Below are 57,671 nucleotides of genomic sequence, written 5' to 3'. Positions count from 1 at the left end.
ATTCACGGATGGTTGAGCTACCGTCCCCCACGACATTGGCTGCGACGCGGAGCAGGACAGCCTCGCACTTGCCGTCCAAGATGAAGAAGCGGTACTCAGTTCCCGCCACGAATTCCTCCACGAGCACATGGCTGTCTTCTGAAAAGGCGATGTCCAGGGCCTTTTCATAGTCCGCAAGGCTGGCTGGTTCTTGGAAGATAGAGATGCCAAGGCCGAAGTTGGTGGACTTTGGTTTGACAACAATAGCAGAGCTGGCTACCTGTCCGTAATACCGCAGGGCATCTGTCTTGTTTGCAAATTCAGCTCCCGCAGGCACTGGAAAACCAGCCTGGTCCAAGATTTTCTTGGTCACGACCTTGTTGGCCATGGCGAGAGGGATGACGTAGTTGTCCTTGGAGGTCATGTTGCCGTTTTTGATGTACTCGACATGGTCACCATGCCAGAGTTTGAGAAATTGGTCTTCTTCATCCAAAATCTCCACGTTCAAGCCCATCTGAATGGCGTCGAAGAGAATCATCTGGGTAGAGAGTTCCATGTTTTCATAGCCCTTGAGGGCGTAAGGGGCTGTCCAAGCATAGTCATGGAAGACTTGTCCTTGCTGCTGACCAAACTTTTCTAGAGACCCATCTTCAACCTGCTCTGCTATTTTTCCGGAAAGGGTCAGATGTGGGTCTTGAAGAGCGGCCTCCACATGTGCAATGAGCTGGCCATAGTAGTCGTCTAGTCCAAAGTGGGCAACTATGGCTTTCATGGCCGTCAAGATTGGCGTGGCATCGGCCTCGCTAGGTAGAGGTGTGTGGGGGTGGCTAAGGGCGATGAGGTTGTTAAGTTTATCTGCTTTTGCTAGGGTGTTATCAACATCTGTCAGTTGGTCTAGCCAAAGAAGAGATAAGATAAAGAGGTGGACTGTATCAAGGGTTTCCTGACTAATAGCAAGCGGGTCATAGGGGTTAAGGTCGAAGGAACGGAATTCTAAATAAGAAATCCCCTTGCTGAGGTAGTCACGGCTAGTCTTGGCACCACGGAGGCGGACAGCTGAGTAAAATTCCTTCTCAGCGGATAGTTGACCAGACTGGACAGCTTGTTCGATGTCAGCCACGTATTGTTCGAGAGAAGAGAAAGAAATATGAACGTCTTCGGCATTAACATAGCCATGTTTGGAGTTGCGAATGGAACGAACGCAACCGACTTCCTCGGATAAAAATCCTTTTTCGGCTAAACTACTTGCTCCATATAAGTAAGTTAAGAGCCAGCGATAGTTGAGAAAGTTTTGTGCCAACTTGAGGTAGAGGGTATTTTTGAATGCGACAAAATCTGTTTCCTCGCTTAATTCAAAAAGTTGTTGGGTTAGGTCTTTTCCTAATTCAAAATTATAATGGATGCCGGACATAGACTGGACGAGCTTGCCATAGCGTTCCCCCAAACCGACACGATATTGGTACTCATAGTCGCTCTCCAGTTGGGCAATTTGGATTTCCTCTTCTGAAATCATAGGTGGCATGGATAGGGGCCAGAGGTATTCTTGCTTATCCATAGAACGTGCGGCAACATCTGTAATGGCTCCCAGTAGGCGACGAGCTTCCTTAGTCGACTGAGCGATTGGTGTAATCAACTCTAACTGTGGCTCGCTGTAGTCTGTCTGGATATAGGGGTGGAAACTACGAGAACCCAGTTTATGAGGATGGGGAGTTTGTGCAACTCTGTGGTTTGAATTGATGCGAAGTGATTCGCGCTCAATTCCAAAAGTAGCCTGAAGAATGGGGCTGTTTGGTGATAATTTTTGTAACATACTAAGTCCTTTATATTTCTGTCAAAGTCTTATTCCAATTTTATCTAGATTGGAGGGCAAATACAAATTTCTGCTACGTTTCTCGTGAAAAATGTACTGAAAACCACGGAAAGCAATCAAAGACTTCGGATTTCTCTGCCAAAAGCATATTTACACATGTCTATCTCGTGTGTTTAATCGGATTTTTTTGAAATATACTTTTAAAAAAATAAAAACATTCGCTATATATGAAATTATTGGAATTTCTTGAAAAAATGTTCGTTTTTTGATAGAATAGTGTGTAAAACGAAACTTGCAGGTGAGATTCCTGCCAGAAGTAGAAGAAAGGCTGGGCTGGTTAGCCAGTTCAGAGAAAGAGTGAATATGACATCAGTAGTTGTTGTAGGAACCCAGTGGGGCGACGAAGGTAAGGGTAAAATTACAGACTTCTTGTCTGCTAATGCTGAAGTAATCGCACGTTATCAAGGTGGTGATAACGCTGGACACACTATCGTTATCGATGGCACTAAATATAAATTGCACTTGATTCCGTCAGGAATCTTCTTCCCAGAAAAGATTTCTGTAATCGGTAATGGTGTGGTTGTCAATCCAAAATCTTTGGTGAAGGAAATCAACTATCTCCATGATTCAGGTGTGACAACAGATAATTTGCGGATTTCAGACCGCGCACACGTCATCTTGCCTTACCACATCAAATTGGACCAGTTGCAAGAAGAGTCTAAAGGTGAGAACAAGATTGGTACAACCAACAAGGGTATCGGTCCTGCTTACATGGACAAGGCAGCTCGTGTCGGTATCCGTATTGCAGACCTCTTGGACAAGGAGATTTTTGCGGAGCGTTTGAGAACAAACTTGGCTGAGAAAAACCGTTTGTTTGAGAAAATGTATGAGTCAACTCCGATTGAGTTTGACGAAATCTTTGAAGAATACTACGCTTACGGTCAAGAAATTAAAAAATATGTAACAGATACCTCTGTTATCTTGAACGATGCCCTAGACCAAGGTAAACGTGTCTTGTTTGAAGGGGCGCAAGGGGTTATGTTGGATATTGACCAAGGTACCTATCCATTCGTTACTTCTTCAAACCCAGTTGCAGGTGGTGTAACCATTGGTAGCGGTGTCGGCCCAAGCAAGATTGACAAGGTTGTTGGTGTATGTAAGGCCTACACTAGCCGTGTTGGTGACGGACCATTCCCAACTGAATTGCATGATGAAATCGGAGACCGTATCCGTGAAATCGGTAAAGAATACGGTACGACAACTGGCCGTCCACGTCGCGTTGGTTGGTTTGACTCAGTGGTGATGCGCCATAGCCGCCGTGTGTCAGGTATTACCAACTTGTCCCTCAACTCGATTGACGTCTTGTCAGGTCTTGAAACGTTGAAAATCTGCGTGGCTTATGACTTGGATGGTGAGCGTATTGACCACTACCCAGCAAGCTTGGAGCAACTCAAACGTTGTAAACCAATCTACGAAGAAATGCCAGGTTGGTCTGAAGACATCACAGGTGTACGTAGCCTGGATGAATTGCCAGAAGCGGCTCGCAACTATGTTCGTCGTATCAGCGAATTGGTAGGTGTTCGTATCTCAACCTTCTCAGTAGGTCCTGGTCGTGAACAGACCAACATCCTTGAGAGTGTCTGGAGTGCTAAATAAATCCATGAAGACTGAACGAGAGTTCGGTCTTCTTGCTTTGCCCAAATTTTGCTTTCTTGTCCAGAATTTGATATAATCATGCTTATCAAACAATAAAAGAGGTAAACAAATGGAAGGTTTATTTTTGCCGCTTGTCATGGTTGCCATGATTGGTTTTATGTTCTATTCGCAACGTAAACAACAAAAACAACGTCAAGAAGCACTAAATCAAATCAAAAAAGGTGATGAAATTGTAACCATTGGTGGGCTATTTGGTATTGTCGATGAAATCGATGATAAAAAGGTTGTTCTCGATGTTGATGGTGTTTATTTGACATTTGAACGTGGTGCTATTCGTAATCGTGTAGCAAGTTCAGGTACTACATCTGCAGTTGTTGAAGAAGCGGCAGTTGAAACGACAGAAGCGACTCCAGAATCTGTAATTGAAGAATAAGGATGAAAAACCGAGGGAAACCTTGGTTTTCTCTTGTTTTAGCCCTGCCTGATTTTTGCTATCCTAGGTAAAAATATGGTATAATGAAACGATTATACAATAAGGAAAATACCATGTTTAAATTTAATTTTAAAAAGAAAGAAAGCATTGAAACAGCAATTGAAGTCCCTAAGCATATCGCTGTGATTATGGATGGCAATGGCCGTTGGGCGAAAAAGCGGATGCAGCCACGTATTATGGGGCATAAGGCTGGTATGGATGCACTTCAAAAGGTTACCAAGACGGCTTCTGATCTGGGAGTAAAGGTGCTAACTGTCTATGCCTTTTCTACAGAAAACTGGTCTCGACCGGAAAAAGAAGTGAAGTTTATCATGAATTTACCTGTGGAGTTTTATGATAAGTATGTTCCTGAACTCCATGCCAATAATGTCAAAATTCAGATGATTGGTGACCATTCCAAACTTCCTGTTCCGACTCTCAATGCGCTTTATAAAGCTGAACAAAAGACAAAGAGTAACACTGGTTTGATTCTCAATTTCGCTCTGAACTATGGCGGTCGTGATGAGGTGACTCGCGCAGTCAAGGCTATTGCGCAAGATGTCTTGGATGCCAAGTTCAATCCTGGTGATATTGATGAGAAATTAATAGCGGATTACCTCTATACAGGAACCTTATCACCAACGTTACGCGATCCTGATCTAGTTATCCGTACAAGTGGTGAACTTCGTCTTAGCAACTTCCTGCCGTGGCAAACAGCCTACAGCGAGCTGTACTTTACAGATATTGCTTGGCCTGATTTTGATGGAGAAGCACTTAAATTAGCGATTAAAGAATACAACCGTCGCCACAGACGTTTTGGCGGTGTATAAGGAGAAGGTATGACAAACGATTTACAGAAACGAGTGATATTTGGCGGCATTGCTCTAGCTATTTTCATTCCCTTTTTGTTGGCTGGTGGGATGGCATTTCAATTTTTTGTAGGCCTGTTAGCTATCATTGCTACGGCTGAATTGATTAAAATGCATCGCCTAGCACCAAATTCTATCGAGGGTGTCTTAGCTATGTTGGCCAGTTTAGTCTTGGCTCTTCCGCTCCAGAATTATCTGACATTTTTACCGACGGATGGAAATTACACAGCCTACGCCATTGTAGTATTTTTACTGCTTGGTTCGACGGTTTTTAATATCGGCCATTACAACTATTCCGATGTGGTCTTTCCAATTGCCTCAAGTTTCTATGTTGGTATCGGCTTTCATAGTTTGATACTGGCTCGTATGGATGGGCTCAATAAAGTCTTCTTTGCCCTCTGTTTAGTCTGGGCAACAGACATTGGCGCCTACTTAATCGGTCGTCAGATTGGTCGGAGAAAATTATTGCCGAAGGTTTCACCGAATAAAACGGTTGAAGGCTTTGTAGGCGGTATTCTTTCTGCGGTGGTAGTTGCTATCATTTTCTTGATTGTCGATAAGTCCTTGTTGGCGGGCTATTCATTTGGCATGATGTTGTTGTTAGTTGTGATTTTCTCGATATTCTCACAATTCGGAGACTTAGTAGAAAGTGCTATTAAACGCCATTTTGGTGTGAAGGATTCTGGAAAAATTATTCCAGGACACGGCGGTATCCTGGATCGTTTTGACGGTATGATTTTTGTCTTTCCAATCATGCACTTCTTTGGATTATTTTAAGGAGGTACTATGAAGGGAATTTTAGCATTTATATTTATATTTGGTGTGATTGTAGTTGTCCATGAATTTGGTCACTTCTACTTCGCCAAGAAAGCGGGTATCCTTGTGAGGGAATTTGCGATTGGGATGGGTCCCAAAATTTTCGCTCATACGGGTAAGGATGGGACACTTTACACCATCCGTATTCTTCCTCTAGGTGGCTATGTTCGAATGGCTGGATGGGGTGAAGATAAGACAGAGATTAAGACAGGTAGTCCTGCCAGCCTCAGCTTGAATGAAGCTGGTGTTGTGACGCGGATTAATTTGTCTGGTAAGCAACTGGATAGTCTCAGTTTGCCAATGAATGTAACCAGTTTTGACTTTGAAGAAAAATTGGAAATCACAGGCTTGGTCTTGGAAGAAAGCAAGACCTATAAGGTTGATCATGATGCCACGATTGTAGAGGAAGATGGAACAGAAGTTCGGATTGCTCCACTTGATGTTCAGTATCAAAATGCGACAGTCTGGGGACGGTTGATGACCAACTTTGCGGGTCCCATGAATAACTTTATTCTAGGGATTCTAGTATTTATTATTTTGTTCTTCATGCAAGGCGGGGTTGCCAACCCATCAAGCAATGCAGTAAGTATTACTGAAGGTGGTGCTTTGCAGGCTGCGGGTGTTGTCACAGGGGACAAGATTCTTTCGGTCAATGGGAACACGACAGATAGCTACACAGAAGTTGCAACGATTATTAGCAAAGCAGCGACAGATGCAACAACAGCCCCAAGCTTTGATTTGGTTGTTGAGCATGATGGGAAAAAACGTCATGTCTCCGTTACTGCTGAACAAGTAGATGGGGCCTATCGAATTGGTATCTCACCGATTTTGAAAACTGGTTTCGTTGATAAAATTGTCGGTGGTTTCCAAGAAGCGGGAGCGACAGCTCTTAGGGTTGTAACAGCTTTGAAGAATCTAATTGCAAACTTTGATGTTAAGCAGTTGGGGGGGCCGGTTGCTATTTATAAAGTAAGTTCTCAAGCGGCTGAATTTGGTTTGGTTTCTGTATTGGGGCTAATGGCTGCGCTCTCCATTAACCTTGGAATCTTCAATTTGATTCCAATTCCAGCCTTGGATGGTGGTAAGATTGTTATGAATATTCTGGAAGCCATTCGTAGAAAACCACTCAAACCAGAGACGGAATCTTATATCACTCTAGCAGGTGTAGCCGTTATGGTGGTTCTTATGATAGTAGTCACTTGGAATGATATTATAAGAGTCTTCTTCTAAGATAATTTGAAATTTATGAAAGGAATTGAATGCGTGCTAAACGCAGGATGTTCTGAAAACTATTAAAGGAATTGAACACGGGCTGAAACCTGTGTCTTCCTGTCAAACAAACGATGAAAGGAATAAAGGAGGTTCGTAATTGAACTCGGTCTAAAAACTCGGAAAATAGTTCGAGGACTACACCTCTGGATTTCCTGATGATGAATATAAGAAAGGAATTGAATGCGTGCTAAATGCAGGATATTCTGAAAACTACGAAAGGAATTGAACACGGGCTGAAACCGTGTCTTCCTGTCAAACAAATGATGAAAGGAATAAAGGAGGTTCGTAATTGAACTCGGTCTAAAAACTCGGAAAATAGATTGAGAGTTATGCCTCTGGATTTCCTGATGATGAAACTACGAAAGGAACTGAATGCGTGCTAAACGCAGGATGTTCTGAAAACTACGAAAAAGAAAGGAACAGAGAGTTTTCATATTTGAACTCGAGCGTCAGCGAGGGTTTTGATAAGTGACTTCTGTGATTCCTAATCAAGTTAAACTACGAAAGGAATTGAACAAAAGCTAAAAACCTAGTAAAAAAGACCAATCGCCTTGTGCCGATAGGCACTGCGTTGATTGCCTATTTTTATACGGTTTTCTTGACGCTTTTGTATCTTAAATTATGAAACAGTCTAAAATGATTATCCCTACTTTGCGGGAGATGCCTTCGGATGCGTCGGTGATTAGCCACGCTTTGATGTTACGTGCGGGTTATGTCCGTCAGATTTCTGCTGGTATTTACAGCTACTTGCCATTGGCTAACCGTGTGATTGAAAAAGCAAAAAATATCATGCGTGAGGAGTTTGATAAGATTGATGCTATTGAATTTTTAGCGCCAGCGCTTTTGTCAGCAGATATCTGGCGTGAGTCAGGTCGTTATGAAACATATGGCGATGACCTTTACAAGCTCAAAAACCGCGAAGGTTCTGACTTTATCTTGGGACCAACTCACGAAGAAACGGTGACTCTTTTGGCGCGTGATGCGGTCCAGTCTTACAAACAGTTGCCGCTCAACATCTACCAAATCCAGCCAAAATACCGCGATGAAAAACGCCCGCGTAACGGTCTTCTCCGTGGTCGTGAGTTTATCATGAAAGACGGTTACAGCTTCCATGCTAGTTATGAGAGCTTGGACCAGACCTACGATGACTACAAGGCGGCTTACGAGGCAATTTTCACTCGTGCAGGCTTGGAGTTCAAAGCTATCATCGGTGACGGTGGTGCCATGGGTGGTAAGGATAGCCAGGAGTTCATGGCTATTACACCAGACCGTACTGACCTGGACCGTTGGGTTGTCTTGGACAAGTCGGTTGCTTCTTTTGAGGAAATCCCAGAGGATGTTCTTGAAGCGATCAAGGAAGAACTCTTGGCATGGTCTGTGTCTGGTGAAGATACCATCACCTACTCTAGCGAATCAGGCTACGCTGCAAACCTAGAAATGGCGACTAGCGAATACAAACCAAGTACAGCAGTTGTCGTCGAAGAAGACTTGGTTAAAGTAGCGACGCCAGATGCCAAAACCATCGACGAAGTGGCAGCCTTCTTGAATGTTGCGGAAGAGCAAACTATCAAAACCATGCTCTTTATGGCAGATGGCGAGCCAGTTGTTGCCCTCCTTGTTGGCAATGATCAAGTGAACGACGTCAAGTTGAAAAACCACCTCGGAGCAGATTTCTTTGATGTAGCAGGCCCAGCGGATGCTGAAAACATCTTCGGTGCAGGATTTGGTTCCCTTGGACCAGTCGGCTTGCCAGAAAACATTAAGATTATTGCAGACCGCAAGGTGCAAGATGTGAAAAATGCTGTTGTCGGTGCCAACGAAGACGGTTTCCACTACACAGGTGCCAATGCAGGGCGTGATTTCCAAGTGACTGAGTATGTGGACATTCGTGAAGTCAAGGAAGGCGAGCCTTCTCCAGATGGACACGGGGTTCTCAACTTTGCCCGTGGTATCGAGATTGGTCACATCTTCAAACTCGGTACACGCTATTCTGACAGCATGAATGCCAACATCTTGGATGAGAATGGTCGTTCTATGCCGATTATCATGGGATGCTACGGAATCGGTGTTAGCCGCCTCTTGTCAGCTGTTCTTGAGCAACACGCTCGCCTCTTTGTTAACAAGACACCAAAAGGCGAATACCGTTACGCTTGGGGAATCAACTTCCCTAAAGAATTGGCACCGTTTGATGTGCATTTGATTCCAGTCAATGTCAAAGATGAAGCGGCAATGGAATTGACTCAGTCTATCGAAGCGAGCTTGGTTGGTGCAGGCTATGAAGTATTAACTGACGACCGTAACGAGCGTGTAGGTGTTAAGTTCTCTGACAGTGACTTGATTGGCTTGCCAATCCGTGTGACTGTTGGTAAGAAAGCAGCTGATGGCATCGTCGAAGTGAAGATCAAGGGCACAGGTGATACTGTGGAAGTCCATGTGGACCAACTCCTTGAAACCTTGCAAATCCTTACAAAAGAAAATGAATAACAGAAAAAGACTTGGTTGATGATAGCCAAGTCTTTGTTGATAAAATGGGAGTGGGAAAGAACTCGACTAGGTCAAAAAGAGTTCGTCAACAAGTCTTTATTTCTAGTTGTTGAGCTGAAACAGTCTATTCCCAGACTGTTTCACTCCCACCCCCGCATAGCTCCAAAGGTTCGGGGAACCTTTGGAGGTTGGAGATGAAGCGAACTTTGTTCGCAACAGTCGTAATGGTCGGATTTGGAGTGTGAAACACGAATTGCTGAGATTTGCTTTGCAAATCTTATCTCCAACCTTTAACAGTCCAGTGGACTGTTAAAGCCAATCAACCACTGCGCTGAGATGTTGACACGAACTCTGATAAGTTGCGCGGGTCTTTTTCCAAAAGCCTATTTTTTTTATAACATATTTAGTAGGAGGTTATAGAGGATAGCTCCTGCGACTCCTCCAAGAATTGGGCCAGCAACTGGGATCCAGCTATAAGACCAGTCAGAATCTCCCTTGTGAGGAATTGGAAGGATAGCATGCATGATACGAGGACCAAGGTCACGAGCAGGATTGACTGCGTAGCCTGTTGTAGATCCTAGTGAGAAACCGATTGCAAATACGATAAGTCCCACGATGATTGGGCCGAGGCCAGCGCTGACATTGTTAGGGCCAATTGCAAGGATTCCCATGACTAAGACAGCTGTGCCAAGAGCCTCGCCGAGCAAGTTTGAAGCTGTGTGACGAAGAGCTGGTCCAGTAGAGAAGGTAGCAAGGATTGTTCCGCTATCTTTTGTTTCCTGCCAATGTGGGTAGAAATGGAGATAGAGGACGATGGATGCCAACATTGCTCCAGCAAATTGGGCAAGTAGGAAGCCTGGGACTTGAGCCCATGGTAGGGAGCCGATAGATGCCATTGCGATAGTGACAGCTGGATTCAGGTGGGCAGGTCCAAAAATTCCTGATACGTAGACGGCAATTGTTACAGCGATGCCCCATCCTAGTACGATGGTCAGCCAGCCGCTATTTTCAGCCTTGGTTTTAGAGAGGATGCAGGATGCAACCACACCGTTTCCAAGTAATACTAGTATGAAAGTTCCAAGTAATTCTCCAATCAGATTCATAATGACCTCCTATTTATTGATTGTCAGTTCTTTTAATTGTTCAAGAATAGTCTCCAAGTCAGCTCCAGCCTGCAAGAGAGCTGCGGCAGTATAGCAACCTTCGACGACTGGTACGGTCTGGATAAGAATTTGTTTGTCTGTAAAATCGGCAGCAAGTTCCATATTCATTCGGGCGCTACCTAGATCGAAAAAGGCAAGGAGGGTATCAGCAGGGTTTGCTTCAACTCGCTCTTGTACGATTTCAAAGCTAGTACCGATGCTACCATCTTCTAGTCCGCCACAGTAGGTGATGGGAATATCTTTGGCGACTTCAGATACTAGGTCAATGATTCCCTGTGCCAAATTTTTTGAATGGGATACGAGTAAGATACCAACCTTTGTCATAGTCCTGCCTCCAACATGGCTTCAAAGAGAAGTCCAGATGAGAAAGAGCCTGGGTCAATGTGTCCAATAGACCTTTCTCCAACATAGGACGCGCGTCCCTTGGTTGCAGCAATATTCTTTGTTCCTTGAACGGCTTTATGGATAATTTCCGTTGTCAGCTGGCTTTCTCTTAGGGCAGAAATAACAGGAATCCAGACGTCTACCATGGTTTTCTCGCCTAATTCAGCCTTGCCGCGTTTTTGGATCATGTCCAAACCTGCTTGTAGCATGTCTGCCAAATCAGTGCCGGCTTGACTGGCTTTGGTAATACCCATAAAGGCAGAGCCGTAGAGAGGACCGGAAGCACCGCCAACCTTGCTGAGAAGTTGCATGGCAACCACCTTAAAGACTTGGTCGGCAGTCTCATAGTCTTTTTCAGATAGCTCCTGCATGACGGCAGCCATTCCTCGCGCCATGTTGCCCCCGTGATCTCCATCTCCGATAGGAGAGTCAAGCTCACTCAAATAATCTTTGTTTTCTTGAATTTTCTTGTTGAATGTCTCCATCCAGAGTAATGCTTGTTTTGCATCCATAGTCTTTCTCCTACCAAGCTACCACTTCAACAGGGGCCTGCAAAGCGTCAATCCAGCTTGGGTCTTCTAGTTTGATTAAGGTCAATGACAGTCCAGCCATATCAATCGATGTCATGTAGTTACCGATTTTCTTGTAGTCAACGACCACGCCTTTTTTAGCCAGCAATTGAGCAACGTCGTTGGCAAAGACATATTGTTCCATGAGAGGGGTAGCGCCGAGACCGTTGATAAGGACACCATAGTGCTCGCCATCTTGAATATCGAAGTCTTCTGCCAATTTCTCAACCAATTCTTCAGCCAATTGAGCAGATGGTTGGAGTTTTTCTTTCTTATAGCCAGGTTCGCCATGGATACCGACACCATATTCAAATTCATCTTCTTCAAGGACGAAGCCTGGTTTGCCCACTTCTGGTACAGTAGCGCCTGATAGGGCTAAGCCGATAGTCTTGATTTGTGGGACGAGACGGTCAGCCAGTTCCTTGATTTCTGCTAGGGATTTGCCAGTTGTTGCAGCGTGACCGAGAATCTTGTGGACAAGGATGGTACCTGCTACCCCACGACGGCCTTGGGTATAGAGGCTATTTTCCACAGCGATGTCATCGTCCACAACGACACTGGCCACTTCGATGCCCTCCATTTCCGCCAATTCTTGCGCCATCTCAAAGTTCATGATGTCGCCGGAGTAGTTTTTGATGACCATAAAGACGCCTGCACCCTCGTCAGCAGCCTTGATGGCTTCCAAGATTTGGTCTGGTGTTGGTGAGGTAAATACTGCGCCACATACAGCGGCGGACAACATGCCCTTGCCGACAAAGCCTGCATGAGAAGGTTCGTGACCAGAGCCACCTCCTGAGATGATGCCGACTTTACCAGTTTTTTCAGCCTTGCGGATAATCACATCAAATCCATCGATACGATCGACAAGATCTTGGTGCATAAAGACAAGTCCTTTTAACATTTCATCAACGACATGTTCGGGTTGATTGATAATTTTTTTCATGAGAAAACTCCTTTGTTTTTGTTTGCGCTTTCATTTTACATTGTCCGAAAGAAAAAAGGAAGGGACAGATTGTCCAAAGTGTCCCTTTTGTTCCAAAGAAAAGCATGATAGGGTATAATAAAGAGGAAGCGAAAGGAAGTGACATATGCCAACCTCGTTGATTACAAAGAAAAGGATTGCAAAGGCTTTTAAAAAACAGCTATCCCTAAAATCCTTTGATAAAATCTCAGTTGTCGACATCATGCAGGAAGCAGGAATTCGTCGTCAAACCTTTTACAACCATTTTTTAGACAAGTATGAGTTGCTGGACTGGATATTTGAAACAGAATTGCAGGAGCAGGTAACTGACAATCTGACCTATATTAGTGGAATCAAGCTTCTGGATGAGCTTTTGTACTACATCGAGAGTAACCAATCTTTCTATAGGCAACTCTTTGAGATTAAGGGGCAAAATGATTTTGTCAGCTATTTAGAAGGCTACTTTATGGTTTTGATGGAGAAAATTATCAACGAATACCAGCTTCAGGAGGGGAAAATGATTTCCCAACAGGATAAGCATTTTTTGATTCTCTATCATGTTAATGCTTGGATTGGACTGATAAAGGAAGGACTGACGCAGTCGCCTTGTCAGATTCACAGTTATTGGAAGCAAATGGTGGCTCTTGTTCGCGAGTCGTTTTTGATTTTGTAGGAGTTAATATATGGTGTTTATTAGAAATAGACAGGCAACAATTATTGAAGATTATTTGGATGGTTTCTGTCGAACCAATCCTAAAGTGAAGAAAGTGAAGGGGCTTCCGATTGTTCTGCAAAGAAGACAAAATGGAGAACTGATTCCGATTGTTTCTGGCGGTGGTTCTGGTCATGAGCCAGCCCATGTTGGCTTCGTCGGTAAAGGAATGCTGACTGCAGCAGTTTATGGAGAGATTTTTACTCCACCAACTGCTGAAGAAGTCTTGGCAGCCATTCGTGCAGTAGATAAGGGCAAGGGAGTTTTTCTGATTGTAAAAAACTTTGAGGCAGACCTTGTCTCTTTTAGAAAAGCCATCGAATTGGCTCGGCAGGAGGGAATTGCAGTCAAGTACATCGTATCCCATGATGATATTTCGGTCGATACTAAAAATAATTTCCGTATGCGGCATAGGGGGCTTGCAGGGACCATTCTACTTCATAAGATATTAGGAGCTGCTGCGCTTACTGGCTATAGCTTGGATGAATTGGAACAGCTGGGACTGTCTCTGGCAACAGAGATTGCGACCATCGGTTTTGCAACCAAGTCGGCCTATTTGCCCAATGCTGCCCTGCCTTTGTTTGAGTTGGAGGAGGGACAAATATCTTACGGCATCGGTATCCATGGAGAAGAAGGCTATCGGACCGTTCGTTTTGAATCCTCTGAGCAGTTAGCCAACGAAATTGTGAACAAATTAAAATTAAAATTTCGCTGGAAAGAGGGGGAAGACTACATCCTCCTGGTCAATAATCTTGGATCTATGTCCGAGGTTGAGCAAGGAATCTTTTTGAACGACATTTGCCAATTTCTAGAGCTAGAAGGTCTGAAGCTTTCCTATATAAAAACAGGTAAGTTTATGACCAGTCTTGATATGGGAGGAATTTCTGTCACCCTCTGTCGTGTCAAGGATCAAAAATGGCTGGACTTTTTAGAAGCACCGACAGAAGCTGCGGCTTGGTAGGTTCCTCTTTTCATAGAACATCCACCTCTAGGGGTTTTCCCATAGAGGTTTTTCGTGCACTCTTTCTATTTTTTAGACAAAATACCTTGACAAAAATGGTCGGGGGGGAGAATAGTAGTGATAAACAAAAAGTTTGTCATAAAACGATTCAGAAGGATGATAAGATGACAAAGAAAAAACAATTGACCGGACTCGTGCTTGCGACAGGTTTGGCTGTTTTTGGAAGCGAAGTCCAAGCAGACGAAATCGTCACAGCTACTAGTCCAGCAGAGGTGGAAGCTGTCAGTTCGACGACCACTAGCCAACCGGTCACTGCTCAGGATGTGGCAGATGCTCAGGCTGTGGTTGATGATGCCAGTCAAGTAGCGCAAGCCATTGATACAGCAGTGGCGACAACGGAGCAGGATTGGGTATGCTCGGATTGGCAGTAGGAGTGAGACGGAAAGGAGAGTAGGGATGAGTAATCACGTAGAAAATAAAGAGGATGTAAATCTAATTGTGGCCTATAAATTGGGAGACCGCTACAATGGTGAAATGCTTGCTAGAAGTGTATTGGATGCCCACTATTTTCATGCAATGAATAACGGCGGTAGAGTTTTGTTTACAGTAGAGACTCAAAATGTTACGAAGATCGGTAGTGGAAAACAGCCAGGAAAAATCATCTTGACACCAGGCGATTTTTCAAGAGGATTTGAGGCGGTTATAGTTGATTTTGATGAGTTTCAGAACAGAATGTCAAACTCTAGCTACCGAAATCCGTCACAATTTAATACGAACCAAGAAATTATGGCTAACCATACCTGGTTTGAACTAAATGATCTTAAATGGCTTACTACTTCAGACTTGGCACAATTCAAAAATGTGAACACAAGTAAACCACTTACGGTTAGTTTATCAGGTCAACCTTGTCGTATTTATGTTCAGTAAGTACGCTGGAATAACTAGGTATTGAAAAATTCACAATATAAATAAACAAAATCCTCGGAAAGCGCTCTGAGGATTTTTGTTCTGTGTTCATATTTTTATAAAGTTTATGGTATAATTATTTAGTAGAAAAGTGAAGACGGTGGCTTTCGATTTTCTGAAAGTGAGGTGATGCCTATGGGCAATTCATCAAAAACTAACAGAAAGGCTAACCTATACTTGATGGCAAGTAAACTTGCTCATCAAGTAACGACAAATCCTGTGGAATTTGTCTAAGGTGTGCACTAGTTTTATTTTTGAAAAATATCGTTTCAAAAATAAAACGTCGGGGGCCGGTTTCGGCTTTTTAAGTTGTACAAACGATTCTGGCTTTTGGTAGCTTTACCATTGCTTTAGTCAGTTTGTGCTATAAAATCTTCAAAGAAAATGACAAAAAATAACCCGTCCCCACTTTTGACCGAGTTGCTGGACGAGTTATAGTCTAATATAAACGAGTCACCGTCTTTTTAACGGTTCTACGTTGGGTAGTTGTTGACGCAACTACCTTTTTCTATCTCTATTATAACACGAAAGCTTGAAAAAGCCAATTTAAATGGTAGTGTCCTGCCAGAAAAGTCCCTGGCTTAGTCCAAGAAAAATTCTTTCATTTATGGTAAAATGTTTCTAACGAACTACAAAGGAAATAAGTATGTCAGATAAGTTTCAACTCTTGCTACAACAAATCGGAATGCCTCTTGATGCACGACAATCAGGGGCTTTTTCGACTGCAACGATTGAGAAAGTAGTCTTGCACAAGGTCAGCAAACTCTGGGAATTTACCTTCCGTTTTGAAAAGCCCTTGCCGCTGATGGATTACCAACTCTTTAAGGCTCGTTTGGCGACTGAGTTTGACAAGGTGGGCAATAAGATTCAATTTTCTATTGTCAGCGATGCGGAGGCCTTTGAAGCTGGTTTGGTAGAAGCTTATTATCCAGAAGCTTTTACGGAAGATTTGTGCCAGAGTGCAGGCTTCAAGGCTCTTTTTCAGCCATTAGAGGTGGCTTATAGAGATGGTGTTTTGTGGATAAAAGGTCCTGAAACCATTGACACAGATCATTTTCGGAAGAATCATCTGCCAAATCTTGTGGAACAATACAAGCGATTTGGTTTTGGCAATCTTGCGGTGGACATCCAAGTCTGTCAGGAAATGACGCAGCAACAAGCGGAGATTGTCCATGCGCAAAATGAAGAAATTTACCAGCAAGCTAATGAAGAAAACTTAGCGGCCCTTGAACAACTGGCTCAAATGGCGCCACCACCAGAGGCAGCTCAGCCATTTGTCCCAGAATATAAGAAAAATCGTCCTGCCAAGGTCAATATCGAAAAGGCTGAGATTACGCCTATGATTGAGGTGGATAGCGAGGAGAACAGGATTGTTTTTGAGGGACTGGTCTTTGAGGTCGAGCAGAAGACGACCAAGACGGGGCGGGTCATTATCAACTTTAAGATGACCGACTATACTTCGTCCTTCACCTTGCAGAAGTGGGCTAAGAATGAGGAAGAGGCTCAGAAGTTTGATATGGTCAAAAAGGGCAACTGGTTGCGGGTGCGAGGCAATGTGGAGACTAATAATTTCACTCGTGATTTGACTATGAACGTGCAGGAAATCCAAGAGGTCAAGAAGGAAATCCGTAAGGATCTTATGCCTGAAGGGGAGAAACGGGTCGAGTTTCATGCTCATACCAACATGTCTACCATGGATGCCCTGCCTGCTGTTGAGGACTTGGTGGCACGTGCTGCGGCTTGGGGACACAAGGCGGTGGCCATTACTGACCATGGCAATGTCCAGTCCTTCCCCCATGGCTATCATGCTGCCCGTAAAGCTGGAATCAAACCGCTCTTCGGGATGGAGGCCAATATTGTCGAGGACTCTGTGCCCATTGCTTACAACGAAGCAGATGTAGTCCTGTCCGAAGCGACCTATGTGGTCTTTGACGTGGAAACAACCGGTCTCTCTGCAGTCAACAATGCCCTGATTCAGATTGCGGCGTCTAAGATGCACAAGGGCAATATTATTGCAGAATTTGATGAGTTTATCGATCCAGGTCATCCGCTCAGTCAATTTACAACAGATCTGACAGGAATCACTGATGAGCATGTGCGTGGTTCTAAACCTCTGGAACAAGTCCTGCGTGAGTTTCAAGAATTCTGTCAAGATTCCGTCATGGTTGCCCACAACGCGACCTTTGACGTTGGCTTTATGAATGTCAACTATGAACGAGCAGGCTTACCTATTATTAGCCAGCCTGTCATTGATACCTTGGAATTTGCTCGTAACCTCTACCCCGACTTTAAGCGTCATGGTTTAGGTCCTCTCACCAAGCGGTTTGGTGTTGCTCTTGAACACCACCACATGGCCAACTACGATGCGGAGGCGACAGGGCGCCTGCTCTTCATCTTCCTAAAAGATGCTCTGGAGAAGCACAATTTGACCAATCTCAACCAGCTAAATACGGAGCTGATTGCGGAGGATTCCTATAAGAAGGCTCGTGTCAAGCATGCCACGTTATATGTGATCAATCAAGTTGGTTTGAAAAATATGTTCAAACTGGTCTCTCTTTCTAATACCAAGTATTTTGAGGGAGTTCCACGTATTCCACGGACCGTTCTCAATGCCCATCGTGAAGGCTTAATATTGGGAACAGCCTGTCAAGAGGGCGAGGTCTTCGATGATTTACTCTCCAAAGGGATAGATGAAGCGGTTAAAACGGCAGCCTATTATGATTTTATCGAAGTTATGCCACCTGCCCTCTATGCTCCCATGATTGCCAAGGAGCAGTTTAAGGACATGGCAGAGATTGAAGAAACCATCAAGCAGTTGATTGAGGTAGGGCGTAGGGCAGGTCTGCCAGTTTTGGCGACAGGAAATGTTCACTATATTGACCCCGAAGAGGAAATCTATCGGGAAATCATTGTTCGTGCTCTAGGTCAAGGGGCACCGATTAACTGGACCATCGGAAATGGTGAGAATGCCCAACCAGCACCACTACCTAAAGCTCACTTTAGAACGACCAGCGAGATGTTGGACGAATTTGCATTCTTGGGAGAAAGTCTGGCGCATGAGATTGTCATTACCAATCCCAATGCCATGCTCGATCGGTTTGAAGATGTTCAGGTAGTCAAGACCGACCTCTACACGCCTTATATTGAGAAGGCCGAGGAAACGGTGGCGGAATTGACCTATCAAAAAGCCTTTGAAATTTATGGCAATCCTCTGCCAGATATTATCGATCTGCGGATTGAGAAGGAATTGACCTCCATTCTGGGTAATGGATTCGCCGTGATTTATCTGGCGTCGCAGATGTTGGTGCACCGGTCAAATGAGCGGGGCTACCTGGTGGGTTCACGGGGGTCTGTCGGCTCCAGTTTCGTTGCGACCATGATTGGGATTACCGAAGTAAACCCTATGCCTCCTCACTATGTCTGTCCAAATTGTCAACACAGTGAATTTATCACAGACGGTTCCTATGGTTCAGGTTTTGACCTGCCAGACAAGGACTGTGAAAAGTGTGGCACCAAGTATAAAAAAGATGGGCAGGACATTCCTTTCGAGACCTTCCTTGGTTTCGATGGAGACAAGGTTCCCGATATTGACTTGAACTTCTCAGGGGATGACCAACCGTCTGCCCATTTGGATGTTCGGGATATTTTTGGCGAAGAAAATGCCTTCCGTGCAGGAACGGTAGGTACGGTAGCTGCTAAAACTGCCTATGGTTTTGTCCGAGGCTATGAGCGGGATTATGGCAAATTCTACCGTGATGTTGAAGTAGAACGCCTGGCTGCTGGCGCGGCCGGTGTCAAACGGACGACTGGTCAGCACCCAGGGGGAATTATCGTATTCCCTGACTACATGGATGTCTATGACTTTACACCTGTTCAGTATCCTGCCGATGATGTGACGGCCAGCTGGCAGACCACCCACTTTAACTTCCACGATATTGATGAAAACGTCTTGAAACTCGATATTCTGGGACACGATGATCCAACCATGGTTCGGAAGTTGCAGGACTTGTCGGGCATTGATCCGCAGACCATTCCTGCTGATGATAAGGGAGTGATGGCCCTCTTTTCTGGTACGGAAATTTTGGGAGTTACCCCAGAGCAGATTGGGACACCGACAGGTATGCTGGGCATTCCTGAATTTGGAACCAACTTTGTACGGGGGATGGTGGAGGAAACCAAACCGACCACTTTTTCGGAACTCTTGCAGTTATCTGGTCTATCGCACGGTACAGACGTTTGGTTGGGCAATGCCCAGGACTTGATTAAGGCAGGAATTGCTAATCTATCTACTGTTATCGGTTGTCGGGATGACATCATGGTTTACCTCATGCACGCAGGTTTGCCACCTAAGATGGCCTTTAACATCATGGAGCGGGTGCGGAAGGGCTTGTGGCTCAAGATTTCCGAGGAAGAGCGAAATGGCTACATTCAAGCCATGAAGGATAACAAGGTTCCAGACTGGTACATCGAATCCTGTGGGAAAATCAAGTACATGTTCCCTAAAGCCCACGCGGCTGCCTACGTTATGATGGCCTTGCGGGTTGCCTATTTCAAGGTTCATCACCCACTTTACTACTATTGTGCTTATTTCTCTATTCGTGCCAAGGCCTTTGATTTGGCGACCATGTCAGGCGGTCTAGATAAAGTCAAGGCTAAGATGGAAGAAATTGCTCTTAAGAAGAAAAACAATGAAGCCTCAAACGTTGAGCAGGACCTTTACACCACCTTAGAATTGGTCAATGAGATGCTGGAACGTGGCTTCAAGTTCGGCAAATTGGACCTTTACAAGTCTCATGCGACCGACTTCTTGATTGAAGAAGATACCCTCATCCCACCATTTGTCGCTATGGATGGTCTGGGAGAGAACGTTGCCAAGCAGGTTGTGGCGGCGCGTGCCGAAGGAGAATTTCTCTCCAAGACAGAACTCCGTAAACGTGGTGGATTGTCAGGTACGCTTGTTGAAAAAATGGATGAAATGGGCATTCTCGGTAAAATGCCAGAGGATAACCAGTTGAGTCTCTTCGATGATTTGTTTTAAAAAAGGAAATGATGAAAAAAAGAAATATTTTAGTTGAGTTATTAAAAGGAATTGGTCTAGTACTGCTTTCTACTATCTTGTGGACATTGATCTTATCTTTTGCCACACCGGAATCATCATCAGGTATTTACGAACCTTTTCCAGGTTTTACTGTGATTGCTGGTATACTAACGAGTTTCATTCTCCATATTATTATGAAGTATAACCAGCTTCGTCAGGCTGAACAAGCCGCGAAAGCTAGTAAAAGTCATATCGTTGTTATTGAAGAGCGCAATCAGGCCTTGATGGAGAAAGCAAACCGCTTGGTTGAAAAACACCAGAATCTTGAAAAAGAAACCATTTTGGACATCAATAAATCCGTTTCCAAAATTCGAACGGTTGAAGAAAAAACTGTTATGAAATCCACCAAGATTGAAAGTTCACAAGAATTTGGTCAATTTTTGCGTCAAATGCCGGAATTGATGGCCAATAAACATATTGAAAGGTTACTGAATGAAATTTTTGAAACAGAAAATAATTTAGCACAATGGAAGATTTCATACAATCAGCAGGTTGAGTACTTCAATACTCTGTTGCATCAGTTTCCGATTAGCATCATTGCCAAAATCATTCGCCTGAAGGACTTGGAATTTTATAAGGAACATTCGCTGACTGATTTTACAGACGAGATGTTGGGGCTATAAGATAAAGAAGGGTCTATCAATGTATCTTAAGTATTTGATAGGCTTTTTTTGCCATCTTTTTGTAAATTCTCTGTCACTACTTTATGAAAATCAGACTATCTGCTGTAACTATCTTAATTTTCACGGAGTATAAAAAAGTCAGACTAGGAATTTGACACTACTTAGTAATAATGATACAATCTCTATATAGTGATAAAAACTACTATGTAGTAACAATTAGAAAAGAGGAAATCCTATGTCAAACTTTGTAAAACTTCAAGAAACTCGTCGTTCTATCTATGCACTTGGTAAAGAATTGCCAGTATCAAACGAAGAAGTAGTAGCGCTTGTAGAAAAAGCCATGAAAGAATCTCCATCAGCTTTCAACTCACAATCAAGCCGTGCAGTTGTACTTTTTGGAGCTGAATCAGATGCTTTCTGGAACGAAATTGCTTACAGCGAATTGGAAAAAGTAACACCTGCAGAAGCTTTTGAAGCAACAAAAGGTCGCTTAGCTGGTTTTGCGACAGGTGCTGGTACTATCTTGTTCTTCGAAGACCAAGATGTTGTCAAAGGCTTGCAAGAAAGCTTCCCACTTTATGCAGAAAACTTCCCAATCTGGTCTGAACAAGCTCACGGTATCAACTTGTACGCAGTATGGTTGGCTTTTGCTGAGAAAAACATCGGCATGAACGTACAACACTACAACCCATTGGTTGACGCACAAGTTGCTGAAAAATACGGTATCCCAGCTAACTGGAAACTCCGTGCACAAGCACCATTCGGAAGCATCGCAGCTCCAGCAGCAGACAAAGACTATATGGCGGATGGGGATCGTGTAAAGGTTTTTGGTAACTAGTAAAGTTTACAGTTCGCTTTATTACGTCGTTAACTCGCTTTGGCGTACTTCAGTACAGCCTTCAGCTGTTGACACGAACTCTGTTCGTTTTATCTCCAACCTCTAACTGTCTCCCAGACAGTTAGAGCTAGTACTAAAAGCAAACTGAGATCTTTATGCTTAGAAAATTGGGATCAGACGTTGTTGACTTGATGTGGTGAGTGTAAAGCTCCAGTGTGGCAACAGATAGAAACCAATCCTATTAAAGAATATTGATTAAACTTCCTGTATCAGCAGGAAGTTTTTTTGTCAGCCCAGCTTCAAAATATGATACAATAATAGGGTATTTCAAAGTACAAAGGAGAAAAAGATGGTATTACCAAATTTTAAAGAAAATCTCGCTAAATATGCTAAACTTTTGGTTTCAACAGGTATCAATGTGCAGCCAGGTCACACGATTCAATTGACAATTGGAGTAGATCAGGCTGAGTTGGCTCGTTTGATTGTCAAAGAAGCATATGCTCACGGTGCTAAGGAAGTCTTGGTCAACTGGTTGGACGATGTGATTGCGCGTGAACGTTTGGTCAATGTAGATGTGGAACTCTTGGAACAAGTTCATCCACAACGTGTTACTGAAATGAACTACCTCCTAGAGCGCAGGGCAAGCCGTTTGGTTGTCTTGTCTGAAGATCCAGGAGCTTACGACGGTGTTGATCCAGAGAAATTGTCTCGCAACGCTCGTGCACTCAGCCAAGCTTTGCAGCCAATGCGTCAAGCAACGCAAGCTAACAAGGTTAGTTGGACACTTGGTGCAGCCTCTGGTTTGGAATGGGCTAAAAAAGTCTTTCCAAATGCAGCGTCTGACGAAGAGGCAGTGGACCTCCTTTGGGATCAAATCTTCAAGACTTGCCGTATCTACGAAGAAGATCCAATCAAGGCTTGGGAAGAGCATGAGGCACGCTTGGTGGCTAAGGCTAAGGTCCTTAACGACGAGCAGTTTGTCAAATTGCACTACACAGCACCAGGAACTGACCTCGTTCTTGGTATGCCGAAGAATCACTTGTGGGAAGCGGCTGGTTCGGTCAATGCCCAAGGTGAACACTTTATTGCCAACATGCCAACAGAAGAGGTCTTCACAGCACCTGACTACCGTGTGGCAGATGGCTATGTAACGTCAACAAAACCACTCAGCTACAATGGTAACATCATCGAAGGCATCAAAGTAACCTTCAAAGATGGTGAAATCGTGGATGTAACAGCTGAAAAAGGCGACGAAGTCATGAAGAAATTGGTCTTTGACAATGCCGGTGCACGCGGTCTCGGTGAAGTTGCCCTTGTGCCAGACAAGAGCCCGATTTCTCAATCAGGTGTGACTTTCTTCAACACCCTCTTCGATGAAAATGCCTCAAACCACTTGGCGATTGGTCAAGCCTATGCCTTCTCTATCGAAGGTGGTACAGAAATGAGCCAAGAAGAGTTGAAAGAAGCTGGTCTCAACCGCTCAGATGTTCACGTGGACTTCATGATTGGTTCAAACAAGATGAACATTGACGGTATCCGTGAAGACGGTACCCGTGTACCAATCTTCCGTGACGGTGAGTGGGCTATCTAATGATATTATATAAGACTGGGCAACCAGTCTTATTTTGTAAGAATAGGAGGAAAACAAGATGTTAACAAGTATTATCGCTGGTGCCATTATTGGCTTAATTGCAGGTGCTCTTACTTCGTCAGATGACCGTCGTGGTTGTCTGGGGAATATTATCCTTGGGCTTGCTGGTTCGTGGATTGGACAGTTGCTCTTTGGTGATTGGGGACCACAATTTGCTGGTATGGCCCTGGTACCGTCAGTCTTTGGAGCAGTATTGTTAGTGGCAATTTTTAGCAGTTCCAGACGGAATTAAAATGAACTGTAAAACCAAACTTCGGATGAGGTTTGGTTTTATTTGTGGAGGGATTTGCGTGAATTGCCGCATTGTTCGGATTTTTCAGAAAATTTCCATTTTTCTGTTGACAAGTGAAAATAAGTAAGGTATCATAGTAAGCAATTAAGAACCTGTAAAAACAGGTTCCAGAACACTGAAAGGAAAAAGTCAAATGAAACCTGTCACTACAAAATTTTTTGCTTTGTTGTTGCGACGGTCGGGCTAGTGCACTAGGTAGCATTAGTCCTGTTTGGCTTACCAAGCGGGCGCTGTTGACAACATCTCGCAGGTAGGAATCCTCGAGGTGTTTTCTTTTTTATCGTCATTTAGTTTACTTTTATTACTTCGACGACTGAAAAGCTCCAGTGGAGGTTTTCAGCCTACCACCTTTCATTAAAAGAGTGGTAGTTTGAAACTTCGTTTCCTTATTTCCAACTTCAAATAATTTCATCATTATTTGAACTCGCCTTGCCTAACTCCAGTTATGCCTGCGGTTCGTTGCTTAGTACTAAAAGCAAACTAAAAGACGATAGTATTGAAGTTTGTATTGTTTAGAAAGGTATTCTTATGCGTGCGATTGAATTTTTAGATACGACTTTACGGGATGGCGAGCAGACGCCAGGTGTGAATTTTTCTATCAAGGAAAAAGTGACCATCGCCAAGCAGTTGGAGAAATGGGGGATTTCTGCTATTGAAGCGGGTTTCCCAGCGGCTAGTCCTGATTCTTTTGAAGCGGTCCGTCAGATTGCGGCGACCATGACTAAGACGGCTGTGACAGGTTTGGCTCGGTCAGTCAAATCTGACATTGATGCTTGTTATGAGGCTCTGAAAGATGCTAAGTATCCGCAGATCCATGTTTTCATTGCGACCAGTCCCATTCACCGTGAATTTAAACTTCAAAAGTCCAAAGAAGAAATTTTGGCGCAAATTACTGAACATGTCAGCTATGCCCGTGAGCGTTTTGAGGTGGTGGAGTTCTCGCCAGAGGATGCGACGCGGACTGAGTTGGATTATTTGCTTCAAGTGGTGCAGACAGCGGTAGATGCAGGTGCGACCTATATCAACATTCCAGATACAGTCGGCTTTACGACTCCTCAGCATTACGGAGAAATTTTCCGTTACTTGACAAGCAACGTTAAATCGGACCGTGAGATTATTTTCAGTCCCCATTGCCACAATGATTTAGGAATGGCTGTTGCTAATACTCTTTCAGCTATAAAAAACGGTGCAGGTCGTGTCGAGGGAACTATCAACGGTATCGGTGAGCGGGCAGGAAATGCGGCCCTTGAAGAAGTAGCTGTTGCCCTTGAAATTCGGAAAGATTTTTACGATGTGACTAGTCCGATTGTTCTAAAGGAAACGCTCAATACTTCGGAATTGGTCTCTCGCTTTTCGGGGATTGCCATTCCACGCAATAAGGCGGTGGGTCGGTGGCAATGCCTTCTCTCACGAGTCAGGTATTCACCAAGATGGTGTCTTGAAAAATCCATTGACTTATGAAATCATTACACCTGAGTTGGTAGGGGTCAAGAAAAATTCTCTGCCACTGGGTAAACTATCTGGTCGCCATGCCTTTGTGGAAAAACTAAAAGAGTTAGACTTGTATTTTGAAGAAAGTGATGTCGCTGGTCTCTTTGCTCGCTTTAAAAATCTGGCGGACAAGAAAGAAAAAATCACGGACGCAGATATTCGTGCCTTGGTAGCTGGGACAGAAATCAGCAATCGTGATGGTTTCCAATTTAAAGATTTGCGTTTGGATAGTCAGTCTGACGGCAGTATTCAGGCTCAGGTCATCTTTATCAATCAGGATGGGGAAGAAGTGGTTGTTGTGGAGTCAGGCAAGGGTTCGGTTGAGGCTGTCTTTAATGCCATTGACCAATTCTTCCACCAAGAAATTAGCTTGGAACGCTACCATATCGACGCCATTACCGATGGAATTGATGCCCAAGCGCGTGTGCTTGTCGCCGTAGAAAACAAGGCAACGGAAACCGTCTTTAACGCCTCTGGTATTGACTTTGACGTATTGAAAGCTTCTGCAATTGCCTATATTCATGCCAATGTCATGGTGCAAAAAGAAAATAGCGGACAGATGGATAAGAAACTATCTGAGAAAGAGTTGCCAACTAGCTAGGAGGAAATATGACGAAAAAAATTGTAGCCTTGGCTGGTGATGGAATCGGTCCTGAAATCATGGAGGCTGGCCTAGCAGTCCTCGAGGCTGTTGCTGGGAAAGTAGGATTTGATTATGAGATTGAGGAGAGGGCTTTTGGTGGCGCTGGGATTGATGCGGATGGCCATCCTCTACCAGATGCCACCTTACAAGCCTGCCGTCAGGCGGATGCGATTTTGTTAGCAGCTATCGGTAGCCCTCAATATGATGATGCAGCTGTTCGACCAGAACAAGGTCTGCTTCAACTTCGGAAGGAATTGGGTCTCTTTGCCAATATCCGTCCGGTCAAAATTTTTGATAGCCTGAAAGACTATTCTCCTCTGAAGGCCGACCGGCTGGATGGTGTGGATTTGGTCATGGTACGGGAGTTGACAGGTGGGATTTATTTTGGAGAGCATATTCTGGAAACAGACCAAGCCAGCGATAGCAATACCTATCAGGCAGAAGAGATTGAGCGGGTTGTCCGCTCTGCCTTTGACCTAGCCCAAAAAAGACGAAAAAAAGTCACCAGCATTGATAAACAAAATGTACTGGCGACATCAAAATTGTGGCGGAAGGTTGCGGATGAGGTGGCTAAGGACTACCCAGATGTGACCTTGGAGCACCAGTTGGTGGATAGCGCAGCCATGCTTTTGATTACCAATCCTAGTCGATTTGACGTCTTGGTGACGGAAAATCTTTTCGGAGATATTTTGTCGGATGAGGCCAGCGTATTAACAGGAACGCTAGGGGTTCTGCCTTCTGCTAGTCATGCGGTGGCAGGTCCCAGTCTCTACGAACCCATCCATGGTTCGGCACCAGATATTGCAGGTCAGGGCATTGCCGATCCTGTCAGTATGATTCTATCTGTTGCCATGATGCTGGAAGAAAGTTTTGATTTGTTCCAAGCAGGTCAGACCATTCGCCAGGCAGTTGAAGCGGTCTTTGCCAAGGGGATTTTCACTAAAGATCTAGGTGGTAGCGCCTCTACTAAAGAAATGACAGCGGCGATTATTGAACAGCTTGAAAGGAGATCACCATGAGTGGCAAATCCATTTTCGACAAGCTCTGGGATCGCCATGTGATCACAGGGCAGGAAGGTCAGCCCCAGCTCCTCTATGTCGATCAGCATTATGTTCATGAGGTGACCAGTCCCCAGGCCTTTCAAGGATTGAGGGATACAGGGCGACCTGTTCGGCGCCCAGACTTGACCTTTGCGACTTTTGACCACAACGTACCAACCGTCGATATTCACAATATCCGTGATGTCATTTCCAAGGCTCAGATGGATGCCTTGGCGAAGAATATAAAAGATTTCGGCATTCCCCATGCAGCCCATGGTTCGGAACATCAGGGGATTGTCCATATGGTTGGGCCAGAAACTGGTCGAACCCAGCCAGGAAAGTTCATCGTTTGTGGGGATAGCCATACGGCGACACACGGAGCCTTTGGGGCTATTGCCTTTGGGATTGGTACTTCTGAAGTGGAGCACGTTCTCGCTACCCAGACCATTTGGCAAGTCAAACCCAAGCGGCTCCTAGTGGAATTTGTCGGTCAGGCCCAAGCGGGTGTCTATGCCAAGGACTTTATCTTGGCTCTGATTGCCCGCTACGGCGTGGATTGTGGTTTGGGTCACGTGGTGGAATTTGCTGGTCCAGTCATCGACCGACTCAGCATGGAAGAGCGAATGACCATTTGCAATATGTCCATTGAGTTTGGCTCAAAGATGGGCATTATGGCTCCAGACCAGACTGCCTTTGACTACCTGCGAGGTCGTGAGTGTGCACCAGCGGACTTTGAGGCGGCGGTGGCAGACTGGAAGGAGCTCTATTCAGATGCGGACACCGTCTATGACAAGCACCTGGTCCTTGATGTGTCGGACTTGGCACCGATGGTCACTTGGGGAACGACGCCTGCCATGGGGGTTAGCTTCGATGAAACCTTCCCAGCCATCCGTGACCACAACGACGAGCGGGCCTACGCTTACATGGACTTAGCTCCTGGGCAAAAGGCTGCGGATATTCCCGTTGGCTATGTCTTCCTAGGCTCTTGTACCAATGCTCGCCTCAGCGATTTGCAGCTGGCAGCTAGAATTGTTAAGGGGCGGAAAATAGCAGAGCAGGTTACGGCCATTGTCGTTCCAGGCAGTCGCCCTGTCAAGCGAGCTGCAGAAAAGCTTGGTTTAGACAAGATTTTCATGGAGGCTGGTTTTGAGTGGCGGGATCCAGGTTGCTCCATGTGTCTGGGTATGAATCCAGACAAGGTGCCTGCAGGTGTGCATTGTGCCTCCACAAGTAATCGAAACTTTGAAGACCGACAGGGCTTTGGAGCCAAGACCCACTTGTGTAGTCCTGCTATGGCTGCCGCAGCTGCGCTTTATGGACGATTTGTCGACACTAGACAGCTAGACATTCTCAAGGAGGGAGTTTAATGCACCAATTTACCACATGGACAGGAACGACCGTTCCGCTCATGAATGATAATATTGACACCGACCAGCTCCTGCCCAAGCAGTTTCTCAAGCTGATTGACAAAAAGGGTTTTGGCAAGTATCTGCTCTATGCTTGGCGATACTTAGACGATAACTACACGGATAATCCTGATTTCATTCTCAATCAGCCTGAGTATCAAGGGGCTAGTATCCTCATATCTGGGGATAACTTCGGAGCAGGTTCTTCTAGGGAACACGCTGCTTGGGCTCTGGCAGATTATGGCTTCAAGGTCATCATTGCAGGCTCCTTCGGGGATATTCACTATAACAATGACTTGAACAATGGGATTCTGCCCATTATCCAGCCCAAAGAAGTCAGGGAGCAACTGGCTCAGCTGGCTCCTGCCCAAGAAATCACAGTCGACTTGGCCGACCAGATGATACGGACGCCTTTTGGGGAATTCTCATTTGACATCGAACAGGACTGGAAACACAAGTTGCTCAATGGCTTGGATGATATTGGTATTACATTGCAGTATCAGGATTTGATTGCTGAGTATGAGGGGAATCGCCCAAGCTATTGGCAAAACTAAAAACATTAGAAAACAAGCAGGTCGCTCTGCTATGGAACAAAAGAAAAGAGGAAATGATTATGACGAAACAAATTCACTGGGATGGCGCACTTTCACAAGAAGGTCTTGAGATTATCAAGGGTGAGGGAGGCGTGATTGTTTGCCCGACTAAGGTTGGTTACATCATCATGACTGCCGACAAGGCTGGCTTGGAGCGTAAGTTTGACGCTAAAGAGCGTAAGCGTAATAAGCCGGGCGTGGTCCTTTGTGGAAGCATGGAGGAGCTTCGTGAGTTGGCTCAGTTGACTCCTGAGATTGATGCCTTCTACCAAAAACATTGGGATGAGGACATTTTGTTGGGTTGTATCCTGCCTTGGAAACCAGAGGCTTATGCTAAGTTGCAGGCTTATGGCGATGGTCGTGAAGAGTTGATGACCGACGTTCGTGGTACTTCTTGCTTTGTTATCAAGTTTGGTGTAGCAGGTGAGCAGATTGCTAAGGAAATGTGGGAAAAAGAAGGCCGTATGGTTTATGCGTCATCTGCTAACCCGTCAGGTAAGGGAAATCGTGGCAAGGTAGAAGGTATCGGTGAGCGTATCGCTTCTAAGGTGGATTTGATTATCGAGGCGGATGACTATGTGGCATCTATCCAGCCAGACAAGACCATTGAAACCCGCTATGAGCAAGGGGTTATGGTATCTATGGTAGATAAAGATGGTAAACTGATTCCAGAACAAGGTGCAGATAGCCGTTCTATCAGCCCATGCCCAGTTGTCATCCGTAAGGGTCTGGACATCGATAAAATCATGATGCACTTGTCAGACCATTTCAACTCTTGGGATTATAGACAAGGGGAATACTATTAAGATATAATCATTCAGTTTATCTTTTATTACTTCGACGAACGAGGAAACTCCGTTTCCGTATTTCCAACTTCAAATAATTTTATCATTATTTGAACTCACCTTGCCGTACTCCAGTTATGCCTGCGGCTTTTGAAGCGAACTTGGTTCGCACTATCTCCAGTCTTCAACTATCTCCCAGATAGTTGGAGCGAGTACTAAAAGAAAACTGAAGACTATAAACTATAAATAGGGACGATCCGAAAGGGTCGTTTTTCCGTACCAGAAAAAAACTGACCGAAAATTTTTCAGTCAGTTTCTTATCTTTATTCAATCACCAACATGCCTTCTTTAACGGCAAATGGGTGTTCTGGGTCAATGCGGTCGTAGAACATGACACCGTTGAGGTGGTCGATTTCGTGTTGGACCACGATGGCATTAAATCCTTTGAGCTTGATGCGGTGCTTTTCTCCGTTTTTGTCCATGTAATCAACAGTCACGCGCGCGTGGCGGACTACGTATCCTTGGACTTCGCGGTCAACAGATAGGCAGCCTTCGCCCCCTTCCATAGCCGCTTCTTGGACAGAGTGTGCCACGATTTTAGGGTTGTACATGACTTCTTGGAGGGAGTAGGCTTGGGCAGGTGGATTGCCTTCCTCATCTTCTGGATTTGGGACTAAGACAGCAATGATGCGTTTGGAAACGTCAATCTGAGGTGCTGCTAGACCAACTCCACCACGGAGTTTCATCTTCTCCGCCATGACTGGATCCTGCGAATGTTTGAGAAATTGCATCATTTTTTCGCCTAAAATAATTTCCTGGTCAGATAGGGGAAATACAACTTCTTCAGCGACTTGGCGTAGGGTTGGGTGCCCTTCACGGATGATGTCATCCATGTCAATCAAATGGGCAGCTTTTGTCAATCGTTCAATAACAGACATGATTCTCTCCTTTGAATATAGTTAAGATAAGTATAGCATGAAATGGGAGAGAATAAAAGTCGGACTTTTCTATCCATTCGCTTTCAAATCTGTTATACTAGTAAAAGACGAACGTTGAAAGGGAGAAAAATGAAAAGAATTTTAGAAAAAGCCAGTTTGCTGGCCCTGTCCACCATGCTGGTTTCGACATTTGCTGTCTCGCCAGCTATTCCGCAGATGATTGAGTATTTTGCTCAGCATGGAATTGCAGCGGCCCAGGTGGAAAATTTGATTACGGTGACCTCTTTTGCTATTATGGTTACTCTATTGGCAAATGGTCTAGTTGTCCGTTTCTTGTCTGAACGAAACATTATCATTGCAGGGCTTTTGCTTATGGCCATCGGCGGAGCTTTGCCCATGTTTCTAACTGCTTATCCTCTGATTTTATTGGCTCGTATCTTGCTTGGTTTGGGGATTGGTTTGATCAATGCGCGTGCTATTAATATCATCGGTAATTTTTTCACCGGTCAGGAGCGGGTACAGATGATGGGCTTGCGTGGTTCAGCAGAGGTTTTGGGAAGCGCAGGACTTACCCTCCTTGTCGGTTGGTTGACCCAGTTTGGTTGGCAACCTGCCTTCTTGGTCTACCTTTTTGCCTTGGTCATCTTGGCTCTCTTCCTTCTCTTTGTTCCCAAGGAGGAATTGCTGGCTCGCATGGAGGTGAAGGTTGAGAAGAACGTACCCAAGATCAAACTGGATAAGACCATGTGGATGATGGGCATTTATCTGGCATTCTTAGCCTTCTTTGTTATCAATGTCAATACCTTTCTGACCATTCGTATTCCTCAGATTGTTTTAGCCAAGGGCATTGGTACTGCTCAGCAAGCCAGTCTCATTCTCAGTCTTATGCAGGTCATGGGGATTGTGGCAGGGACGGTCTTTAGTAGCCTGGTTGGTCGTTTGAAGGGCTGGCTTTTAGCGGTTTCCTATGTGGTCTTTGGATTCGCGGTTATCGGCATTGCCTTTGCGGATAATCTCTGGGTGCTGGGAGTCGGTGGTATGGTGTCAGGATTTTTCTACAGCATCATTCTAACCATTGTCTTTAGTCAGGTAACAGACCGGGCGCCTAAGGCCTTGCTCAATGCAGTCATGACAATTGTCCTTATGGGTTGCAATATCGGTGGTGCCACATCTGCCATCTTGCCGACTTATCTGGAAAAACTCAACCCAACCCCAACAGGAGCCTTTGGTATCTACGCTATCGGCTGTGCCTTGATAAGCGCTGGCTTGATTTATAAACAACTGAAGAAGTAGGAGCGGATTTCCAATGTTATGAAGTTCGGCGTTTAAGCAATCAAAGAAACTATTCCCGTCTGGGCAGTTGATGACAAAACGGGAGTAGTTTCTTTGTGTTTAGGGCGTACAAAAAGGAGTTTTTTAACCCTACGAGCGAGTTTTTTTCTTGCTCGTTTTATAATTCTCCGACAAATTGGTAATGCAGCTCGACGATGGAGCGTCATTCTTTGTTGCGTCCTGCTGGTTGGTGATAAATCAGTTTGTTAACTAATTATTGTGTTGATTGGACTTCGAGGTTTGTATACGGGCGAATGATTGTTAATGAACGATTGGTAGGCTGATAGCTGGTAAATATGCATTGAGGTCATTAAATTCCCATTCTGGCATTTTTGGTATCGGGTTTCAAAAGATTTGTTGTCGGAGTTTATTGCTAAGCTTGGTTAATTCTTCTTTTGCGCTATAATCGTTCATAATTTCCTTATCTGTTAAATTGTTAATACTGGAAAAGGATAACTCCCTTCGCGAAGTAAGTCCAGTCTATTTTGATGTAATATTTACAATTTGAAAGTGGATTTTGAAACTAGAGTTCAATGTTTATAATAAAGTTGTAGAATTCGCATGAGTTCTATTACTTTTAATCATCTCTAGATGTAAATCTCTCACTAAATTTATACTACTCAATATGGCCTCTCCTTGATTCAATTTAGTAATTTGCTTGTAAGATTGATTTGAGAGATGGTTTTTAATAGCTTCCAACTCATTTTGGTGAGTAAGACGATGGATAAGTAACGTACCAATTTGCCCGAGAAGTTCTTTAGGGACATCCTGTGGATTTTGTGTTGTTAAGAATAGAAAGATACCTTTTTTTCGTCCTTCCCTAGCAATAGCAGTTAATCCTGTTTGGTAATTATTATCTTGATGGTGTTTGGAATATCGATGAACTTCATCAATGAACATTACGAATGCAATATCATCTTTCTTTTTTGAATTTATGATATGATTGCTTATCAAATCAATTATCATCCCACCAATACTATCGCTAGTACCAATAGACGAAGTATTTATATATAAGCTATGAATACTGCTGTTGACGAAGTTATCAATTTTTTCGATTAAATCAGCATTCCCATTGGTCCTAGTAGAAAAAAACTTTGATAGTCTAGTGTTGGATAATTTGTATTCAACTTTTTGCACAAGCCATTGTTTTTGGTTAAATTGAAATGACCCTGAAATGTATCTTGTCATATTTCTATCTATCTCTACAGCTTCTTCTACAATCTGTTGAGATAGAAGTTGTAGATTAAAGGAAGTGTCAAGTGGTCCTAGACTAGACATATCTCGAGAAACTTCTTCGGGGGTTTTTCCTACCTTAACATATACATTTTCGATACTGTTCTTTTTTTGAAAACGCAAGCTCTTTATAGCATCTGCAAGTACAGCTGGCTGAGTGGAATCATTTGTTTCGAAAAGTGTTGCCCATTGACCGAATGATAATTTTCCTGTATCCAATATTGTGTCAACGCCTAGCTCTAACTTTTCTACATTAGAATTGTTATCAAATGAGGCAGAATACTCTCCAGTCGGGTCAATAATTAAGACTTTTTTATTGTTTTGAATAAGTTTATCTAAGATGGATAGAGAGGAGGTTGATTTACCACTGTTGGTTGTGCCAACAGCCATTATATGTCTATCAAATAGTGTGCTAGGACGTAGAGCAACTTCCTCTGAGAGCATATTAGAAAGTTTTGCGAATGAAGTTAGTTTTATTTCAGGAGTATTTGGATCATCTTCTTTTAGCTCAATTGAATTAAGGTAGATATCAATGATTTTTTTATTTGCGATATAGACCCTATCTGTTAATCCTACTGTAGTAAAACCAGATAATTTGAATCTATTACTGTTGTTCGGCATTATACCAATTATATCTAAGCTTAGTTCGGGGTAAATTTTTTCTGAATCATCTTTTAGGAGTGCATTATGAACGCTGTCTGAATTGGGTAATTTTGATTGGTATACCTCTCCTAGGAAAATTCCTAAAGTGGATTCAATAACAACAAGAAAGTTTATGGTGTTAGGTACTAATAGTTCTTTTCGAATTTTCCTAAATTTAAGCCATGAAAGATTCTCGACTTGAACAACACTTGAGTTTTTATATACTTGAGAAATCATACCTAAATAGAAATCATTTTTATCACCATTGGCATATAGGGTATCAATCATTGCTATCACCTTTTACGAAATAATCGGTTAAATCGGAATTCATAGTTGTTTGTAGAAAAGCGATATTGTAATCTTTTTCCATTAAATCTAATAGTACCTTCCAGTTTTCATTTGGAGATACAGGAGAAATATTGAAATCTGTAACTAATATACTTAAACTTGGTACTGTTTTTAAAGCCTGTATTATCATTTGAGAGATGTGATTGTCAGCAAAACTAAACCCTACGGTTATTAAAACAGTATTTTGTTTTCGGAGAAGTGCTTGAAATTTTGAGAACAACTCAAAATAAGGTTTTTCATAGCTCTGCATATACTTATTTGAACTTGGGAAAACCATTATTGGATCCTTGATGTTACTTTTATCCTTTCTAACGATTTCCTCTCCTTCTCGTTCCCAAGTTAAAGAACCATGAATTTTCAACAGATTGATGACAGATTTCTTGTAAGCTTCTTTTTGAGATTTTACTTCCGAAATAGGTTTAGATAGATACCAATCAAACATATCAATATCAAAAGTCGGTTTGTGAGAAAATGTAAAGCCATCAAATACTGTATAATTTAGACTATATGCACTATCTTCAATGATAGTATCATAGTTCGTGGTCACTATTGAAAGTCGGTTTGGCGTAGTATGTAGACCTGTTAATTGTTTAATTAATGTTGCATGTTTAAAGTGCTGCGAATTGTAATTATAAGAAGTTTTCTCTTTAATAATTTCAATAATTTTATTATACGAGCGCTTAAATTTTTTTTCTTGTCTTTTGGGTACAAACTGTAAATATGCTTGCATATGAGATAAGAAATCCTCTAAGTTAAACTTAGAAGAATTGTATTTACACATCACAGATAGATCATCAATAGAGTAATATGTAGAAGAGGTAAGTTGTTTTTTTACTTCTTCTCCGAGCATATCAACTGTATGACCAAAATTTGAATCAGGTTTACCATTATCTCGTTTGGGTACAACAGAGGCTCCAGCACCAGCCAATAGAACTATATTATCGAAAAAATTCATGAAGTCGAAAACTTCATTTTTTATCCTATGTTTAAAATTTATATCACTAATAGGTTGTTTCTCTTCATCTAGTAGATTCTGTCCGTTCTTGAAATAATTTTGACCCTCTTCCGAGAACGTTGCCATTTTACTTTTATATATTTCTGCCATAGCTATACTCCATTTTTATAAATATTATATCATTAAATAAATTATTGAGCGATAGTGTTAGATAATTTAAAATTTCTATAATTATTTAGGTGTTTCAAAAATATTATATCACTGCTTTTCTGAATAGTCATTTCTCGATTCATAGTATTATCTGGTTCCTGTATTTATTCTTGATTTTCATTATATTCCCATTATTATGAGTTAAAGGAATAGTCATTAGCTTTGGTTAGTATATTTGGGCTACTGTTTGAGTTATGTTATAATGAACCTATGTTAGAAAACAACCGCTTAAATGAATTAATACTTCGCTTTCCAGAGGATGTTCAGTTGATTTTTAAGGACATGATTCCCTCCTATCAGTTGGGCTATGCGGATTATGTCTATCAGACAGATAATTACGCCACCCAAAACCGTCGGATTAAAAATTTGGCAAAAAATTTCCGGAGGATGGATTACTTTTACATCATGCCTCTGCCCCAGGATCTGGCATTGGACATTGCTAACCAATGGCGCTATCAACCACCTTTGGATACCTATACGATTAGTGCAAACCCCGATACCTATGCAGAGATGATTTCACCAGAGGCGCGTGGGGACCGCTTTTTTGCAGTCATTCGCAATGCCGCCCTCATGGGCTATTTCTGTATTGACCAAGATGGCGAGACCGTTGACATTCGTTTGGGTATGAAACCGTCTTTGACAGGTCAGGGAAATGGCAGAGCTTTCTATCAGACTATTGAAGACTACATAGTGGAACATGTTCAGCCAGCTAGTATCAAACTGACAGTTGCTACCTTTCATCAAGCAGCTCAAACCCTCTTTCATGCTCTTGGATTTACAGAAAGAGAACAGCAAGCAGAATATATCAAAATGGAAAAGAAACTCGTATGCGATTAGATAAATTTTTAGTGGATTGCGGTGTTGGCAGTCGGACAGAAGTCAAGAAAGTCCTGAAAAACAAGCAAGTCACAGTCAATGGCCAAGTAGAGACGTCCCCAAAGCAACAAATTGACGAAAAGACGGACCAGATTGCAGTAGCAGGTCAGGTCTTGAGCCATGAGACATTTGTTTATTATTTATTGAACAAACCCAAGGGAGTTATTTCAGCAACCGAGGATGACCGTCATCGGACTGTCTTGGACCAGCTAGATGATACAGCTCGCCAGAAGGAAGTTTTTCCCGTTGGACGCTTAGACATCGACACCCACGGCTTGCTCCTCTTGACCAACAACGGTCAGCTGGCTCATGCCATGCTTTCTCCGAAAAAACATGTTGATAAACTCTACCGTGTACAGGTTGACGGAATTATGACCCAAGAGGATGTCGAACGATTTGCCGCAGGAATGGAGCTGAAAGACTTTACCTGTCAGCCAGCCCAGTTGACCATCCTCTCTACAGATGAAGCTAAGCAGACTTCACTCGTTGACATCACCATCCGAGAAGGGAAATTTCACCAGGTCAAACGCATGGTGCAGGCCTGTGGAAAGATGGTGACAGACTTGCAACGATTGACCATGGGGCCTCTTCGCTTAGATCCAAAATTAGCGCTTGGGGAATACCGCAGGTTGACTGCTTCCGAATTAAAGCAATTAGAAGTCTTTGGTGTGGAATTATAGATATATAGAAGAGACTTGCTCCCGATTGGAGGTCTTCTTCTTTTTGGGGTAAGTAAAAAATGCTAAGGATGCACAGTTGTCGCATCTGAAATTCTAGCCCCTGCTTGACCGTATTTGGTATAACATATTACAATATATATAAGAACCTATGTTCACAGTTCATCGCTTCCATTGGAGTGTTTGAAGGTGGAGATAAGGAAAGGAAATTCCTGACCAATTAGGTGGTAGGCGAAAACAGCCACAGGAGCTTTTTACTCGTCGAAGCAATAAGGTGAAACTAAATGATGATAGAGTCAAGTATTCCTTCAAAAAATTGCCTTGATGAGCAAAAACGATTTCTTGCATAAGAACACTTTGTTTATGAATATAGGTTCTAAGATTTGTCCAAGAGAGGTTATTCTATGTTGAAATATATCCGTGCCCTTCCCCTTGTTATAGTAGCGGGAGCGGTTGTTTACTTTACTATTTTTATCTGTATTGATAATGGTGATTGGACCTATGTTGTGACTAGAGCGCTTGGGCTTAAGGAAGAACATGCCAATAATGTTTCTTTGATTGTAATTGGTGCCCAATCACTTTTTCTGACTTCGGATTGGTTTTACAAGCGGATTCGTGCCTTTCTCAATCGTCGTTTGGAAAAGGCCAAAGGGCTTAATCGGCAGATTTATCTGGGCTATAAGGCAGGGATTGAGTTTTTGATGGCTCTGCCCAAACGAACTATTTTATTCACATTCTATCTACTTTTAGTAGTTGCTGAAAGTGTTGGTCTGATTGAAAAAGCCAAGGATTATGCTGTGGTAATCATCTTCATAATTGCTGTTGACCGCGTGACCAAAATCTGGCCAGAGGAAAAGCGGAGGATGATGGAGTTTAGCCAGAAGATTAAGAAACGGATTAAGAGTGTGGGCTAGTGAAAAACTTTTTAAATATGATTTTACTCTGTTGAAAATCATAGACAGACCCTCTCCTAATAAGATGAAGTAGGATGGGATTGTAAATAAATTTAATAAAATAGATGGATATATTTTGTCCATCTATTTTTATATACTTCTTATAGAGAACGTCAGAATAGAGGGGTAAAGATGAATTATTATCACATAAAACTAATGGGAGATGTACAGCAACTAGAGCGACCTAGTGAATCTTTTACACAAGAAAATAATTGGATGTATTTTTTGAAGGAAAAAGAAGATTTATTTATTGTAACGGGAGCTGCAAATACAAAACGAGAAATAGCAAAAAAGGTTCAATCACTTTGGAAAGTGGATGTCTATTTAGACGACTATTCTTCAATAAATGAGGATGATTTTATTGAAAAAGTTGGGCGTGAAAATTTGGGTGAATTTGGTTATTTCTTATTGAAGCAATCAAAGGAAGATAAGCAAGGTCTTACTCCGAATGCAGATGTGTTGTCAGAAAATATGATTGGTCTCAGCGACTTTAAAAATAGCATTCAGCATCTTATAAACTATTTAGACTACCAATCAAACTATTTAGGATCGCATACGAAAGAGCCATTTTTCTTAATTTTCAACGGTCAAAAGGGGACTGGACGAAAATATGCCCTCCAATATTTAGAACGCTTGTTCGACTTGAAAGCAGTTGATACTCATTGTAGCGAATACTTTCTTCCTAAGACTGAAGAAAAACAATTTCCAGTTGTTTATGACTATTTAAAAGCAAGAGCTCGTCCTAAATTAGAACTTTTCGCTAATATCAATACAAAGAAGGAGAATAATATTTGTATTCTAATTGCTCAATCGACTGAAGAAGCTAAAAAAATAGAAATGGAATTACAGGAGGAATACTATAATGTAAATAGAATCGAGTTTCCTCCTTATACAAATGACGAACTGGTTGAAATTGCTATTCAACTATTAGCAAAGAGACGAATTAGTATAGACAAGAAAATTGTTAGGGAGTATGTAGAAAAGGCTTCAAATCTCATCAATGCAAAAGATATTCGACGAATGGTTCAGAGAATCCATGAATATGCGGTGGCAACCAATTATTGTCAAGAAAACGGATTGCTGGATCTGGGTCACTTTAGTTTGCAAAAGGAACAATCTAAAAGTAAATGTGGCCAAGCTGAGAAGAGGCTGAATCAAATGATTGGTCTTCAATCTGTAAAAAAATTAATCAGACAACAAGTTGCTTTTGAACAACTATCGAAACTGAGGAAAGAAAGAGGCTATCATGTTGAAGAAAGTAATGGGCACTTGTTATTCACAGGAAATCCAGGGACGGGTAAGACAGAGGTAGCTCGTCTTTATACAGAAATCCTGTATGAACATGGATTGATCGCAGAAAACAAGATAGTAGAGGTTGGAAGAGCAGATCTTATTGGGGAATATGTTGGTCAAACAGCACCAAAAATAAAAAAGGTGTTTGATAGTGCCAGTGGTGGTGTAATATTTATCGATGAAGCTTACAGTCTGATTCCACAGAGTGAAAGAGATTTTGCTAATGAAGCTATACCCACCATTATTCAAGAAATGGAAAATCGTCGTAATGAGATAGTTGTTATTTTTGCTGGTTATAAAGATTTGATGCACAATTTTATAGGTACGAATCCAGGATTACAATCTCGAATCTCAAACAACATTCATTTTGAAGATTACTCTGTGGACGAACTGTATGAAATTTTTAGAATGATGTTGAGTAAAAAAGAGTATTCTATTGAATCTAACTATGAGGAAGTATTGTATTCGCATTTTTCAAAAGTTGGAACAACCGAACATTTTGGCAATGGTCGTTATGTTCGTAAACTAATAGAAGCTTGTTTGTATCAACAGGCGACTCGAGTGATGGAAAAGATAGACAATAGAACCTTAGAAGAAACAGAGATGAATGTCGTAATAGAAGCTGACATTAAAAACGCCATCCAAGAATTATCAGAGTTGGAATCAACTCAACGATTAATAGGTTTTGGATTACAGGGATAGAAGAAAGGAAATGCATATGAATAACAATGACTTGAAAGAAAACACTGTGTTTAATGATATGGAAATTTTAGAAATATTTATCGATTTGCTATACAGAAATTTGGACTCAGATACTAGGTTGAGAAGTTCTTTTGACAGTATCAATCGTGAAGTAAGTGATTTTTTGGGGATCCCTCAAAAGAGCTATATCGGACAACTTTTATATATTATTTCAGATGTTGATCAGATTAGAAGGAGCTTTGTTGACCACATAGAATTTTACTATCGAGAGATGAATAGGAAAGTGAAAAGAGTAGTTGGAGTTAGTCTAGCGATTGAAATAGTACAAAATGTTCATTTTCTAGAAGAATTTGATGTTGTGATGATTGAAAATATTGAAGAATTTTATAATAGTACCGATGCGATTCAGAAGAAGTTGGCAAGAATTTTGGAAAGTTATCTAGAAACAGGCGGAAAATTACTGGTAACAGGTTGTGAGTTTGATAATTCAAATGACGCATTGAGCAAGATTCTTTACCAAGGAAATTTATTGAATTTGACTTGTTAAGAGTGTTATAATCTTTTTAGAATTGAGGTTTCTATGAACGATCAGGAAAGATTACTTACAATATTTTTACGCTTACAATCAGGGGCGTATCTAAAAAAATCACAATTGGCAGATGAATTTGGAGTTAGTGAGAAGACTATTCAAAGAGATTTTGCTCTTCTAGGAGGATTTATCGAAAGTCAGCCAATGATTGCAGCAGAGTTAGCCTATGATCCCAAGTACCATACTCGCTTCTTAAAAGGGAAGTCTCTTTTTAACAAAAAGGAAATTCTGACCATTTCTAAAATTTTGCTAGAAAATCGGGCTTTGAATAAGGAAGAAAATAAGGCTGTTTTAGATAGCTTATTTGCTCTAGTATCGAAAGATGAGCAGAAAGAAATTTCTGCCATTATCGCCAGTGAACTCTTAAACTATGCCCCGCTTTCAGATACTCAAAACAGGATTGATAAGATTTGGGAATGGTCAGAGGCCATTCGTAAGGAATTGGTATTAGATATTCGCTACCAATCTCCCTACAATGTAGAAAAGAAACACACGGTTTTTCCTGTGTCACTCTATTACGATAGTCATTACTTTTACCTTGTAGCTTATAATCTAAAACATTCTTCCTATATGACTTTAAAGTTAGATCGGATTTTAGAGTGGAAAGTTTCGCCTGAGAAGAAACCGGATATTTCTTATGGCAAAAAGTTTCGAGACGGTGAAGTACGGAATAAGCGCGTGGATTCTTTTATGGGACGGGAACTAACCATAAGAGTCAGATTTAGCTATGATCCAACCATTGTCTTGGATCAATTTCCGACAGCAAAGATTATCGAAACAAGCTCAGAAGGCAATGTGATTGAATTTGTCAGTCAAGACACACCAGGCTTAAAACGTTGGTTGTTGAGTCAGGCTGATGCCCTAACTGTGCTTTCTCCAAGTTCGCTTGTAGAGAATATGAAGCATTTTCTCAAAAAAATGCAAGAAAACTATAAAATTTAGAGAGATAGGACACTATTGGTCCACCCTATGTATTAGAATGGATGTATCAAATAGATATTGAATTCTTAATTGAAAGAAGGAGAAGTAAATGCAAGAATGGATTGTAGTAGATCAATTTGGGAATGTCATTGCAGGACCGTTTTATGATAAAACAGCTGCGGAAATGCATGCGAAAACGATTCCGAATGCAAGTGTTATCTTGAAAAACAAATAAATTGCAAGGACAGGAATGGAGCTAGTAAGAATATGGAATACGTATCAAGAATTAATTTAAAAACAGGAACAGAATTTCGTAATGAATTGATTGACTTTTGCCTGAAATCAGATGAACAATTTCTTGCGATTGGTTGGAGTGGTATTTTTAGTGAGAACGAGGAAGTTGATTACTTAGATTATTATAATGCAGTAAAAAGTCTTTCTAAGAGAATAAACCCAGTATTGAATATTTTTAGGGAGACCGAGGTTGACGATTTATTCTGGACACGTGATTTAGATGGTAATTACTGGATATGCAGAGCAATAGGGACTGCTTTTGCAAAAATCAATCACCGTTTAGATTACGGAGCTTTGTTACCCGTCAAAGCTTTTAAAGTTGGGACACAAGTTCCTGGACAGATAAAAGCTGCGTTCAACAGAGCTAATGCAGGCACAGCACAAAGAATTCGAGAATCAGTCATTATCGAGTATTCTAAAGCTGTTTATAACGAACTCTCTAATGAAAATTATTATGAGATTTCACACTTAGAGGGAAATCTACTGGACAACTTACCTGACTTTGACTTGGAGGAATTAGTGATAGCTTTTATCCAAATCAAGTATAATTACTATGTTTTATCCAATTCAATTGCTCGAAAATCTATAACTATTAAGGTAGAGTGTGAATTCCTTTCTCGAAATACAGATCAGCCTAAAAAAGCAATTGTTCAAGTAAAAGGGAGAAAAGCTGCTCCACTGGATGCCCTGCAATTCATTGACTTTTTACAGGATGGGTATGAGGTGTTTCTATATGCCCCGACGATTGTAAATTCAAAAAATGTGAACAATCTCATTGTTATTACACCAAGTGAGTTATTAGAGTTTTATCATCAGTATAAGGCAGTCTTGCCTGCTTCTATAACACAGTGGGAAAAGTTGTATTAATGGATTTAATGGTATATGAGTACTGGAAATCAATCAACTCATAAAAAATACAGATAAAGGAGAGGGTATGAGGCTACTTTATAAAACAGAACGAAGAAAGAGTACCAAGTATGAAAGTTTCCAAAATGAATATTACCAAAACGGAAATATAGTTGAAAGATATACAACTACTTGGACAAAAATTCCTGGTCGTCTTGAAAGAGACGAAACAAGAACGAAGGAAATACGAAGTTTAAGTGGTTCATGGGAGATTGATGACCCTCGTTTGCCACAATGGCTCAAAAAGTATATCGTTGTTGATTCGGATTCAGAATTACCTACTGAAGAATACATTGCGAAACTCAAAGACAAAGGATTTCGAGTTTATTTGTGGGGTGATGGTCATCTAATCGTTTTTAAAAATCGAATGGTCAAAATTTTACTTGAAGCTGTTTGGATGGACATCGTTCCGCTTATTAAGCTCTACTACGGTAAGAAAAATACTACTGAGAGACTATTGACTACTTTTGAGAATGATTGGTTTAATCAAAAAGTTACCTATCAACAACTATTGGATAGAGAAGAAGAAATTAATAAAGAAAAGAAACAGAATGTATATGACAACGCTTATCAAAGATTCTATGATATGGACTATGATAGTGAGGCATCAACAAGCCAGCTCATCAAACTCTTGAAGAAGCTTATTTCAATATCCAAAAAGAGTCATAAAGGATTCTATAGCAATCTCCTCGAACAAGTTCAACAAACTGAACCGAGTCGCGAGAGTTTTGCAACCTTTATGGCTACTATTTTCAAGCATAGGTCTCAATAAGCTATTACTGAATAATATTGTCTAATACTACGCCCACTTTGACGTCTACCGCCTCAAAGACGGAAAGATTGTCGAGCACTGGGACAACAAGGAAGTTATACCAGACAAAAAAGACTTGACCAATTTAGGGAAGTTTTAAGAAGGGAATTTTCTCTTCTTTTTTCTTGACTTGATTAGCTTCGCAGTGAATCGCGTGACCAAAATCTGGCCAGAAGAAAAGCGCAGGATGATTGAGTTTGGTCAAAAGATTAAGAAACGGATAAGAGATGCAGGTGATAGCTAAGTTTACTGCTCTGCTATTTTCCTAAAAAATAAAATTTTATAAAATTCCTTGCAATAAACCGAACCTTTATGTTACAATACCAAAAGCGTAGGTTTTTAAACTCATCCCGTGAGGTGAGAAAGACAACAGGAAAATTTATTAAGGGCCTATGACTATGTATATTTAGAAAGTCTGGGTCTTTTTGTGTACCCAGAATGGGAGATTTATGAGTACAAAAGCCAATCTTTTGTTTGATGTCCATGAGAAACCAGCACCGCTTCAAGGGATTTTGTTGAGTTTCCAGCACGTGTTTGCTATGTTTGGTGCGACGATTTTGGTGCCGCTGATTCTCGGTATGCCCGTATCGGTTGCTCTCTTTGCATCAGGTGTTGGGACCTTGATTTACCAAGTGGCAACCCAGTTTAAAGTTCCAGTTTACTTGGGTTCATCCTTCGCCTACATTTCCGCTATGGCGCTTGCTATCAAGGAAATGGGTGGGGATGTGTCAGCTGCCCAGACAGGTGTTTTCTTCGTCGGCTTGATTTACGTGTTGATCGCTGCACTTGTCAAAGTTATCGGTACTAAGTGGATTGACAGCCTCTTGCCACCGATTGTTATCGGTCCAATGATTATCGTTATCGGTCTGGGCCTTGCCAACTCTGCCGTGACTTCGGCAGGCTTTGTCGCAGACGGCGACTGGAAAAATGTCGTCGTGGCGATTGCAACCTTCTTGATTGCTGCTTTTGTCAATACCAAAGGGAAAGGCTTCGCCAAGATTGTTCCCTTCTTGATTGCCATCATCGGTGGTTACGTGATTGCCCTCTTCCTTGGCCTGGTTGACTTCACACCCGTTTTGGAAGCGGCTTGGTTTGAATTGTCAGGTTTCTACCTACCATTTGAAACAGGTGCCTTCAAGTCGTACAATTTCTACTTCGGTCCAGAAATGATTGCTATCTTACCAATTGCTGTTGTAACAGTAGCTGAGCATATCGGTGACCACACCGTTCTCAGCCAAATCTGTGGCCGCCAGTTCTTGAAAGATCCAGGCCTCAGCCGTACCTTGATTGGTGACGGTGTGGCGACTGCTGTATCTGCATTTATCGGTGGACCAGCCAATACGACCTACGGTGAAAATACAGGGGTTATCGGTATGACTCGCATCGCATCGGTATCGGTTATCCGTAATGCAGCCTTGATTGCCATTGCCTTCTCATTCTTGGGTAAATTTACAGCCCTTATTTCAACTATTCCAAGTGCCGTTCTTGGTGGTATGTCTATCTTACTTTACGGTGTTATCGCCTCAAACGGTTTGAAAGTTTTGATTGAAAGCCGTGTTGATTTCGGTCAAGTCCGCAACCTGATTATTGCAAGCTCAATGCTGGTATTGGGTCTTGGTGGAGCAGTTCTCAACATCGGTGCCATCACCCTTTCAGGTACAGCCCTCTCAGCCATTGTAGGTATTATCCTCAATCTTATCTTGCCAAAAGCAGAAAAGGCAGAGTAATAAAGAAATAATTGAAAGTCAGCTCCGGCTGGCTTTTTTTGATGGTGTAGAGAAGATTGGGGTGAAATAATTAGTTTTCGAGGAGTGTGAAAGGTTTAGTTGTTTAATTCTCCTGTCATATTTCCTAAGTTATTTAATTATAACCTTGATATTTTTTGCCATACTTGATATAATTTACATATCAATATAAACAGCTTCCTTATAAGGTTTTCATGAAAGGATAAGATTCACATGAAAACGAGATTATCTATAAAAAAGCCAATTATCGTAGCAATAGCATTATTGGGATTAGTTTCTCCGACGGTTTTTTCAAGAGGAGTACTAGATTATTCCATGGTCTTACCACGTATAGGATCTACAACAACCGGTAGCATAATCAAGGTGACTCATTCGCGAGGAGTGAATCGCAATGATTCTACAGGTGGTGGAAAGACTTTAAATACCTCAATACGAAATTACCACAGCGGTAGTGATATAACTCCGACCTATTCTCTTCCATCTGGTGCTAGGGTTCTCATGTCTTATCATGGAAGTGGTAGTCATTATGTCAATGAAACGACTACTTTGGGATTAGCTACTCAATTCGGAAATACAGTTAGAGTACAGATGAAGAATAGTGATTAGTAATGAGCTAGGAAGTTGTTTATTGAGACTATTGAGCTAGTGGAATTTGTTCATCTAGCTCTTTATTATCAGGAGGTAAAAATGAAATTTTTACTAATGAATGTTAGAAGAACTATTTTCTCTAAAAAGATGCTTTTGTCATTGCTCTTGGCATTTTCCTGTATCCTGATAGGGAATATGGTTGCTTTTAATGGCATATACAAACTTGAAGGATTGTCCCTGTTTTTTGCAGGATCGACTATCAGGGGCTTTTCGCCGATAAGCCTTGTGGCAGCGGTTATCAGTACGATTCCGATAGCTGATCGGGTTATTGAGGATAGCAAGAATCACTTTCTGCGCTTGCAACTGCAAAGAATATCCCGTATAAAATATATTTGGACTCTTCTTGTGACGGCAGGAATTTCAGGATTTTTGTCCCTTTTTTTACCCTATTTCCTGCTTTTGGTTGCAAATCTATGTCTGACGCCATATAAGGAAATATATATTGGTGACTATCAAGGTGTTTTTAAGTCTATTTTTGATAGTAATCAGTTAGTTTATTCTATCTTAATAACGATATGGTATGGGATTTTTGGTAGCGTTTTTGCAGTATTTGGCCTAGCTAGTTCTCTTGCTTTTCGTCAAAAAATTGTTGGGGTATTTTTCCCTTGCCTCTATATGATTTTGGGCGGGTTGTTTTTTGCCTTGCTAGATTTGTCTTTTTTAGAGCCTGTTGGGATTATTTCTTGGGGTTACCAGTTTCAATTAAATTTTCTACTTGTATTTTTGCATCTACTGTGTATTTTTCCCATCTGTCTTGGAATGATTTTATATCATTTTCAGTTCCGAGTGGAGGATAGTATATGAGATTTTGTAGAATTCTATTTTTTCATAAAAAATCTACTATCTTCAGATTATTTTTTATCATCTTACTTGGGAGTTTGATTTTTTCAAATACCACCTATCAATATTATTTAGGTCATTATCAACTTGTTCCAAATGTTTTTACCTGGCTACTGATTCTATGCCAAGATATAACAACAGGTGTCTACCTGATACCGATTATCTACACTGCTATTTTATTTTTTTGTATAGAAGTTTTTACAAGAGATACATTTGTCACACTGCGTTTTTTATCCATCAAAGATAAGTATTACTTTTTATTAAATTATAGCTTGCTACTTCCATTCTTATTTGTATTTCTTCTGATGTGTCTGGTATTTTTGATGGGGTTGGTAAATTCGTTTTCTTTTTCAATTTCTTCTATACATCAACCACTTCTATCAGAAGTTTATGAAATATCTTACGTTTCTAATTTTCAAAGTATACTTTTGCCCTTGTTTAGTTTTTTATGTTATCTTATTTTCCTCTCGGAAATAGCCTTGTTTAATTTTCTTCTTTTTCAAAAAGGAAGTACAGTCATGGCTAATCTTTTCTCATTTTTGTTAATACAATCTGTTTTCTGGTTTTATCCGATCAATGCAACCATTAGTCAAGTCTTTCCTATCCATCACTATATTTTAAAATCAGTAAGTTACCACAAGGAGTTATTGTATTGGCTAATTCTCTTGCTTTTTTTCATTTTGTTAAACCTATATAAAATAAGAAATACAGAGTGGGAGGAATAGGAATGAGGGAGAGTTCCATTATAAAAAATTCTTTATTCTGGGAATGGCGTTGTTTGACTACTAGCTCTCAGTTTTATATTTATCTAATTTTATCAGGGATGTATTACTTATTGTTAGCGCTATTGAATTTTTTTGAAGTCGGCTTCGGTGAGTATCTTCTAAAAGGTCCTGGGTTGGATGGCATAGAAACCATTAGTCTACTTTCTTACCTATTGTTTCAAGCACAGAATATTTTTTTGTTGCAACAGCTATTTTCTGGTTTATCAACAACAAACTTCAACTTAACGATACTAAGAATTGGGAGTATAAAAGATTGGTTTCTTGTCAAGCTTGTGTCCTTGATATTTCTATCACTTTTATTGGGGTTGTTTCAAACAGTTCCTCTGTTTTTTATAGGTAATATGGACTATTTGTTTTTCTTGCATTTTTTCGTAGTTAATAGCACTAATTTTATTTTGTTCAGTTCATTGCTCTTTTTATTGTTCCATTTTGATTTTTCGGATGCTGTCTCGTTTTGCATTACTTATTCTTTACTCGTTTTTATCATTTTTTCAGGAGAAATTTTAGGAGAAAATACAAATTATTTCGTTACGATATTGGCACGGGTAGCTGAGTATGAGAAAAATTCAAATTTGTCACTTTTCATCGCTATATTCTTTGAGATTATACTAAGTGCGGCGATACTTTCTTTTATAAAGATCAGATATTCTTTGGGAGGTAAAATACATGAATAATAGTATTATAAAAATTGAAAACCTTAGCAAAAAATTTAAGAATTGTGATTTATTTGATAATTTACACTTTGAGTGTTCGGAAGGGGAAATAGTAGGGATAACTGGTATAAATGGTTCGGGGAAGAGTGTTCTGTTCAAATTGATAGCGGGCCTTATGCAACCGAATTCTGGGACTATCAAGGTGTATGGAGAAGATATTGTCGGAAAGATTCCATCTGGTTTAGGTGCATTAATTGAAGAACCAGGCTTTATTCCCAATTATAGTGGATTTGAAAATTTAGAATTTTTATCAACTATCCAAAATATCATTGGTAAGGAAGAAATACTTGCAACCTTACATCGTGTAGGACTCTTTGAAGATAAGGATAAAAAGGTTAGGAATTACTCTCTCGGTATGAAGAAAAAATTAGGAATTGCACAGGCTATTATGGAAGAGCCTAGAATCCTTCTATTGGATGAGCCGACAAATGCTTTGGATAGTCAGAGCGTTCAGAGGGTGTATGACTTGCTAAAAGAACTTTCAAAAGAAAAGGGTGTTACGGTTTTATTGGCCAGTCATAATGATAGTGATATTAGACATCTATGTGATAAAGTTTATCTTCTCGAAAATAAGCAATGTAAGTTATTGAAATAGAAATAATTTATGAATTGTGCATTCAGTTTTGTACAAAATTCGTGACTATTTTGACGGTAAGGCTAATTTGTAAAGGTGAATTTGAAAAAGAATAGAGAAAGTCTACTCGGTTTATTGGAAGATAATATCAGTTGACAAAAGAGTTATTCCTTGATAGAATAAATGAGGTCCAAAAAGGACAAATCTAGCTTTTTCTTGGTTACAGGTCGCCAACCTGTCACTCGGATTAGGCTCAAAACAAAGGAGAACATATCATGGCAATCTCAAAAGAGAAAAAAAATGAAATCATGGCACAATATGCTCGTCATGAAGGCGACACAGGTTCAGTTGAAGTACAAGTAGCAGTACTTACTTGGGAAATCAACCACCTTAACGACCACATCAAACAACACAAAAAAGACCACGCAACTTACCGTGGTTTGATGAAAAAAATCGGTCGCCGTCGTAACTTGTTGGCATACCTACGCCGCACAGACGTAAACCGTTACCGTGAATTGATTCACTCACTCGGACTCCGTCGTTAATATAGGAAACTGCCATGTCTTCGGACATTGGCAGTTTTTCTTATGTTCCATTATGGAAGTGTAGTGCTCGGAAAAAGCTGGGTGTTCTTCGTTTGATTGAAGAGTATTCGATTCGTTCGGTTGTTTATATAGCAGGTTAGATTTTCCCTCAAATTCCTTCCTCAATTCCCCACATTTTCCATCAAATATGATAAAATAAATAGTATGCGTGGTTTTGTGCAAAAGAGAGTGAAACAAGCTTGTTTGATTGTCTTTTGTAGAAAACACGCAAGAAAAATTTCAGAAAAAATAGGAGACAATTCATGTCAAAACAAGTATTTGAAACGGTTTTTGCTGGCAAGAAATTGGTCGTTGAAACTGGCCAGGTTGCCAAACAAGCCAATGGTGCGGTTGTTGTTCGCTATGGCGACTCAACAGTCCTTACAGCGGCAGTTATGTCCAAGAAAATGGCGACGGGTGATTTCTTCCCGCTCCAAGTCAACTATGAAGAAAAAATGTACGCCGCAGGGAAATTCCCAGGTGGCTGGATGAAGCGTGAAGGCCGTCCGTCAACTGATGCGACCTTGACAGCTCGTTTGATTGACCGCCCAATTCGTCCAATGTTTGCGGAAGGCTTCCGTAACGAAGTTCAAGTCATCAACACAGTTCTTTCTTACGATCCAGATGCCTCTGCTCCAATGGCAGCCATGTTTGGTTCTTCATTGGCATTGGCAATCTCAGACATCCCATTCAACGGTCCAATCGCAGGTGTCCAGGTCGGTTATGTCAATGGTGAACTCATCATCAACCCTGACAAGGCTCAGATGGAAGAGTCTTTCCTTGACTTGACAGTAGCTGGTAACAAGGACGCCATCAACATGGTAGAGTCTGGTGCCAAAGAATTGTCAGAAGACATCATGTTGGAAGCACTCCTCAAAGGTCATGAGGCTATTCAAGAACTCCTTGACTTCCAAAATCAAATCGTGGCAGCAGTCGGCAAGGAAAAGGCAGATGTGGAACTTCTTCAAGTGGACCCAGAATTGCAGGCTGAGATTGTCGCAGCTTACAATGACGATTTGAAAAAAGCGGTGCAGGTAGAAGAAAAATTGGCCCGTGAAGATGCGACCAATGCTGTGCGTGAGACCGTCATCGCAGCCTACGAAGAAAAATATGCTGAACACGAAGAATTCGACCGCATCATGCGGGATGTCCATGAAATCTTGGAACTCATGGAGCACGCAGAAGTTCGTCGTTTGATTACAGAAGACAAGGTCCGCCCAGACGGTCGTCGTGTGGATGAAATTCGTCCGCTGGATGCAGAAGTAGACTTCTTGCCAAATGTTCATGGCTCAGGTCTCTTTACCCGCGGTCAAACGCAAGCTCTTTCTGTCTTGACCTTGGCACCAATGGGTGAAACTCAAATTATCGATGGTTTGGATGATGAGTACAAGAAACGCTTCTTGCACCACTACAATTTCCCACAATATTCAGTGGGCTCAACTGGTCGTTATGGTGCACCAGGTCGTCGTGAGATTGGTCACGGTGCTCTTGGTGAGCGTGCTCTTGAGCAGGTATTGCCTAGCTTGGAAGACTTCCCTTACGCTATCCGCTTGGTAGCAGAAGTCTTGGAATCAAACGGTTCTTCATCACAGGCTTCTATCACAGCTGGTACCCTTGCCCTCATGGCAGGTGGTGTGCCAATCAAGGCACCAGTTGCAGGTATTGCTATGGGTCTGATTTCAGACGGCACCAACTACACCGTTTTGACCGATATTCAAGGTCTTGAGGACCACTTTGGCGACATGGACTTCAAGGTGGCAGGTACTCGTGACGGTATCACAGCCCTTCAAATGGACATCAAGATTGACGGTATTACACCGCAAATCTTGGAAGAAGCCTTAGCACAAGCTAAGAAGGCACGTTTTGAAATCCTTGATGTCATCGAAGCGACGATCCCAGAAGTTCGTCCTGACTTGGCACCAACTGCACCGAAGATTGACACTATCAAGATTGATGTAGATAAGATCAAGATTGTTATCGGTAAGGGTGGCGAAACCATCGATAAGATTATTGCAGAAACTGGCGTGAAAATTGATATTGACGAAGACGGTCTTGTGGCGATCTTCTCACCAGATCGCGATGCGATTGAGCGGACCAAGGAAATCATCGCAGGTCTTGTTCGTGAGGCAAAAGTGGACGAAGTCTTCCAGGCAAAAGTTGTCCGTTTGGAGAAATTCGGTGCCTTTGTCAACCTCTTTGACAAGACTGATGCTCTCGTCCACGTTTCTGAAATGGCTTGGACTCGTGTCAATAAACCAGAAGACCTAGTTGAAATCGGCGATATTGTCGATGTTAAAGTTATCAAGATTGATGATAAAGGACGTATTGATGCTTCTATGAAGGCTCTTCTTCCAAAACCAGAAGGTTATGTGGAGCCAGAAAAACACGAGCGTTCTGACAGACCACGCCGTCATAAAGACAACAAAGAGAAAAAAGATAACAACTTTGGTGAATTCAAATTCCACAAGGTTGAAAAGAAATAAGCTGAGTAGACAAGTTCGGTAGCGGGCTTGTCTTCTCGCTAGAAGGAGTGACTATGGGTTGGTGGAAGGACACCATTGAGATTGTAAAAGAAAAAGATCCGGCAGCACGGACGACCTTGGAAGTCCTTTTGACTTACCCTGGTGTCAAGGCCTTGGCGGCCCACCGTCTATCCCACTGGATGTGGAAAAAAGGTTTCAAGCTCCTGGCTCGGATGCACAGCCAATTTTGGCGTTTTTGGACCAATATTGAGATTCATCCAGGTGCCGAGATTGCTTCGGGGGTCTTTATTGACCACGGAGCTGGTTTGGTTATTGGTGAGACAGCTATTATTGAGTCTGGTGTCATGCTTTACCACGGCGTAACGCTTGGTGGAACGGGTAAGGATACGGGCAAACGCCATCCAACTGTCCGAAAGGGTGCCCTTGTTTCTGCACACGCACAGGTTATTGGACCTGTTGAAATCGGAGAAAATGCCAAAGTGGGTGCAGCTGCCGTTGTCCTAGCCGATGTTCCAGCAGATGTGACAGTGGTCGGTATGCCAGCTAAAATTGTCCGTGTACACGGTCAAAAAGATGAGAAGGTCATTCATGACATGGAAGATGGCCGTGAACACTACACGACTAAGCTTGCGGAATTACGAGAAGCCAGCCACCATTCGTCGCATTTGTAGGAAAGAAGGTTGATATGCTGCTAGAAGAATTTGAAAATACCTCTGCAGTTATTGAACCGACGGACAAGACCGTTGCAAGAACATTAGAAAGTACATCATGTTAAAAAAATTAGTAAGACAAAACTGGCCTTATGTGTTGACCTCCATCGCTGGAACAATTCTATCTATCCTTAAGTTTTCCCAAGGAAACTGGCAGCTAGGGATGATTTGGCTGGCAGTGACAGCTTATTGGCTAGTAAAATTGTATCAAAAGTATCAAATCCTAAAGAATACTCAGAAGTAATGGAGAAACTATGATTAAAATTTACGATACCATGACTCGCAGTTTGCGTGACTTTGTTCCCTTGGAAGAGGGGAAGGTCAAGATGTATGTTTGCGGTCCGACGGTTTACAACTATATCCACATCGGAAATGCCCGTAGTGTCGTGGCTTTTGATACCATCCGTCGCTACTTTGAATACCGTGGCTTTGATGTGACCTACATTTCTAACTTTACGGATGTGGATGACAAGATTATCAAAGCTGCTAATGAAGCCGGCATGACAACCAAGGAACTGTCTGATAAGTTTATCGCAGCTTTCAAGGAAGATGTGGCAAAGTTAGGTGTCAAGCCAGCTACCAAAAACCCTCGCGTTATTGACTACATGGATGAAATCATTGATTTTGTGCAGGTCTTGATTGACAAGGGGTACGCTTATGAAGCGGCTGGCGATGTTTATTTCCGTGTGGAAAAGGCAGCCAATTATGCTCGTTTGGCCAACAAAACCCTGTCTGACTTAGAAGCTGGGGCTTCTGGTCGTGTTGAGGGAGAAGGTCAATTGAAGGAGCATCCTTTCGACTTTGCCCTGTGGAAAACTGCCAAGCCAGGCGAAGTTTCTTGGGAAAGTCCTTGGGGAGCAGGTCGTCCAGGTTGGCATATCGAGTGTTCGGTTATGGCGACAGAGATTTTGGGAGATACCATTGATATTCACGGTGGTGGTGCGGACTTGGAATTCCCTCACCATACCAATGAAATCGCCCAGTCTGAGTGCAAAACAGGGCAAACCTTTGCCAATTACTGGATGCACAATGCCATGCTCAATATCAATGATGAGAAGATGTCCAAGTCCTTGGGCAATTTCCTGACAGCCCATGATATGTTGGAACAAATTGACGGTCAGGTCTTGCGATTCTTCCTATCGACCCAGCACTACCGCCGTCCACTCAACTACACTGAGAAGGCTATTTCAGATGCGGAAATCAATCTCAAATATCTAAAAAATACTTATACACAACCTGTGCAAAACTCTGTGGATAAGTTGGGTCTTGAATTACATCTGTCGGCCTTTGAAGCGGCAATGGATGATGATTTCAATGCGGCAAATGGGATTACGGCTATCTTTGACTTTGCCAAATGGATCAACTCAGGCAACTACGATGAAACTGTAAAAGAAGCCTTTGGGAAGATGCTCGCCGTCTTTGGCATCGTCTTTGAAGAAGAAGTCTTGGATAGCGAGATTGAAGCCTTGATAGCAGAACGTCAAGCAGCGCGTGCCAATCGGGACTTTGCGACGGCTGACCGCATTCGTGATGAATTGGCGGCCCAGGGCATCAAGCTCTTGGACACCAAGGACGGTGTGAGGTGGACACGTGACTAAGGCAGTGGATGTCAATCTCATCAACGGTATTGCTCTGGCTTTTGAAGGGGATGCTGTCTATTCCATGTATATCAGACGGCACTTGATTTTCAAGGGGCTGACCAAGCCCAATCAATTGCACGGTGAGGCTAACAAATACGTCTCGGCCAAGGCTCAGGCAAGTCTGATTTCTGCCCTCTTAGAAGCTCAGCTATTGACCGAAAAAGAGGAAGAAATCTACAAGCGGGGAAGGAATAGCCATAGCCACACCAAGGCCAAGAATGCGGACGTAGTCACCTATCGAATGTCCACAGGTTTTGAGGCGGTTTTGGGCTATTTGCACATGACCGAGCAGATGGAACGCCTGGATGAACTGGTGGGCTGGTGTATTGACAAAATAGAAAGGGGATAAGATGTTCGAGAAGGAAGTCAAAGGCTGGTTTCCGCAGGCCAAGTTGTCGCAGGAAGCGGGTGAAAACTCTCTTGCTTTGGGCGACGGTCGCTATCTGAATCTGGCGGATGCGGACTTGACGGATCGGGAACGCTACCTCTTGTCCTTGTTGTCGCGTCCTCAAGACCAGAAACCGTCTAGCCCTTGGCAGTCCTACCTACAAGGTCAGGGCTCGCTGCCCCAGGCGGTTGAAGCCGTGCAGTTTATCCATGTCCACCTTTGGTCGCAGAAGGAAGCCCAGCTGGACGCTTGGCGGACCATGATGACCGACCTCCTACCCAGCCAGGTGGCTCAGGTGCAGCTGACGGCTCAGGACTACCTCTTTATCCTGGACCAAGGCACTTGGACGGACTATCAAAGCCTTCTGGCAGACACCTTGTCGGCCTTGGAGTTCGACTTCGGCTTGCGACTGACCCTCTTGGCTGGCCAGGTCTGGCCCCGTCAACTCGCAAACCGCTGGCCCCAACTCTATCAAGCAGAGGTGACCCTTTTCGCTCAATGGCGGGCCCACTACCACAAATCGACCGTCCTCTCCTTTAGTCAACTTTTTCTTTGGGGACAAGGCAGAGCAGGCTTGGAGCTTGGTCTGATAAAAGCCAGTATGCTAGAGCTGATTGACCAGCAAGATATGCAGAACATCATTCTAGCCCTATGGGCAGAGGGAGCTGTGGTCACCAAGACCGCTCAGGTCCTCTATATCCACCGCAATACCCTCCAATACCGCTTGGACAAGTGGCAGGATATGACTGGGCTCCAGCTCAAAGCCCTGACCGACTTGAGTTTTTGTTATCAGGTCCTCTTAGACAGACTTTACTGATATTTTGTGCAATCTGCACAGAATATCTTTTTTCTTTTGTTCACCTTGACCTAGAAAAATAAAACGCTTTCATTTATAATAAAACTATCAAAGAAAGTGAGGCTTGAACATGGTTCAACTTAATTTAAAAAATATTTATAAAAAATATCCAAATAGCGAGCATTATTCCGTTGAAAACTTTAATCTAGATATTAAAGATAAAGAGTTTATTGTTTTCGTAGGTCCTTCAGGATGTGGTAAATCAACTACTCTTCGTATGATTGCTGGATTGGAAGATATTACAGAAGGTGAAGCTTACATCGACGGTGTGTTGATGAACGATGTGGCACCAAAAGACCGTGATATTGCCATGGTATTCCAGAACTATGCCCTTTACCCACACATGACTGTATTTGACAACATGGCTTTCGGTTTGAAATTGCGTAAATACAGCAAGGATGAAATCAAAAAACGTGTGGAAGAAGCAGCACAAATTCTTGGCTTGACTGAATTCTTGCAACGTAAACCTGCTGACCTTTCTGGTGGTCAACGCCAACGTGTTGCCATGGGTCGTGCCATTGTCCGTGATGCCAAAGTATTCCTGATGGATGAGCCTTTGTCAAACTTGGATGCCAAATTGCGTGTATCCATGCGTACAGAGATTGCTAAAATCCACCGTCGTATTGGTGCAACAACGATCTACGTAACGCACGACCAAACAGAAGCTATGACCTTGGCTGACCGCATTGTTATTATGTCTGCGACTAAGAATGAAGCAGGTACAGGTACAATCGGTCGTATCGAACAAATTGGTAGCCCAGAAGAGCTTTACAATAAACCTGTAAACAAATTTGTTGCCAGCTTCATCGGTAGTCCTGCAATGAACTTCTTTACAGTGACTCTTCAAGAGGGTGTGCTTGTTGGAGATGGTTTCAAAGTAGATCTTCCAGAAGGTCGTCGTAAGCACTTGGAAGAAAAAGGCTACAATGGCAAATCATTTACATTGGGTATCCGTCCAGAAGACATTAAGGCTTCACAATTGGAGTTGGACACTTATCCATCTTCTATCGTGGAAGCAGAAGTTGTCGTTTCAGAGCTTCTTGGTGCGGAAACTATGCTCTACTCTAAAGTAGGAAATACAGAATTTGTATCTCGTGTAGATGCGCGTGATTACCACAATCCAGGAGACAAGGTTCGCTTGACCTTCAACCTCAACAAAGCTCATTTCTTTGATGATGAAACAGATCAAGCCATTGTTTAATCTTTTATAATTTGTTCATAAAACACCAAAGACCCGCTATTATGACGGGTCTTTTTCATCTTTATAAACCTCATAAAAATCAACCTTGAGTCGAATAAAGGCTTCCATGTCGTGTAGGAGTTGGAAGAGGGTGGCACGGGTTTCAAATTCTTCTCGGGTTTGTGGCAGTGGTCGCTCGCGGAAGGTGGCATGGAAGAGTTCGATGTCCAGGAGCAGTTCCTTAGCGGAGTTTTCTCGGCTCAGTTGTTGGGCTGCTCGCTCGAAGAGGCTGGACAGAATGACATTTTCTCTGCCTTCTAGCAAACATTTGTTGATATTTCCTGCCATGGTCCGCAGGATTTTGTTTTGTGCAGCTCGCATTTCAAAGTAATGGACCTGGTAGTTGGTCTGTTGGAAGAGCTGGTTGTGGCGGTCTAGATAGACGACTTTCAGGGCCTCATCCAAGGTCTTATCCAGCTGCGTAATCAATTCAGCCTCGTTTCGTCCGTCGCCGTTGAGTAGAAAGGCTTCAAAGCGGAGGAGAATCTGCTTGAGCAGGTCTTCGACTTGGTCGTGATAGGCCTCGATTTTCTTTTCTTGCGAGGGCATATAGAGGTTAAACAAGAGGGCCAGTCCTGCCCCAATCAGAAAAAGCGCCAGCTCATTTCCCAAAAAAATCAGCGAAATATCTTGCTCTAGCAAGAGGTGGGTGACGAGGACGGTCGAGGGGGCGATGCCAGCCTCCCAGTTGAATCGGTAGGCCAGAGGGACGTAGAGGGCTAGGTAGATGCCTAGGGTCCAGATACCGAAGCCAAAGAGGGCAAAGGTCAGGACGGCTATGGTCAGGGCCAGGAGGGTGGAAAAGAGGCGGTTGCGGGCCATTTTGAAGCTGGACTTGCGGGTGTCAAGGACGCTGAGAATGGCAATGATGCCAGCCGCTGTCGCATAGGATAAGCCCAGAGCGGTCGCTAGGTAAATGGCTAGGACGGTAGCCAGGATGAGTTTAATCGTGCGGAGGGAGAGGGACATGGGTGCTCCTTTGGTCTTAGTCTTCTTTTTATTGTACCATAAAGAGACTGGGCAAAAACTAGCCAGTAAATAAAAAACACAGATAGATTCAAGCTGATTCTGATGAAATTCAGCCGAACTGTCTGTGTTTTTCTTTCTGCTTCTACTATCTTGGACTAATTTCTTAGCCAATTTCGTGAGATTCATGCTCATTAGGAGGAATCCTATCTCAGTTTCAACCACCTTTTGACCTCTGACATGGACTCTGCGCACGCCAAAAACACCCTTCATCCTACCAAATAC

The 57,671-nt window shown here is 42.4% G+C and carries 53 protein-coding genes and 2 pseudogenes (1 of these 55 running past the window's edge); 46 read left to right on the top strand and 9 right to left on the bottom strand.

Annotated elements, in window-relative coordinates; all coding sequences use genetic code 11:
• Nucleotides 1-1,789, bottom strand: the 5' portion of a protein-coding gene (gshAB, locus tag ODU45_RS01455; protein ID WP_398580619.1) for a bifunctional glutamate--cysteine ligase GshA/glutathione synthetase GshB. 443 nt of this gene lie to the left of the window's left edge; 1,789 of the gene's 2,232 nt are visible here — the first part of the coding sequence; its start codon is at nucleotides 1,787-1,789; its stop codon lies off the left edge, out of view.
• A gap of 363 nt (nucleotides 1,790-2,152) precedes the next feature.
• Here gshAB and ODU45_RS01450 point away from each other — a divergent pair, with 363 nt between their 5' ends.
• From ODU45_RS01450 to ODU45_RS01425, 6 genes are all read left to right on the top strand, one after another.
• A complete protein-coding gene (locus ODU45_RS01450; protein WP_002937782.1) occupies nucleotides 2,153-3,445 on the top strand; it encodes an adenylosuccinate synthase in 1,293 nt (430 codons plus the stop codon).
• Nucleotides 3,446-3,554: 109 nt separating this feature from the next.
• A complete protein-coding gene (gene yajC / locus ODU45_RS01445; RefSeq protein WP_398579661.1) occupies nucleotides 3,555-3,878 on the top strand; it encodes a preprotein translocase subunit YajC in 324 nt (107 codons plus the stop codon).
• A gap of 113 nt (nucleotides 3,879-3,991) precedes the next feature.
• Nucleotides 3,992-4,747: an isoprenyl transferase gene (locus ODU45_RS01440; protein WP_013730586.1), complete on the top strand. Its 756-nt coding sequence runs from the start codon at nucleotides 3,992-3,994 to the stop codon at nucleotides 4,745-4,747.
• 9 nt (nucleotides 4,748-4,756) lie between these two features.
• Complete coding sequence (locus ODU45_RS01435; RefSeq protein ID WP_014638692.1) at nucleotides 4,757-5,563, top strand: phosphatidate cytidylyltransferase; 807 nt, start codon at nucleotides 4,757-4,759, stop codon at nucleotides 5,561-5,563.
• 9 nt (nucleotides 5,564-5,572) lie between these two features.
• Nucleotides 5,573-6,832: an RIP metalloprotease RseP gene (gene rseP, locus ODU45_RS01430; RefSeq protein ID WP_044752059.1), complete on the top strand. Its 1,260-nt coding sequence runs from the start codon at nucleotides 5,573-5,575 to the stop codon at nucleotides 6,830-6,832.
• Nucleotides 6,833-7,495: 663 nt separating this feature from the next.
• Nucleotides 7,496-9,358, top strand: a complete 1,863-nt coding sequence (locus ODU45_RS01425) for a proline--tRNA ligase (protein WP_398580618.1) — start codon at nucleotides 7,496-7,498, stop codon at nucleotides 9,356-9,358.
• Between the two features lie 392 nt (nucleotides 9,359-9,750).
• Here the strand turns inward: ODU45_RS01425 and ODU45_RS01420 are convergent, their stop codons facing one another.
• The 4 genes from ODU45_RS01420 to dhaK are packed head-to-tail and all read right to left on the bottom strand — an operon-like array spanning nucleotide 9,751 to nucleotide 12,417.
• Nucleotides 9,751-10,461 (bottom strand): MIP/aquaporin family protein, encoded by a 711-nt coding sequence (locus ODU45_RS01420; protein WP_398580617.1) that lies wholly within the window; start codon nucleotides 10,459-10,461, stop codon nucleotides 9,751-9,753.
• Nucleotides 10,462-10,470: 9 nt separating this feature from the next.
• The gene (gene dhaM, locus ODU45_RS01415) at nucleotides 10,471-10,845 is read right to left on the bottom strand and encodes a dihydroxyacetone kinase phosphoryl donor subunit DhaM (protein ID WP_002938758.1); all 375 of its coding nucleotides are present in this window, start codon (nucleotides 10,843-10,845) and stop codon (nucleotides 10,471-10,473) included.
• Nucleotides 10,842-11,417 (bottom strand): dihydroxyacetone kinase subunit DhaL, encoded by a 576-nt coding sequence (gene dhaL / locus ODU45_RS01410; protein ID WP_074391614.1) that lies wholly within the window; start codon nucleotides 11,415-11,417, stop codon nucleotides 10,842-10,844. The genes dhaM and dhaL overlap by 4 nt, the downstream gene beginning before the upstream one ends.
• A 10-nt stretch (nucleotides 11,418-11,427) precedes the next feature.
• A complete protein-coding gene (dhaK, locus tag ODU45_RS01405) occupies nucleotides 11,428-12,417 on the bottom strand; it encodes a dihydroxyacetone kinase subunit DhaK (protein ID WP_398580616.1) in 990 nt (329 codons plus the stop codon).
• Nucleotides 12,418-12,562: 145 nt separating this feature from the next.
• Here dhaK and dhaS point away from each other — a divergent pair, with 145 nt between their 5' ends.
• From dhaS to ODU45_RS01330, 15 genes and pseudogenes are all read left to right on the top strand, one after another.
• Nucleotides 12,563-13,108, top strand: a complete 546-nt coding sequence (gene dhaS, locus ODU45_RS01400; protein WP_105120755.1) for a dihydroxyacetone kinase transcriptional activator DhaS — start codon at nucleotides 12,563-12,565, stop codon at nucleotides 13,106-13,108.
• A gap of 10 nt (nucleotides 13,109-13,118) precedes the next feature.
• Nucleotides 13,119-14,108 carry a DhaKLM operon coactivator DhaQ gene (gene dhaQ / locus ODU45_RS01395; RefSeq protein WP_398580615.1) on the top strand — a complete coding sequence of 330 codons (990 nt, stop codon included), beginning with the start codon at nucleotides 13,119-13,121 and terminating at the stop codon, nucleotides 14,106-14,108.
• 164 nt (nucleotides 14,109-14,272) lie between these two features.
• Entirely contained in the window at nucleotides 14,273-14,539 is a 267-nt protein-coding gene (locus ODU45_RS01390; protein WP_398580614.1) for a hypothetical protein, read from the top strand.
• A 25-nt stretch (nucleotides 14,540-14,564) separates the two neighbouring features.
• Nucleotides 14,565-15,035, top strand: a complete 471-nt coding sequence (locus ODU45_RS01385; protein WP_398580613.1) for a hypothetical protein — start codon at nucleotides 14,565-14,567, stop codon at nucleotides 15,033-15,035.
• Between the two features lie 359 nt (nucleotides 15,036-15,394).
• On the top strand, nucleotides 15,395-15,472 hold the full coding sequence (locus tag ODU45_RS01380; RefSeq protein ID WP_398580640.1) for a putative holin-like toxin: 78 nt from the start codon (nucleotides 15,395-15,397) through the stop codon (nucleotides 15,470-15,472).
• A gap of 248 nt (nucleotides 15,473-15,720) precedes the next feature.
• Nucleotides 15,721-20,112, top strand: coding sequence for a PolC-type DNA polymerase III (locus ODU45_RS01375; protein WP_398580612.1), 4,392 nt, complete (start codon nucleotides 15,721-15,723; stop codon nucleotides 20,110-20,112).
• Nucleotides 20,113-20,123: 11 nt separating this feature from the next.
• Nucleotides 20,124-20,795 carry a LemA family protein gene (locus ODU45_RS01370; RefSeq protein ID WP_044671676.1) on the top strand — a complete coding sequence of 224 codons (672 nt, stop codon included), beginning with the start codon at nucleotides 20,124-20,126 and terminating at the stop codon, nucleotides 20,793-20,795.
• A gap of 235 nt (nucleotides 20,796-21,030) precedes the next feature.
• Nucleotides 21,031-21,633, top strand: coding sequence for a nitroreductase family protein (locus ODU45_RS01365; protein ID WP_136671287.1), 603 nt, complete (start codon nucleotides 21,031-21,033; stop codon nucleotides 21,631-21,633).
• Between the two features lie 349 nt (nucleotides 21,634-21,982).
• Nucleotides 21,983-23,224 carry an aminopeptidase gene (locus ODU45_RS01360; RefSeq protein ID WP_136671286.1) on the top strand — a complete coding sequence of 414 codons (1,242 nt, stop codon included), beginning with the start codon at nucleotides 21,983-21,985 and terminating at the stop codon, nucleotides 23,222-23,224.
• 58 nt (nucleotides 23,225-23,282) lie between these two features.
• Nucleotides 23,283-23,516: a GlsB/YeaQ/YmgE family stress response membrane protein gene (locus ODU45_RS01355; RefSeq protein WP_002938398.1), complete on the top strand. Its 234-nt coding sequence runs from the start codon at nucleotides 23,283-23,285 to the stop codon at nucleotides 23,514-23,516.
• Nucleotides 23,517-24,104: 588 nt separating this feature from the next.
• Nucleotides 24,105-25,668: pseudogene (locus ODU45_RS01350) on the top strand (2-isopropylmalate synthase).
• 8 nt (nucleotides 25,669-25,676) lie between these two features.
• Nucleotides 25,677-26,729 (top strand): 3-isopropylmalate dehydrogenase, encoded by a 1,053-nt coding sequence (gene leuB, locus ODU45_RS01345; RefSeq protein ID WP_398580611.1) that lies wholly within the window; start codon nucleotides 25,677-25,679, stop codon nucleotides 26,727-26,729.
• Nucleotides 26,726-28,117, top strand: a complete 1,392-nt coding sequence (leuC, locus tag ODU45_RS01340) for a 3-isopropylmalate dehydratase large subunit (protein WP_398580610.1) — start codon at nucleotides 26,726-26,728, stop codon at nucleotides 28,115-28,117. The genes leuB and leuC overlap by 4 nt, the downstream gene beginning before the upstream one ends.
• On the top strand, nucleotides 28,117-28,710 hold the full coding sequence (leuD, locus tag ODU45_RS01335; protein WP_398580609.1) for a 3-isopropylmalate dehydratase small subunit: 594 nt from the start codon (nucleotides 28,117-28,119) through the stop codon (nucleotides 28,708-28,710). Before leuC ends, leuD begins: the two co-directional genes overlap by 1 nt.
• A 59-nt stretch (nucleotides 28,711-28,769) precedes the next feature.
• A complete protein-coding gene (locus tag ODU45_RS01330; protein ID WP_099777000.1) occupies nucleotides 28,770-29,555 on the top strand; it encodes an L-threonylcarbamoyladenylate synthase in 786 nt (261 codons plus the stop codon).
• Between the two features lie 302 nt (nucleotides 29,556-29,857).
• Here the strand turns inward: ODU45_RS01330 and def are convergent, their stop codons facing one another.
• A complete protein-coding gene (def, locus tag ODU45_RS01325; RefSeq protein ID WP_029176156.1) occupies nucleotides 29,858-30,472 on the bottom strand; it encodes a peptide deformylase in 615 nt (204 codons plus the stop codon).
• A 129-nt stretch (nucleotides 30,473-30,601) separates the two neighbouring features.
• Here def and ODU45_RS01320 point away from each other — a divergent pair, with 129 nt between their 5' ends.
• On the top strand, nucleotides 30,602-31,765 hold the full coding sequence (locus tag ODU45_RS01320) for an MFS transporter (protein ID WP_136671284.1): 1,164 nt from the start codon (nucleotides 30,602-30,604) through the stop codon (nucleotides 31,763-31,765).
• 576 nt (nucleotides 31,766-32,341) lie between these two features.
• Here ODU45_RS01320 and ODU45_RS01315 read toward each other — a convergent pair.
• Together ODU45_RS01315 and ODU45_RS01310 are read right to left on the bottom strand one after the other, a co-directional pair.
• Complete coding sequence (locus ODU45_RS01315; protein ID WP_044758683.1) at nucleotides 32,342-33,967, bottom strand: ATP-binding protein; 1,626 nt, start codon at nucleotides 33,965-33,967, stop codon at nucleotides 32,342-32,344.
• Nucleotides 33,960-35,132 carry an SIR2 family protein gene (locus tag ODU45_RS01310; protein WP_398580608.1) on the bottom strand — a complete coding sequence of 391 codons (1,173 nt, stop codon included), beginning with the start codon at nucleotides 35,130-35,132 and terminating at the stop codon, nucleotides 33,960-33,962. The genes ODU45_RS01315 and ODU45_RS01310 overlap by 8 nt, the downstream gene beginning before the upstream one ends.
• A 270-nt stretch (nucleotides 35,133-35,402) precedes the next feature.
• Between ODU45_RS01310 and ODU45_RS01305 the strand changes: the two genes are divergently transcribed.
• From ODU45_RS01305 to ODU45_RS01190, 24 genes and pseudogenes are all read left to right on the top strand, one after another.
• Complete coding sequence (locus ODU45_RS01305) at nucleotides 35,403-36,029, top strand: GNAT family N-acetyltransferase (protein WP_226319177.1); 627 nt, start codon at nucleotides 35,403-35,405, stop codon at nucleotides 36,027-36,029.
• Nucleotides 36,020-36,748, top strand: coding sequence for a pseudouridine synthase (locus tag ODU45_RS01300; protein WP_398580607.1), 729 nt, complete (start codon nucleotides 36,020-36,022; stop codon nucleotides 36,746-36,748). The genes ODU45_RS01305 and ODU45_RS01300 overlap by 10 nt, the downstream gene beginning before the upstream one ends.
• A 401-nt stretch (nucleotides 36,749-37,149) precedes the next feature.
• Entirely contained in the window at nucleotides 37,150-37,659 is a 510-nt protein-coding gene (locus tag ODU45_RS01295) for a hypothetical protein (RefSeq protein WP_398580606.1), read from the top strand.
• 171 nt (nucleotides 37,660-37,830) lie between these two features.
• The gene (locus ODU45_RS01290) at nucleotides 37,831-39,693 is read left to right on the top strand and encodes an AAA family ATPase (RefSeq protein WP_398580605.1); all 1,863 of its coding nucleotides are present in this window, start codon (nucleotides 37,831-37,833) and stop codon (nucleotides 39,691-39,693) included.
• A gap of 16 nt (nucleotides 39,694-39,709) precedes the next feature.
• Nucleotides 39,710-40,240, top strand: a complete 531-nt coding sequence (locus ODU45_RS01285; protein WP_024407948.1) for a hypothetical protein — start codon at nucleotides 39,710-39,712, stop codon at nucleotides 40,238-40,240.
• 33 nt (nucleotides 40,241-40,273) lie between these two features.
• On the top strand, nucleotides 40,274-41,224 hold the full coding sequence (locus ODU45_RS01280) for a helix-turn-helix transcriptional regulator (RefSeq protein WP_398580604.1): 951 nt from the start codon (nucleotides 40,274-40,276) through the stop codon (nucleotides 41,222-41,224).
• A gap of 88 nt (nucleotides 41,225-41,312) precedes the next feature.
• Nucleotides 41,313-41,438: a hypothetical protein gene (locus ODU45_RS01275; protein WP_398580603.1), complete on the top strand. Its 126-nt coding sequence runs from the start codon at nucleotides 41,313-41,315 to the stop codon at nucleotides 41,436-41,438.
• 32 nt (nucleotides 41,439-41,470) lie between these two features.
• Entirely contained in the window at nucleotides 41,471-42,364 is an 894-nt protein-coding gene (locus tag ODU45_RS01270; RefSeq protein ID WP_398580602.1) for a ribonuclease D, read from the top strand.
• Nucleotides 42,365-42,431: 67 nt separating this feature from the next.
• Nucleotides 42,432-43,175, top strand: a complete 744-nt coding sequence (locus ODU45_RS01265) for a hypothetical protein (RefSeq protein ID WP_105121404.1) — start codon at nucleotides 42,432-42,434, stop codon at nucleotides 43,173-43,175.
• A gap of 28 nt (nucleotides 43,176-43,203) precedes the next feature.
• Nucleotides 43,204-43,314, top strand: a pseudogene (locus tag ODU45_RS01260) (polyketide cyclase); the annotation flags it as partial.
• Nucleotides 43,315-43,663: 349 nt separating this feature from the next.
• Nucleotides 43,664-44,941: a uracil-xanthine permease family protein gene (locus tag ODU45_RS01255; RefSeq protein WP_398580601.1), complete on the top strand. Its 1,278-nt coding sequence runs from the start codon at nucleotides 43,664-43,666 to the stop codon at nucleotides 44,939-44,941.
• Nucleotides 44,942-45,274: 333 nt separating this feature from the next.
• Entirely contained in the window at nucleotides 45,275-45,565 is a 291-nt protein-coding gene (locus ODU45_RS01250) for a hypothetical protein (RefSeq protein ID WP_398580600.1), read from the top strand.
• Between the two features lie 81 nt (nucleotides 45,566-45,646).
• On the top strand, nucleotides 45,647-46,411 hold the full coding sequence (locus ODU45_RS01245; protein WP_398580599.1) for a hypothetical protein: 765 nt from the start codon (nucleotides 45,647-45,649) through the stop codon (nucleotides 46,409-46,411).
• A 748-nt stretch (nucleotides 46,412-47,159) separates the two neighbouring features.
• The gene (locus ODU45_RS01240; RefSeq protein WP_225533344.1) at nucleotides 47,160-47,906 is read left to right on the top strand and encodes a hypothetical protein; all 747 of its coding nucleotides are present in this window, start codon (nucleotides 47,160-47,162) and stop codon (nucleotides 47,904-47,906) included.
• Nucleotides 47,899-48,540, top strand: coding sequence for an ABC transporter ATP-binding protein (locus ODU45_RS01235; RefSeq protein WP_002938850.1), 642 nt, complete (start codon nucleotides 47,899-47,901; stop codon nucleotides 48,538-48,540). Before ODU45_RS01240 ends, ODU45_RS01235 begins: the two co-directional genes overlap by 8 nt.
• 254 nt (nucleotides 48,541-48,794) lie before the next feature.
• Nucleotides 48,795-49,064, top strand: coding sequence for a 30S ribosomal protein S15 (gene rpsO, locus ODU45_RS01230; protein ID WP_002938849.1), 270 nt, complete (start codon nucleotides 48,795-48,797; stop codon nucleotides 49,062-49,064).
• A 14-nt stretch (nucleotides 49,065-49,078) separates the two neighbouring features.
• A complete protein-coding gene (locus ODU45_RS01225) occupies nucleotides 49,079-49,204 on the top strand; it encodes a hypothetical protein (protein WP_332420322.1) in 126 nt (41 codons plus the stop codon).
• A gap of 162 nt (nucleotides 49,205-49,366) precedes the next feature.
• On the top strand, nucleotides 49,367-51,586 hold the full coding sequence (gene pnp, locus ODU45_RS01220) for a polyribonucleotide nucleotidyltransferase (RefSeq protein ID WP_398580598.1): 2,220 nt from the start codon (nucleotides 49,367-49,369) through the stop codon (nucleotides 51,584-51,586).
• Between the two features lie 53 nt (nucleotides 51,587-51,639).
• On the top strand, nucleotides 51,640-52,257 hold the full coding sequence (gene cysE / locus ODU45_RS01215; protein WP_024400199.1) for a serine O-acetyltransferase: 618 nt from the start codon (nucleotides 51,640-51,642) through the stop codon (nucleotides 52,255-52,257).
• Between the two features lie 97 nt (nucleotides 52,258-52,354).
• Entirely contained in the window at nucleotides 52,355-52,540 is a 186-nt protein-coding gene (locus tag ODU45_RS01210; RefSeq protein ID WP_105115901.1) for a hypothetical protein, read from the top strand.
• Between the two features lie 10 nt (nucleotides 52,541-52,550).
• On the top strand, nucleotides 52,551-53,894 hold the full coding sequence (gene cysS / locus ODU45_RS01205; protein ID WP_398580597.1) for a cysteine--tRNA ligase: 1,344 nt from the start codon (nucleotides 52,551-52,553) through the stop codon (nucleotides 53,892-53,894).
• On the top strand, nucleotides 53,887-54,285 hold the full coding sequence (locus ODU45_RS01200) for a Mini-ribonuclease 3 (RefSeq protein ID WP_398580596.1): 399 nt from the start codon (nucleotides 53,887-53,889) through the stop codon (nucleotides 54,283-54,285). Before cysS ends, ODU45_RS01200 begins: the two co-directional genes overlap by 8 nt.
• A 1-nt stretch (nucleotide 54,286) precedes the next feature.
• Nucleotides 54,287-55,141 carry a helix-turn-helix domain-containing protein gene (locus ODU45_RS01195; RefSeq protein WP_053867473.1) on the top strand — a complete coding sequence of 285 codons (855 nt, stop codon included), beginning with the start codon at nucleotides 54,287-54,289 and terminating at the stop codon, nucleotides 55,139-55,141.
• Nucleotides 55,142-55,250: 109 nt separating this feature from the next.
• Entirely contained in the window at nucleotides 55,251-56,381 is a 1,131-nt protein-coding gene (locus tag ODU45_RS01190; RefSeq protein ID WP_002938838.1) for an ABC transporter ATP-binding protein, read from the top strand.
• A gap of 39 nt (nucleotides 56,382-56,420) precedes the next feature.
• Here the strand turns inward: ODU45_RS01190 and ODU45_RS01185 are convergent, their stop codons facing one another.
• Nucleotides 56,421-57,389 (bottom strand): aromatic acid exporter family protein, encoded by a 969-nt coding sequence (locus ODU45_RS01185; protein WP_275600936.1) that lies wholly within the window; start codon nucleotides 57,387-57,389, stop codon nucleotides 56,421-56,423.
• Between the last annotated feature and the right edge of the window lie 282 nt (nucleotides 57,390-57,671).

The sequence above is a fragment of the Streptococcus sp. 2022WUSS135 genome, assembly GCF_044427045.1.
Taxonomy (GTDB): domain Bacteria; phylum Bacillota; class Bacilli; order Lactobacillales; family Streptococcaceae; genus Streptococcus; species Streptococcus hashimotonensis.
The sequence above is the reverse complement of the archived record's forward strand: the minus strand, read 5'-3'. Positions and strand labels throughout refer to the sequence as shown.

Excerpts from the sequence above, each read along its gene's own strand:
- ODU45_RS01450 (WP_002937782.1), top strand. The coding sequence starts at position 2,153 with ATGACATCAGTAGTTGTTGTAGGAACCCAGTGGGGCGACGAAGGTAAG.
- yajC (WP_398579661.1), top strand. The coding sequence starts at position 3,555 with ATGGAAGGTTTATTTTTGCCGCTTGTCATGGTTGCCATGATTGGTTTT.
- ODU45_RS01440 (WP_013730586.1), top strand. The coding sequence starts at position 3,992 with ATGTTTAAATTTAATTTTAAAAAGAAAGAAAGCATTGAAACAGCAATT.
- ODU45_RS01435 (WP_014638692.1), top strand. The coding sequence starts at position 4,757 with ATGACAAACGATTTACAGAAACGAGTGATATTTGGCGGCATTGCTCTA.
- rseP (WP_044752059.1), top strand. The coding sequence starts at position 5,573 with ATGAAGGGAATTTTAGCATTTATATTTATATTTGGTGTGATTGTAGTT.
- ODU45_RS01425 (WP_398580618.1), top strand. The coding sequence starts at position 7,496 with ATGAAACAGTCTAAAATGATTATCCCTACTTTGCGGGAGATGCCTTCG.
- ODU45_RS01420 (WP_398580617.1), bottom strand. The coding sequence starts at position 10,461 with ATGAATCTGATTGGAGAATTACTTGGAACTTTCATACTAGTATTACTT.
- dhaM (WP_002938758.1), bottom strand. The coding sequence starts at position 10,845 with ATGACAAAGGTTGGTATCTTACTCGTATCCCATTCAAAAAATTTGGCA.
- dhaL (WP_074391614.1), bottom strand. The coding sequence starts at position 11,417 with ATGGATGCAAAACAAGCATTACTCTGGATGGAGACATTCAACAAGAAA.
- dhaK (WP_398580616.1), bottom strand. The coding sequence starts at position 12,417 with ATGAAAAAAATTATCAATCAACCCGAACATGTCGTTGATGAAATGTTA.
- dhaS (WP_105120755.1), top strand. The coding sequence starts at position 12,563 with ATGCCAACCTCGTTGATTACAAAGAAAAGGATTGCAAAGGCTTTTAAA.
- dhaQ (WP_398580615.1), top strand. The coding sequence starts at position 13,119 with ATGGTGTTTATTAGAAATAGACAGGCAACAATTATTGAAGATTATTTG.
- ODU45_RS01390 (WP_398580614.1), top strand. The coding sequence starts at position 14,273 with ATGACAAAGAAAAAACAATTGACCGGACTCGTGCTTGCGACAGGTTTG.
- ODU45_RS01385 (WP_398580613.1), top strand. The coding sequence starts at position 14,565 with ATGAGTAATCACGTAGAAAATAAAGAGGATGTAAATCTAATTGTGGCC.
- ODU45_RS01375 (WP_398580612.1), top strand. The coding sequence starts at position 15,721 with ATGTCAGATAAGTTTCAACTCTTGCTACAACAAATCGGAATGCCTCTT.
- ODU45_RS01370 (WP_044671676.1), top strand. The coding sequence starts at position 20,124 with ATGAAAAAAAGAAATATTTTAGTTGAGTTATTAAAAGGAATTGGTCTA.
- ODU45_RS01365 (WP_136671287.1), top strand. The coding sequence starts at position 21,031 with ATGTCAAACTTTGTAAAACTTCAAGAAACTCGTCGTTCTATCTATGCA.
- ODU45_RS01360 (WP_136671286.1), top strand. The coding sequence starts at position 21,983 with ATGGTATTACCAAATTTTAAAGAAAATCTCGCTAAATATGCTAAACTT.
- ODU45_RS01355 (WP_002938398.1), top strand. The coding sequence starts at position 23,283 with ATGTTAACAAGTATTATCGCTGGTGCCATTATTGGCTTAATTGCAGGT.
- leuB (WP_398580611.1), top strand. The coding sequence starts at position 25,677 with ATGACGAAAAAAATTGTAGCCTTGGCTGGTGATGGAATCGGTCCTGAA.
- leuC (WP_398580610.1), top strand. The coding sequence starts at position 26,726 with ATGAGTGGCAAATCCATTTTCGACAAGCTCTGGGATCGCCATGTGATC.
- leuD (WP_398580609.1), top strand. The coding sequence starts at position 28,117 with ATGCACCAATTTACCACATGGACAGGAACGACCGTTCCGCTCATGAAT.
- ODU45_RS01330 (WP_099777000.1), top strand. The coding sequence starts at position 28,770 with ATGACGAAACAAATTCACTGGGATGGCGCACTTTCACAAGAAGGTCTT.
- def (WP_029176156.1), bottom strand. The coding sequence starts at position 30,472 with ATGTCTGTTATTGAACGATTGACAAAAGCTGCCCATTTGATTGACATG.
- ODU45_RS01320 (WP_136671284.1), top strand. The coding sequence starts at position 30,602 with ATGAAAAGAATTTTAGAAAAAGCCAGTTTGCTGGCCCTGTCCACCATG.
- ODU45_RS01315 (WP_044758683.1), bottom strand. The coding sequence starts at position 33,967 with ATGATTGATACCCTATATGCCAATGGTGATAAAAATGATTTCTATTTA.
- ODU45_RS01310 (WP_398580608.1), bottom strand. The coding sequence starts at position 35,132 with ATGGCAGAAATATATAAAAGTAAAATGGCAACGTTCTCGGAAGAGGGT.
- ODU45_RS01305 (WP_226319177.1), top strand. The coding sequence starts at position 35,403 with ATGTTAGAAAACAACCGCTTAAATGAATTAATACTTCGCTTTCCAGAG.
- ODU45_RS01300 (WP_398580607.1), top strand. The coding sequence starts at position 36,020 with ATGCGATTAGATAAATTTTTAGTGGATTGCGGTGTTGGCAGTCGGACA.
- ODU45_RS01295 (WP_398580606.1), top strand. The coding sequence starts at position 37,150 with ATGTTGAAATATATCCGTGCCCTTCCCCTTGTTATAGTAGCGGGAGCG.
- ODU45_RS01290 (WP_398580605.1), top strand. The coding sequence starts at position 37,831 with ATGAATTATTATCACATAAAACTAATGGGAGATGTACAGCAACTAGAG.
- ODU45_RS01285 (WP_024407948.1), top strand. The coding sequence starts at position 39,710 with ATGAATAACAATGACTTGAAAGAAAACACTGTGTTTAATGATATGGAA.
- ODU45_RS01280 (WP_398580604.1), top strand. The coding sequence starts at position 40,274 with ATGAACGATCAGGAAAGATTACTTACAATATTTTTACGCTTACAATCA.
- ODU45_RS01275 (WP_398580603.1), top strand. The coding sequence starts at position 41,313 with ATGCAAGAATGGATTGTAGTAGATCAATTTGGGAATGTCATTGCAGGA.
- ODU45_RS01270 (WP_398580602.1), top strand. The coding sequence starts at position 41,471 with ATGGAATACGTATCAAGAATTAATTTAAAAACAGGAACAGAATTTCGT.
- ODU45_RS01265 (WP_105121404.1), top strand. The coding sequence starts at position 42,432 with ATGAGGCTACTTTATAAAACAGAACGAAGAAAGAGTACCAAGTATGAA.
- ODU45_RS01255 (WP_398580601.1), top strand. The coding sequence starts at position 43,664 with ATGAGTACAAAAGCCAATCTTTTGTTTGATGTCCATGAGAAACCAGCA.
- ODU45_RS01250 (WP_398580600.1), top strand. The coding sequence starts at position 45,275 with ATGGTCTTACCACGTATAGGATCTACAACAACCGGTAGCATAATCAAG.
- ODU45_RS01245 (WP_398580599.1), top strand. The coding sequence starts at position 45,647 with ATGAAATTTTTACTAATGAATGTTAGAAGAACTATTTTCTCTAAAAAG.
- ODU45_RS01235 (WP_002938850.1), top strand. The coding sequence starts at position 47,899 with ATGAATAATAGTATTATAAAAATTGAAAACCTTAGCAAAAAATTTAAG.
- rpsO (WP_002938849.1), top strand. The coding sequence starts at position 48,795 with ATGGCAATCTCAAAAGAGAAAAAAAATGAAATCATGGCACAATATGCT.
- ODU45_RS01225 (WP_332420322.1), top strand. The coding sequence starts at position 49,079 with ATGTCTTCGGACATTGGCAGTTTTTCTTATGTTCCATTATGGAAGTGT.
- pnp (WP_398580598.1), top strand. The coding sequence starts at position 49,367 with ATGTCAAAACAAGTATTTGAAACGGTTTTTGCTGGCAAGAAATTGGTC.
- cysE (WP_024400199.1), top strand. The coding sequence starts at position 51,640 with ATGGGTTGGTGGAAGGACACCATTGAGATTGTAAAAGAAAAAGATCCG.
- ODU45_RS01210 (WP_105115901.1), top strand. The coding sequence starts at position 52,355 with ATGTTAAAAAAATTAGTAAGACAAAACTGGCCTTATGTGTTGACCTCC.
- cysS (WP_398580597.1), top strand. The coding sequence starts at position 52,551 with ATGATTAAAATTTACGATACCATGACTCGCAGTTTGCGTGACTTTGTT.
- ODU45_RS01195 (WP_053867473.1), top strand. The coding sequence starts at position 54,287 with ATGTTCGAGAAGGAAGTCAAAGGCTGGTTTCCGCAGGCCAAGTTGTCG.
- ODU45_RS01190 (WP_002938838.1), top strand. The coding sequence starts at position 55,251 with ATGGTTCAACTTAATTTAAAAAATATTTATAAAAAATATCCAAATAGC.
- ODU45_RS01185 (WP_275600936.1), bottom strand. The coding sequence starts at position 57,389 with ATGTCCCTCTCCCTCCGCACGATTAAACTCATCCTGGCTACCGTCCTA.